The sequence below is a fragment of the Pseudomonas sp. RW3S2 genome, assembly GCF_014268955.1.
GTDB classification, from domain to species: domain Bacteria; phylum Pseudomonadota; class Gammaproteobacteria; order Pseudomonadales; family Pseudomonadaceae; genus Aquipseudomonas; species Aquipseudomonas wayambapalatensis.
Map to the genome: position 1 here is coordinate 342,356 of NZ_JABWRM010000002.1, position 56,057 is coordinate 398,412.

The 56,057-nt window shown below is 62.9% G+C and carries 53 protein-coding genes and 1 pseudogene (2 of these 54 running past the window's edge); 29 read left to right on the forward strand and 25 right to left on the reverse strand.

Translation table 11 applies throughout. The annotated features are described in order from the left end of the window. Positions 1-1,077, forward strand: the end of a protein-coding gene (locus HU748_RS04315) for a transporter substrate-binding domain-containing protein (protein WP_202885223.1). The gene continues 2,181 nt to the left of window position 1, outside the view; only the last 1,077 of its 3,258 coding nucleotides appear in the window; its start codon lies beyond the left edge, outside the window; the stop codon is at positions 1,075-1,077. A 138-nt stretch (positions 1,078-1,215) separates the two neighbouring features. Continuing rightward, positions 1,216-2,064, forward strand: a complete 849-nt coding sequence (locus HU748_RS04320; protein ID WP_186719358.1) for an EAL domain-containing protein — start codon at positions 1,216-1,218, stop codon at positions 2,062-2,064. Positions 2,065-2,301: 237 nt separating this feature from the next. On the opposite strand, the gene HU748_RS04325 is transcribed toward HU748_RS04320, so the two are convergent. From HU748_RS04325 to HU748_RS04345, 5 genes are all read right to left on the reverse strand, one after another. Next, positions 2,302-4,743: a fimbria/pilus outer membrane usher protein gene (locus HU748_RS04325; protein ID WP_186719359.1), complete on the reverse strand. Its 2,442-nt coding sequence runs from the start codon at positions 4,741-4,743 to the stop codon at positions 2,302-2,304. A 199-nt stretch (positions 4,744-4,942) separates the two neighbouring features. Further along, positions 4,943-5,662, reverse strand: coding sequence for a molecular chaperone (locus HU748_RS04330; RefSeq protein WP_186664683.1), 720 nt, complete (start codon positions 5,660-5,662; stop codon positions 4,943-4,945). Between the two features lie 52 nt (positions 5,663-5,714). After that, positions 5,715-6,305 carry a fimbrial protein gene (locus HU748_RS04335; protein WP_186664681.1) on the reverse strand — a complete coding sequence of 197 codons (591 nt, stop codon included), beginning with the start codon at positions 6,303-6,305 and terminating at the stop codon, positions 5,715-5,717. A 357-nt stretch (positions 6,306-6,662) separates the two neighbouring features. Further along, on the reverse strand, positions 6,663-7,157 hold the full coding sequence (locus HU748_RS04340; RefSeq protein ID WP_186664679.1) for a hypothetical protein: 495 nt from the start codon (positions 7,155-7,157) through the stop codon (positions 6,663-6,665). 127 nt (positions 7,158-7,284) lie between these two features. Next, the gene (locus HU748_RS04345; protein WP_186719360.1) at positions 7,285-7,797 is read right to left on the reverse strand and encodes a peroxiredoxin; all 513 of its coding nucleotides are present in this window, start codon (positions 7,795-7,797) and stop codon (positions 7,285-7,287) included. A gap of 206 nt (positions 7,798-8,003) precedes the next feature. Between HU748_RS04345 and HU748_RS04350 the strand changes: the two genes are divergently transcribed. Continuing rightward, on the forward strand, positions 8,004-9,374 hold the full coding sequence (locus tag HU748_RS04350; protein ID WP_186719361.1) for a gluconate:H+ symporter: 1,371 nt from the start codon (positions 8,004-8,006) through the stop codon (positions 9,372-9,374). Positions 9,375-9,490: 116 nt separating this feature from the next. Here HU748_RS04350 and HU748_RS04355 read toward each other — a convergent pair. Continuing rightward, a pseudogene (locus HU748_RS04355) lies at positions 9,491-9,622 on the reverse strand (HD domain-containing protein); the annotation flags it as partial. Between the two features lie 244 nt (positions 9,623-9,866). Between HU748_RS04355 and efeU the strand changes: the two are divergent. From efeU to cprA, 5 genes are all read left to right on the forward strand, one after another. Continuing rightward, on the forward strand, positions 9,867-10,706 hold the full coding sequence (efeU, locus tag HU748_RS04360; protein WP_186719362.1) for an iron uptake transporter permease EfeU: 840 nt from the start codon (positions 9,867-9,869) through the stop codon (positions 10,704-10,706). Between the two features lie 2 nt (positions 10,707-10,708). Next, positions 10,709-11,917: an iron uptake system protein EfeO gene (gene efeO / locus HU748_RS04365; protein ID WP_186719364.1), complete on the forward strand. Its 1,209-nt coding sequence runs from the start codon at positions 10,709-10,711 to the stop codon at positions 11,915-11,917. A 17-nt stretch (positions 11,918-11,934) separates the two neighbouring features. Next, a complete protein-coding gene (efeB, locus tag HU748_RS04370) occupies positions 11,935-13,233 on the forward strand; it encodes an iron uptake transporter deferrochelatase/peroxidase subunit (protein ID WP_186719366.1) in 1,299 nt (432 codons plus the stop codon). Positions 13,234-13,263: 30 nt separating this feature from the next. Then, complete coding sequence (gene efeO / locus HU748_RS04375; protein WP_186719368.1) at positions 13,264-14,076, forward strand: iron uptake system protein EfeO; 813 nt, start codon at positions 13,264-13,266, stop codon at positions 14,074-14,076. Positions 14,077-14,536: 460 nt separating this feature from the next. Continuing rightward, complete coding sequence (gene cprA, locus HU748_RS04380) at positions 14,537-15,685, forward strand: cationic peptide resistance protein CprA (RefSeq protein ID WP_186719370.1); 1,149 nt, start codon at positions 14,537-14,539, stop codon at positions 15,683-15,685. A gap of 183 nt (positions 15,686-15,868) precedes the next feature. Here cprA and HU748_RS04385 read toward each other — a convergent pair whose 3' ends face one another. From HU748_RS04385 to HU748_RS04400, 4 genes are all read right to left on the reverse strand, one after another. Continuing rightward, complete coding sequence (locus HU748_RS04385) at positions 15,869-16,501, reverse strand: response regulator transcription factor (protein ID WP_063544901.1); 633 nt, start codon at positions 16,499-16,501, stop codon at positions 15,869-15,871. Then, positions 16,498-17,853, reverse strand: a complete 1,356-nt coding sequence (locus HU748_RS04390) for a cache domain-containing protein (RefSeq protein ID WP_186719372.1) — start codon at positions 17,851-17,853, stop codon at positions 16,498-16,500. Before HU748_RS04390 ends, HU748_RS04385 begins: the two co-directional genes overlap by 4 nt. 106 nt (positions 17,854-17,959) lie before the next feature. After that, positions 17,960-18,163, reverse strand: a complete 204-nt coding sequence (locus HU748_RS04395; protein WP_186709207.1) for a YbdD/YjiX family protein — start codon at positions 18,161-18,163, stop codon at positions 17,960-17,962. An 11-nt stretch (positions 18,164-18,174) separates the two neighbouring features. Continuing rightward, positions 18,175-20,232 (reverse strand): carbon starvation CstA family protein, encoded by a 2,058-nt coding sequence (locus HU748_RS04400; protein WP_186719374.1) that lies wholly within the window; start codon positions 20,230-20,232, stop codon positions 18,175-18,177. Positions 20,233-20,630: 398 nt separating this feature from the next. Here HU748_RS04400 and HU748_RS04405 point away from each other — a divergent pair, with 398 nt between their 5' ends. The 4 genes from HU748_RS04405 to HU748_RS04420 are packed head-to-tail and all read left to right on the forward strand — an operon-like array spanning position 20,631 to position 24,521. Then, positions 20,631-21,461 (forward strand): transporter substrate-binding domain-containing protein, encoded by an 831-nt coding sequence (locus tag HU748_RS04405; protein ID WP_186719376.1) that lies wholly within the window; start codon positions 20,631-20,633, stop codon positions 21,459-21,461. A gap of 15 nt (positions 21,462-21,476) precedes the next feature. Further along, a complete protein-coding gene (locus HU748_RS26575) occupies positions 21,477-22,982 on the forward strand; it encodes an amino acid ABC transporter permease/ATP-binding protein (RefSeq protein WP_186719378.1) in 1,506 nt (501 codons plus the stop codon). Further along, on the forward strand, positions 22,979-23,656 hold the full coding sequence (locus HU748_RS04415; protein ID WP_186709200.1) for a GntR family transcriptional regulator: 678 nt from the start codon (positions 22,979-22,981) through the stop codon (positions 23,654-23,656). The genes HU748_RS26575 and HU748_RS04415 overlap by 4 nt, the downstream gene beginning before the upstream one ends. Before the next feature lie 16 nt (positions 23,657-23,672). Then, the gene (locus HU748_RS04420; RefSeq protein WP_186709193.1) at positions 23,673-24,521 is read left to right on the forward strand and encodes a DUF1989 domain-containing protein; all 849 of its coding nucleotides are present in this window, start codon (positions 23,673-23,675) and stop codon (positions 24,519-24,521) included. A 270-nt stretch (positions 24,522-24,791) separates the two neighbouring features. Here the strand turns inward: HU748_RS04420 and HU748_RS04425 are convergent, their stop codons facing one another. From HU748_RS04425 to HU748_RS04445, 5 genes are all read right to left on the reverse strand, one after another. Further along, a complete protein-coding gene (locus HU748_RS04425) occupies positions 24,792-25,109 on the reverse strand; it encodes a putative quinol monooxygenase (RefSeq protein WP_054891418.1) in 318 nt (105 codons plus the stop codon). A 105-nt stretch (positions 25,110-25,214) separates the two neighbouring features. Continuing rightward, positions 25,215-25,985 carry a helix-turn-helix domain-containing protein gene (locus HU748_RS04430; RefSeq protein WP_186709191.1) on the reverse strand — a complete coding sequence of 257 codons (771 nt, stop codon included), beginning with the start codon at positions 25,983-25,985 and terminating at the stop codon, positions 25,215-25,217. A gap of 64 nt (positions 25,986-26,049) precedes the next feature. Further along, positions 26,050-27,507 carry an amidase gene (locus tag HU748_RS04435; RefSeq protein ID WP_186719380.1) on the reverse strand — a complete coding sequence of 486 codons (1,458 nt, stop codon included), beginning with the start codon at positions 27,505-27,507 and terminating at the stop codon, positions 26,050-26,052. Next, entirely contained in the window at positions 27,504-28,814 is a 1,311-nt protein-coding gene (locus HU748_RS04440) for a citrate-proton symporter (protein ID WP_186719382.1), read from the reverse strand. Before HU748_RS04440 ends, HU748_RS04435 begins: the two co-directional genes overlap by 4 nt. A gap of 76 nt (positions 28,815-28,890) precedes the next feature. Then, entirely contained in the window at positions 28,891-30,072 is a 1,182-nt protein-coding gene (locus HU748_RS04445) for a M20 aminoacylase family protein (RefSeq protein WP_238343277.1), read from the reverse strand. A 167-nt stretch (positions 30,073-30,239) separates the two neighbouring features. Here HU748_RS04445 and HU748_RS26705 point away from each other — a divergent pair, with 167 nt between their 5' ends. Continuing rightward, positions 30,240-30,521: a TetR family transcriptional regulator C-terminal domain-containing protein gene (locus tag HU748_RS26705; RefSeq protein WP_238343278.1), complete on the forward strand. Its 282-nt coding sequence runs from the start codon at positions 30,240-30,242 to the stop codon at positions 30,519-30,521. 34 nt (positions 30,522-30,555) lie between these two features. On the opposite strand, the gene HU748_RS04455 is transcribed toward HU748_RS26705, so the two are convergent. After that, positions 30,556-30,780 carry a hypothetical protein gene (locus tag HU748_RS04455; protein WP_186719388.1) on the reverse strand — a complete coding sequence of 75 codons (225 nt, stop codon included), beginning with the start codon at positions 30,778-30,780 and terminating at the stop codon, positions 30,556-30,558. A gap of 97 nt (positions 30,781-30,877) precedes the next feature. Between HU748_RS04455 and HU748_RS04460 the strand changes: the two genes are divergently transcribed. The 9 genes from HU748_RS04460 (at position 30,878) to HU748_RS04500 (ending at position 39,856) form a co-directional block, all read left to right on the forward strand. Next, a complete protein-coding gene (locus tag HU748_RS04460; RefSeq protein WP_186709186.1) occupies positions 30,878-31,909 on the forward strand; it encodes an NAD(P)-dependent alcohol dehydrogenase in 1,032 nt (343 codons plus the stop codon). A 97-nt stretch (positions 31,910-32,006) separates the two neighbouring features. Further along, entirely contained in the window at positions 32,007-32,789 is a 783-nt protein-coding gene (locus HU748_RS04465) for a hypothetical protein (RefSeq protein ID WP_186719390.1), read from the forward strand. A gap of 12 nt (positions 32,790-32,801) precedes the next feature. Then, on the forward strand, positions 32,802-33,719 hold the full coding sequence (locus HU748_RS04470; protein ID WP_186719392.1) for a LysR family transcriptional regulator: 918 nt from the start codon (positions 32,802-32,804) through the stop codon (positions 33,717-33,719). Between the two features lie 117 nt (positions 33,720-33,836). Continuing rightward, the gene (locus tag HU748_RS04475; protein WP_186664630.1) at positions 33,837-35,030 is read left to right on the forward strand and encodes a CaiB/BaiF CoA-transferase family protein; all 1,194 of its coding nucleotides are present in this window, start codon (positions 33,837-33,839) and stop codon (positions 35,028-35,030) included. Continuing rightward, complete coding sequence (locus HU748_RS04480) at positions 35,027-35,965, forward strand: hydroxymethylglutaryl-CoA lyase (protein ID WP_186719397.1); 939 nt, start codon at positions 35,027-35,029, stop codon at positions 35,963-35,965. Before HU748_RS04475 ends, HU748_RS04480 begins: the two co-directional genes overlap by 4 nt. An 87-nt stretch (positions 35,966-36,052) precedes the next feature. Next, on the forward strand, positions 36,053-37,384 hold the full coding sequence (locus tag HU748_RS04485; protein WP_186719398.1) for an MFS transporter: 1,332 nt from the start codon (positions 36,053-36,055) through the stop codon (positions 37,382-37,384). A gap of 187 nt (positions 37,385-37,571) precedes the next feature. Further along, positions 37,572-37,799 carry a hypothetical protein gene (locus HU748_RS04490; RefSeq protein ID WP_186664627.1) on the forward strand — a complete coding sequence of 76 codons (228 nt, stop codon included), beginning with the start codon at positions 37,572-37,574 and terminating at the stop codon, positions 37,797-37,799. 322 nt (positions 37,800-38,121) lie between these two features. After that, the gene (locus tag HU748_RS04495) at positions 38,122-39,426 is read left to right on the forward strand and encodes an MFS transporter (protein WP_186719399.1); all 1,305 of its coding nucleotides are present in this window, start codon (positions 38,122-38,124) and stop codon (positions 39,424-39,426) included. A gap of 130 nt (positions 39,427-39,556) precedes the next feature. Further along, on the forward strand, positions 39,557-39,856 hold the full coding sequence (locus HU748_RS04500) for a hypothetical protein (protein ID WP_186709176.1): 300 nt from the start codon (positions 39,557-39,559) through the stop codon (positions 39,854-39,856). A 3-nt stretch (positions 39,857-39,859) separates the two neighbouring features. Here HU748_RS04500 and HU748_RS04505 read toward each other — a convergent pair whose 3' ends face one another. Then, positions 39,860-40,792, reverse strand: a complete 933-nt coding sequence (locus tag HU748_RS04505; RefSeq protein ID WP_186709175.1) for a LysR family transcriptional regulator — start codon at positions 40,790-40,792, stop codon at positions 39,860-39,862. A 116-nt stretch (positions 40,793-40,908) separates the two neighbouring features. Between HU748_RS04505 and HU748_RS04510 the strand changes: the two genes are divergently transcribed. Then, positions 40,909-41,172 (forward strand): DUF2790 domain-containing protein, encoded by a 264-nt coding sequence (locus HU748_RS04510; protein ID WP_186719400.1) that lies wholly within the window; start codon positions 40,909-40,911, stop codon positions 41,170-41,172. A 3-nt stretch (positions 41,173-41,175) separates the two neighbouring features. Here HU748_RS04510 and HU748_RS04515 read toward each other — a convergent pair whose 3' ends face one another. Then, positions 41,176-41,868: a class I SAM-dependent methyltransferase gene (locus tag HU748_RS04515; RefSeq protein ID WP_186719401.1), complete on the reverse strand. Its 693-nt coding sequence runs from the start codon at positions 41,866-41,868 to the stop codon at positions 41,176-41,178. Between the two features lie 128 nt (positions 41,869-41,996). Between HU748_RS04515 and HU748_RS04520 the strand changes: the two genes are divergently transcribed. Then, positions 41,997-42,377: a RidA family protein gene (locus HU748_RS04520; protein ID WP_186719403.1), complete on the forward strand. Its 381-nt coding sequence runs from the start codon at positions 41,997-41,999 to the stop codon at positions 42,375-42,377. A gap of 104 nt (positions 42,378-42,481) precedes the next feature. Here the strand turns inward: HU748_RS04520 and HU748_RS04525 are convergent, their stop codons facing one another. From HU748_RS04525 to HU748_RS04535, 3 genes are read right to left on the reverse strand one after another with little or no spacing between them, the layout of a single operon-like run. Continuing rightward, a complete protein-coding gene (locus HU748_RS04525) occupies positions 42,482-42,796 on the reverse strand; it encodes a hypothetical protein (protein WP_186664616.1) in 315 nt (104 codons plus the stop codon). Then, on the reverse strand, positions 42,793-44,139 hold the full coding sequence (locus tag HU748_RS04530) for an acyclic terpene utilization AtuA family protein (protein WP_186719405.1): 1,347 nt from the start codon (positions 44,137-44,139) through the stop codon (positions 42,793-42,795). Before HU748_RS04530 ends, HU748_RS04525 begins: the two co-directional genes overlap by 4 nt. 2 nt (positions 44,140-44,141) lie before the next feature. Further along, the gene (locus HU748_RS04535) at positions 44,142-45,434 is read right to left on the reverse strand and encodes a citrate:proton symporter (RefSeq protein WP_186664614.1); all 1,293 of its coding nucleotides are present in this window, start codon (positions 45,432-45,434) and stop codon (positions 44,142-44,144) included. 100 nt (positions 45,435-45,534) lie between these two features. Here HU748_RS04535 and HU748_RS04540 point away from each other — a divergent pair, with 100 nt between their 5' ends. From HU748_RS04540 to HU748_RS04555, 4 genes are all read left to right on the forward strand, one after another. Beyond that, entirely contained in the window at positions 45,535-46,422 is an 888-nt protein-coding gene (locus HU748_RS04540) for a LysR family transcriptional regulator (protein ID WP_186719407.1), read from the forward strand. Between the two features lie 126 nt (positions 46,423-46,548). After that, on the forward strand, positions 46,549-48,447 hold the full coding sequence (locus HU748_RS04545) for a Hint domain-containing protein (protein WP_186719408.1): 1,899 nt from the start codon (positions 46,549-46,551) through the stop codon (positions 48,445-48,447). Next, on the forward strand, positions 48,434-49,864 hold the full coding sequence (locus tag HU748_RS04550) for a hypothetical protein (RefSeq protein WP_186719409.1): 1,431 nt from the start codon (positions 48,434-48,436) through the stop codon (positions 49,862-49,864). The genes HU748_RS04545 and HU748_RS04550 overlap by 14 nt, the downstream gene beginning before the upstream one ends. A gap of 143 nt (positions 49,865-50,007) precedes the next feature. Beyond that, on the forward strand, positions 50,008-52,008 hold the full coding sequence (locus HU748_RS04555) for a U32 family peptidase (RefSeq protein ID WP_186719410.1): 2,001 nt from the start codon (positions 50,008-50,010) through the stop codon (positions 52,006-52,008). A 176-nt stretch (positions 52,009-52,184) separates the two neighbouring features. On the opposite strand, the gene HU748_RS04560 is transcribed toward HU748_RS04555, so the two are convergent. From HU748_RS04560 to HU748_RS04575, 4 genes are all read right to left on the reverse strand, one after another. Continuing rightward, positions 52,185-52,349 carry a KGG domain-containing protein gene (locus HU748_RS04560; RefSeq protein WP_186664609.1) on the reverse strand — a complete coding sequence of 55 codons (165 nt, stop codon included), beginning with the start codon at positions 52,347-52,349 and terminating at the stop codon, positions 52,185-52,187. Positions 52,350-52,505: 156 nt separating this feature from the next. Beyond that, positions 52,506-53,783 carry an MFS transporter gene (locus tag HU748_RS04565; protein WP_186719411.1) on the reverse strand — a complete coding sequence of 426 codons (1,278 nt, stop codon included), beginning with the start codon at positions 53,781-53,783 and terminating at the stop codon, positions 52,506-52,508. A 4-nt stretch (positions 53,784-53,787) separates the two neighbouring features. Then, positions 53,788-54,696: an aldo/keto reductase gene (locus HU748_RS04570; RefSeq protein WP_186719412.1), complete on the reverse strand. Its 909-nt coding sequence runs from the start codon at positions 54,694-54,696 to the stop codon at positions 53,788-53,790. Between the two features lie 83 nt (positions 54,697-54,779). Then, a complete protein-coding gene (locus tag HU748_RS04575; protein WP_186664605.1) occupies positions 54,780-55,658 on the reverse strand; it encodes a Dyp-type peroxidase in 879 nt (292 codons plus the stop codon). A 185-nt stretch (positions 55,659-55,843) separates the two neighbouring features. On the opposite strand from HU748_RS04575, the gene HU748_RS04580 reads away from it, so the two are divergent. Next, a protein-coding gene (locus HU748_RS04580) for a bile acid:sodium symporter family protein (protein WP_186664604.1) crosses the window boundary here: on the forward strand, positions 55,844-56,057 show its start. It continues 680 nt past the right edge of the window; the window shows 214 of its 894 coding nt (coding positions 1-214); it begins with the start codon at positions 55,844-55,846; its stop codon lies off the right edge, out of view.

A 56,057-nucleotide genomic window follows, 5' to 3' on the forward strand; every position in this document is an offset into this window, starting at 1 on the left:
ATCGTGTCCAACCTGTTAAGCAATGCCATCAAGTTTACCGATCACGGCAGTGTCGAACTTACCTGTTCGGTACAAGCCGTCGATCATTTCAAATTGCGCTTCGAGGTCAGTGTTACCGACAGCGGAGTGGGTATTCCTGCCGCGCAGCTGGACTTGGTGTTCAAGCCGTTCTACCTGGTAGAGGGTGTGATCGGTGATGCCAACTCCGGTGCTGGCCTGGGTTTGGCGATCAGCCATTCACTGTGCGAGCTCATGCAAGGCAAGCTGCAAGCGCGAAGCGAAATGGGCAAAGGTACCACGATGCGGTTTTCCCTCGAGCTCGACCGGGTGATCGTCGATACAGCGACGTTGCCGGGTACGAGCGAGATTTCCGTTCGCCAGGCAGATGAGCTGTTCACCGTACTGATTGTCGAGGATCACCTGCCTAGCCAGTACCTGCTGGTTCAGCAGATCAGCTACCTGGGCCATCGCCCGCTCACCGCGAGTAACGGCCTCGAAGGGCTGGCAGTGTGGAGCGAACAGGATATCGACATCGTCATCACCGACTGCAACATGCCGGAAATGGACGGTATCGAATTGACCCGCGCGATTCGTCGGCTGGAGCAAGGTCGGGGGCTGAAGCCCTGCCGCATCATAGGGCTCACCGCGGATGCACAACCGGCTGTGCAGCAGGCCTGTGGCGATGCGGGCATGGATCGGGTACTGGCCAAACCCACCAACCTGGCTGCGCTCAACCAGTTGATTCCCATGTTTGGTGATAGTCAATCACAGGCGAGCGAGCGCCCCTCGTGGAAGAGCGACATCCGCGCCCGGTTGGCCGAACAGGTCACCTTGAGTAACCAGCATGAGGCCGATGCGTTGCGCCAGGCACTGGCAGCGCAAGACTTGCCAGCCACACGGCGCATCGCCCACAAGCTCAAGGGTACTGCCTATCTACTTAATCATCAGGCGCTGCTGGAACATTGCGTAGAGCTGGAGGAACAGGCTGCGCAGGGGCTGGCCGACAATGTTGCGCAAACCGGGCTAGCCTTGCTCGCATGCCTGGATGGCATCAATAGCACCCTCGCGCAACCATGACTGTGAACGCCCCCATGCGCTGATGGCATCGTGAGCGCATTCAAGAACTTTCCCGCCCTCATTGCAGAGCCGTCTCGAAGGGTTGGTTCGCTCATTCGCATACCCTTTTTGCGGATGATATGAACCAGGTTCCAACCCATGTACACCCCACCCAACCTGACAAAACCTGCTCCCGACACGCAGCAGCATACCGCGTCGTCACAGGCAGATCTGTGCGATGCACTCGAGATCCGCAAAGCCCTGCTTCATGGCCAATTCCGCGCTTACGTCCAGCCCCAGTTCGACCTGAGCTGCGGTGCCGTCGGTGCTCTGGAGGTCCTCGCGCGTTGGCAGCACCCTGAGCTAGGGCTGTTGACGCCGGCCACATTCATCCCGGCGATGGCGCACAAGCATCTGCTCGATGACTTGCTGCATGCGTTGCTCGATCAAGGCTTGGCGTGTCAGATCGAACTGTATCGCGATGGCCGTAAATCCCCCGTCGCTTTCAACCTGAGCTTGCCTCAATTGGCCAACGCTTCGTCAGTCGAGCGCTTGATTGCCCGACTGCGCGAACACCCCCTGCCCTTGTCATGGATAACGCTGGAAATCACCGAGGATGGCCCAGCGGTCCTCAGCGACTTTTGCGTGCAGAACGCCATACGTCTTCGCCAACTCGGCGTACGCTTGTCACTCGATGACTACGGAACGGGTCAGTCTTCGTTGTTGCGCCTATGCCAACTGCCGTTCGATGAAATCAAGCTGGCTGGCGAACTCATTCGAGAGCTGCTCAAGTCGCCGCGGCAGCGCAGTATCGTGCGCACTACCGTGAGTCTGGCCAAGGAACTGGGCTTGCGTCTGGTAGTGGAAGGGATAGAAACCGAGGATCAGCGTCGCTGCCTTGCGCAGCTGGGGGTGGGGGTTGGTCAGGGCTATCTGCGTGCGCGGCCCATGTCGGTTGACGCCCTGCGGCGTTGGCTTGCGCTGCACGGCAACGACTTTGCAGCGTGAAGCGTGTTCCGAGCAGGGCGCCAGGCGCCCTGCCTGGCGTCAGTTATGGTTGAGTATGTCGTTCAGCACCGCGTCCGCTCTGCCGGACGTCATCTTTTCGTTGCCTTTGCGGGCATAGTTAGCGTTGAAACCGGCGGCTTGCTTAAATACACCAGTAGCACTTGGCGGAATTATCAGCAACCGCCGGACTGTTCGTTGTCATGGCAAGCATGGCCACGATTATCTGAAATGCATGTTTCAACTCTTTACTCCCTGATCAACCTGCACATTGCAATTGATACTTATCTGGTCGTAGGTCAGCGCTTTGTCCTGAGGGGGCAAGCGGTAAGGCGCCAGGCAAACACCGTCCGCCCACTTCACTTTCAAGTCGCCTTCATTCTTGATGCCAAAGACAAGTGCTCGGGACAGGTTGTCGACGACGGCCAGCAACTTCCCGCCCTCGTCCTCGACCCGGGCACCGAATGGTAGCTTCCTGCCGTTGCTCAGCTTCAGGTCAATCTGTACTCGTCGCCCCGATGAAGCCTCGAAGCGTGCCTTGACCACAGCCCCACGGCGCGGCACGACCCGGGTAGAGGTATCAAGCACATCCACGTCGGTGCCCAAGGTCTGGGTGTCGAGCCCGATGTCGTTGAAACGGTAGGGTTGCACGTAGCTTTCGATGGCGTAGCCGGCACTGTCCGTACGTGCGGAAGAATTGTTGACACTGGCGCCCTTGACTCCTGGCACCTCCACCAGGGCGAAGGTTTCCCCCACAGGCTGTCCGAAGGTCACGCCGCCACTATGGGCCACCACCGAGCCTGTCGCCGACACGTCCAGATGGCGAGTCGTACCCGACATGGCGTAGTTGCCCGAAACTTTGGCCTTCGGCCCATCCCAGCCCAGCCCGACACTGCCGGAATGCTCGCTGCCGGCGGTACCGGCCTGGGCGGCGTAAGAGAGCTTTCCGGCATCGTCGAGATATCCCGAAACCCCGGTTTGCAGGCTGTCGCCCTCATTGTTCGAACGGCTGAAGTTGCTGTACACGCGCTGCGACCGTGTACTTGAGCCAAACGGAATACTGATGGCGAATGCCAACTGATTGTCGGACTCGCGTGAACTGCCAGCCTCTTGAATATGTGACGCGGTAATGCTGTAGCTGACATCACCGACGTTGCCGCTGTACCCCAATTGCAGGCGCCGCGTGCTACCGGCGCGGTTCCAGTAATTAGTCTCGCCAGCACTGACGAATACCGAGCCACGGCCGATATTCTGGTTGATGTTCAGGTCCAGTCGACTTTTGGGGCGACTGCTGACAAAGCGCTCCTGGTTGACGTCGCTCGACTCCTGGATGTGCTCGCTCAGGGTGCGATAGCCCGAGGTCGAGTAGCGGTAGCCCACCATGGTGAACGTGGTATTGGTACTGCTGAGCGTCTTGGAATACAGAAAGCGTGCACTCTGACCGGTTTTCGCATCACCGTGATCGGGGTGCGATTGACTGTTGGTGATGTCCAGTGACATGCCACCGAGACCGGTATTGAGGCCCAGGCCAACGTTGAAGGCGTTGTAGCCATCAGAGTTGAGTATGCCCCCATAGGTGGTCAGGTTGTCGGTGGCGCCATAGACCGCCGTACCCTGCATCAGCTTGGGCGATTTCATGCCTTCACTGTCGTATTTGCCCAGCGACAAGCTGTACTGGAACGTCCCTTCGCGCACCATCACCGGCAGGTAGGAATACGCCTGGGTGTATTTGCGCTCACGGCCATCGGACTCGATGATGGTGACCTCCAGGTCGCCATTGGAGCCGCCGGGGTAGATATCGTGAATCTCGAAGGCGCCCGGCGAGACGGTCGTGGAGTAGATCACGTAACCGTTCTGGCGCACCTCGACGGTAGCATGGGTTTCGGCAATACCACGCACCACCGGCGCATAGCCTGTCTCGTTGTCGGGCAACATGCCAATGTCCGAGCCAAGCTGAAAACCGCGGAAGCGACTGCTGTCGAAGATATCGCCATTGCTGTAGAGCTGGCCGATGGCGAAACGCCCTTTGATCGAAGTGACGTCATGCTCCAGGTAAGTGCGGTTGCTGGAGAATTTGCGTGATGTGCCTGTACTCTGGCTGATCGACGATTGATTGCGCAGGCGCCATTGGCCCAGGTTGAAGCCGCTGCGCAAGCCGAGATAGCCGTAGTCGCTTTGGATACCGCCACCACTGTTGCGGTTGAGGTTCAATTGATAGTTGCTGAACGCAGCGGTGATACCGTCATCCCACAGCGAAGGATCGACGTACCCGCGCGAACGGCGCTTGATATACGCCTGCGGCACACTGATGGACAGCGACAAGTTGGCGACATCCATTTCTACCGCAGCATCTTCCAGGCGCAGCAGATTGACCGGATCGTCCTCGGTAGCCTCTTGCGAGACGATGCCTTCTCGTTGCAGGCGTTCGATATCAATGCCCATCTCACGCAGCAGGCCCACTTTCAGGATCGGGTGTGCATCGGCCTTGGGGGCGTCTTCGTCTGCGGCAAACGAAATATCCTCGCGTCGGTTAAGGCGTTGGTTCAGATAGATATCGACGCTGTAGTCGCCAGGCACCACGCCATTGGACTGCTCAAAGAAACGGAGGTCGACTTTGGCGCCTTTGTCTTTGAGAAACATGGGGTTGAATTGCGCAGCGCTGACGCTGGAAGCCCCCAGCATGCCCGCAGCCGCCAGGCACGAAAGGTAGTGGCCTGATATTTTTCTTGCGTGCGCCTTCCGAGACTTCCTGTTGTGTTTTTTGATATTCATGGAATGAGGTCGAATTCCGTCAAAACGCTACTTCCTGTGCACGAAGCGTCCCAGGGAAATCCCCATGTGAAGTACGCGATGAAATAAAGGCAGGTACGCAGCGGCAGCGTCAGAACTTGATGGAGGCTTTGTGCTCGATCAGTGCGCCGTAGTCATTGATGGACTCCCAGGCGATCGCCGCCTCACCACCGGCTGTTGCAGGCATGTCCTTGATGGCCATTCTCTGGGCATCGTGTGGGCCAACCATGGTTGGCTCGACGGCGTACTCCTTGTTGCCCGCAACAATCGCGATTTTGGCGAAGGACACGTGAAAGGCAGAATCGTTGGTTGCCAGCAAAATAGTTTTGCCGGCTGTCTTCAGAATGTTCCATTTCAGGGTGCTGGCCGCTTCGTCAGCGGTGCCTGGCAAGCCATTGGGGCGATAGAACAACTTCAAGCGCTGGCGAAAGGCAACTTGCAGCGTATTATCCAGTTCGCTGACTTGAGGAATTTCCTGCACGCACACCCAGAGCACCGACTCACGGTCTTCGGGCAACCCTTTGCCTTGATAGAAGATACGCAACATCTGTTGTTTGCGGTGACTCAGTCGGGCCAGGGAAGGTGTGATCGCAAACGGGATATCGCGATCGGCCTGTTCCGGGCCAGCTTCGATCCACGACTGGATCATGATGTCGTCGGTGCCCTCATTACGAACTTGAAGCGAGGCTTCATGATCCGACGCAGGGAAGATCACACGGGTACCACCGACCTGTATGCCGGCGAGAGAAACGCTAGAGGTCATCATCAGCATTAAAAAGAGATAGATTCGAACAAAGTGACCGGTATTCATCAGTGACTCGCAGAAAAGCGAGGGGGGATGCGTCCCCCTCTCTTGGGAACGATTACTCGTAGGTCAGCGTGAACGGCAGGGTGCCGTTCGCTGTGCCGGGCTTGAGCTTGGCGCCGTTACCCACGTACGAAGCACGCAGGCGCATGTTGGCGGAGTACTTGGCCTCTGAGCCTTCACCCTCTACGATCAACGGAGCGGAATACTGCTCGTTGCCGGACATGTTGAGCAGCTTGTTGCTGTCGTCGAACATGCCGATGCCCACACCTTCAGCGGTGCCGGTGATCTTCAGCAGGCTATTGTTGTTCGGATCTACGCCCGAGCCGGACATCGGATCGAAACCGAATTTGATGGTGGTCAGGCCTGCGGCGGTGTTGCCACAGTCCAGGTTGAGGTTGATGGCGGTGCCCGCAGCGATGTTGCCTTCGCCTGCCCCGTTGATGGCGTCCATGCTCACCTTGCCGAGGTTCACGTCGACGATCTGCTTGCCAGGACCGCCACCTACGGTGGAGCCCGCACCGGCCGAAGCGACGCAAGAAGCCGCGACGATTTCCCCGGTAAAGTTGATGGTGCCGTCCGCTGCCATGGCGGTGCTGGAGATAGCGCACGCGGCCGAAGCGAGCATCAGAAACTTAATTGCTTTCATTGGGATAAAACTTCCTTGCAGTGTTGGATCAGGCAGATAGCGCCTTGATTTAGCGCAAGGAAATTGTATGAATCGTGGGGGCGAGAGCTGAACAAGAGGCATCTTGGGCGGGCGGAAGAAGCATCTTGTTTTTGATTTTCGGTTCTCCAGGTGTTCGGCAAACGCTGAATTTGCCGATCGTCCTTCAATCAATCAGGCCCTGTGCAATGCGTCGCAAGTGCTGGACCACGTCCAAGTATCTCTCCGCGCAGGCCATTGGTGGTGGGCAGGGCCAGCGCTATCAGCGCCGCCCAGCCCAAGCCCTGAGCACCGTCATCCAATCCGCACAGGAACGACGCTGCACCGAGCTAAAGGTCCTTATTTGATCTGTACCAGTTGGGCTCGCTGCTCGGGGCTCAAATCATCGACTGTCGATATCTGCAGTGGGTTAGGGGCGGTGCTTACTTTTGCTCCCATGTCTGTAGAGACGCGATCTGGCAGCTTGTACATGGCTCCGGTAATAGGGTCGACAATCAGCATACCGACGACGCCCCCTAACAGAAGGTTCCCCCAGTACCATCCACTGACACTCGAGTCGAGCTCAACCTGCCTGTCAGGGTATCCCTCTTTCTTGAACCGCAGCGTGTAGGTTTCACCGCGGAAGTAGCGTTCACCCGACTGCAGGGTGACAACCGTAGGCGTAACGCCGTTGTAGATGACCTGCCCCGACCTGTTCACAATATCGAAAGATGCCTCCGGCGGAGTACTGGCAATAGTAACCGGATACTTTGAGTCACCAATGATAGAGGCGCAGCCGTTGAGCAAGGCGACAGCAAGCATCGCCGATGCAAATTGAATATTACGTGCCCACATAAAACACTCCCGATTAGGCCACTATGGCCGAGGGGAATCTTCTCTACGGCTGAGCGCTATTTATGTAGGAAATTTCCTACGGCAATTGGCGCAGGGCGCTCATCATGAACGTGTGGGCCGCAAACGGCTAAACGCTGAGCTGTTGAACCCACTTCAACATGCTCTGGGCATCGCTGACCTCGAACTTGCCGGGCGCTTCGACCGCGAGGTGCCTGACCACGCCATCTTCGACCAGCATCGCGTAACGCTGGGAACGATGGCCCATGCCGCGGGCTGTCAGGTCCTGGCTCAAGCCCAGGGCTTTGGCGAATTCGCCATTGCCATCGCCGATCATCTTCACCGCATCGCCCACCTGCAGGCTGTTTCCCCAGGCATTCATGACGAAGGCATCGTTGACGGAAACGCAGAGGATTTCGTCGATACCCGCTGCGAAAAACGCATCGGCCGCAGCGACATAGCCGGGGACGTGACGCTCGGAGCAAGTGGGTGTGAAGGCCCCGGGCAAGGCGAAAATCAACAGTTTGCGTTGCTTGCAGCGCTGGAGGATGGAAAAGGCATTCGGGCCGATCGCACAGGCGCCCTCCCCGTTGCTGTAGCCGTACAGCGTGATGTCAGGCAGTGAATCGCCGGTCTTGATCATGGGTCTCTCCTCGGTGGTGGGGCTGCTGCGCAGAGCGCGGCGGCCTGTTTTAGCAGGTTTGCGGCAAGGATGCAGAGTTACGCGGTTTCTGAAAAAACTTTCATGTGTTCCAGCCCTGAAAAACCGGATCAGCTAGTCGTCTATATGAATCCATCGGGTATATTCCTTCCAAACACGTAACAAGACATTACAAGAAGGGGTTTCCGTTGGATCTTTCTCATGCCACGTGGCTTGCCCACGACACCCGCCTGGTGCTCTGTTGCCTGGCGGCCATTGCCAGCATCATCGTGCTCATCAGCGTCACCAAGCTACCACCCTTCCTATCGATCCTGATCGGCACCTTCGTGGCGGGCCTGGGCGCGGCCCTGCCACCAGAAGAAGTGGCCAAGGCCTTCGGCAAGGGCGCCGGCAGCCTGCTGGGCGAGGCCGGGATCATCATTGCCCTGGGCGCGATGCTGGGCGCGCTGATGGCCGAGTCCGGAGCCGCCGACCGTATTGCCTCTACCCTGTTGCGCCATGCCCGCGGCAAGGCGCTGCCCTGGGTGATGGCGCTGGTGGCGATGGTCATCGGCTTGCCGCTGTTCTTCGAAGTTGGCCTGGTGCTGATGGTGCCGGTGATCTTCGTCATCGCCCGCCAGTCTGGACAGCCGCTGCTCAAGGTGGCGATCCCGGCGCTGGCCGGGATGACCACCCTGCACGCCTTGATGCCTCCCCACCCGGGGCCGCTGATCGCGGTCGGCGCCCTGCATGCAGACTTGGGGATGACCATGCTGCTGGGCCTGTGCATCGCTGTTCCGGCGGTGATCCTCGCCGGCCCGCTGTATGGTATCTGGCTGTCGAAACGCCTGGATGTACAGGAGCCCGCCGAACTGGGTGCGCTGTTCACTGCCAAGGTCGAGATCCGGCGCAAGCCGAGTTTTGCCGTATCGCTGCTGATTATCCTGCTGCCAGTGCTGCTGATGCTGGGCAGCACGCTGGCCAAGATCGCCCTGGCACCGCAAAGCACCCTGGCTCTGACCCTCAAGTTTCTTGGCGAGCCACTGATTGCCCTGGGCCTGGCGGTGATCGCTGCGGTGATCTGCCTGGGCTGGTCGATCGGTATGGCCCGTGACCAGGTCGGCAGCGTGCTGCGCAAGAGCCTGGCGCCGATCGCCGTGCTGTTGTTGACCATCGGCGCCGGTGGTGGGCTGAAACAGACCCTGCTCGAAGCCGGAATCAGCGACACCATCAGCAAGGTGGCCAGCGGCGCGCACCTATCGTACGTGCTGTTGGCCTGGCTGATCGCGGTGGCGCTGCGCCAGGCGACGGGCTCGGCCACCGTTGCGACCACCACCACTGCCGGTATTCTCGCGCCATTGATGGCGGGCCTGGCGACCACCCAGAGTTCGCTGGTGGCACTGGCCATCGGTGCCGGCTCGGTGTTCTTCTGCCATGTCAACGATGCCGGATTCTGGATGGTGCGCGAGTACTTCGGGCTGCAGCTCAAGCAGACGATCTGGGTGTGGTCGGTGCTGCAGACCATCGTCTCGGTGGTCGGGCTGGTCGGCACCCTGCTGCTGTGGCAATGGTTCCAGTAAGCGGCTACTGACAGCGCAGCCACAGTGGCTGCGCAGCCTCCGCTTCTGGACGAGCCTCCATGAATGGGGAAGTCGCCGACGTCGATCTCCACGATGTCGTGCAGGAGCAGCATGCGAATGACCCGGTTGCTGTCCACTGCCCCGCTGGCATGCTCGTTGAGGATCAACGCGTACATGCCCAGGTGCCAGGAGTGTTCGGCGGAATTTTCCTTGCGGCTCTGGTCAAGCAGCGGTGATTGGCGACGCACGCTTTTCAACTGGTCGATTCTGGTAGGGAAGTGGCCAATCGCCCCAGCATTCTTTCATTGAGCATGGCAATCGCGGTGGAGCACATTTGTACTCCAGTCTTGCAACCCCCATTTCCCCGAGCCTGGCCAGGGAGGACATGGCAAAAGTTAAAATATTATTCACATGCGCTAATGATTCTCATTGAAGTAGATTTCCCGGCGACCTCGCCATGAGGTCGACGCTTTCAGCCATCCCGGGAGAATCATGCTAGTCCCCTTCCTAATCATGCTCCGCGAAGGCATCGAAGCCGCGCTGATTGTCGGCATCATTGCCAGCTATCTGCGCCAGACTGGCCGTGGCCAGTGGATGCCGGCCGTGTGGATCGGCGTATTCCTCGCCGCAGCCCTCTCCCTTTTTGTCGGCGCTGGCCTTGAGCTGATGAGCAGCGAGTTCCCGCAGAAACAGCAGGAACTCTTCGAAGCGCTGGTCGGCTTGGTCGCGGTGGTGATCCTCAGCTCCATGGTGCTGTGGATGCGCAAAGTGGCGCGCTCGATCAAGCATGATTTGCATGTCTCGCTCGATGCCGCGCTCGGCGGTTCGAAGCACCAGGCCTGGGCGCTGATCGCCATGGTGTTCTTCGCCGTCGCCCGCGAGGGCCTGGAGACGGTGTTCTTCCTGTTGGCGGTGTTCCAGCAGAGCGAAGGGCCTGCGGCGCCCCTGGGCGCATTGCTTGGGCTGGTGGTGGCGATCCTGGTTGGTGTGGCGCTGTACTCCGGCAGCCTGCGCCTGAACCTGGCGCAGTTCTTCCGCTGGACAGGCCTGTTCATCCTCGTGGTGGCCGCGGGCATCCTCGCCAACTCGGTGCAGGCGCTGCACGAGGCCGGGGTCTGGAATGCGCTGCAGGGGGTTGTCTTCGATATCAGCCACAGCCTGCCGATGGATGGCCCGACCGGATCGGTGCTGGCGGGGATGTTCGGTTACCAGGACACCCCGACAGTGAGCACCCTGGGGGCCTACCTGCTCTATCTGGTCGGTGCGCTGGTGCTGTTCTTTTGGCCGGCGCCGGCCAAGCCTTCTTCCCACGCTGCACAGAAACAAGGGTAAGCATGACCAGTCACGAGACCGGCGCCGCCGGCAAGCCCCCCTCCCCCCGTGTACTGCGCCTGGCGGTTGCCGGCAGTGCCCTGCTGATGGTCGGTGCGGGCCTGGTGTTCTTCTATGCCTCGCACCAGGCCCAGGCCAGACGTGCGGCCAACGCCGGGCACGAAACGCTGATCACCATTCGCGATCACGCGTGCGAACCGAACGACCTGAGCGTCCCGGCCGGGCCCAACAGTTTCCGCATCGTCAACCAGTCCCAGCGCGCCGTGGAGTGGGAGATCCTCGATGGCGTGCTGGTGATCGAAGAACGCGAGAACATCGCGCCGGGCTTGTCACAGGTGATCAACGCCACGTTGCAGCCGGGTCGCTACGCGATCACCTGCGGCCTGCTCAGCAACCCGCGTGGCAGTTTGACCGTCACCCCGACCGCCGCCTCCGAAGCGGCCGCCAAGGCGCGCCCCGCACTGACCGCCTTTATCGGGCCGCTGTCCGAATACCGTGTCTACCTGGCCAGCCAGAGCAGCGCCCTGGTGCGGGCAGGCCAGGCGCTCAAGGACGCGATTCAGGCCGGCGACCTGCAGCAGGCGCAAGCCGCCTATGGCGCCGCGCGGGTGATCTACCAGCGCATCGCCCCCGCCAGCCAGCGGCTGGCTGAGCTGGACAACCGGATCAATGCCCGCGCCGATTACTTCGAGCAGCGTGAGCAGGATCCGGCGTTTGCGGGCCTGCATCGCATCGAGTACAGCCTGTTCCAACAGCGCACCACCGAAGGGCTGACACCGGTGGCCGACGCGCTGCTGGCCGACCTGGGCGAGTTCAAGACGCAACTGCTGGCCCAGTCCATTGCGCCGCAGCAATTCACCGAGGCGGTCGTGCGCAGCCTGCGCAACCTTGCACAGATCCGCAGCAGCGGCGAAGAGGAACGCTACAGCCACCTCGACCTGCAGGGCTTTGCCGCCAACCTTGAAGGTGTGCGCAAAGTGATCGATCTGCTGCGCCCCTTGTTGGCCAGGACCGGCTCCCAGCCGTTGGCGGCAGTCGATAGCGCCATGACTCAGTTCGAGCAGCACCTGCAGGCCCTGCGCGGCGCCGAAGGCTACATGCCCTACGACCAGGTGCCGCAGGCGCAGAAACAGCAGATCGCAGCCGATGCCGATGCACTGGCCAATGCGATTGCGGCCATCGATCAGGCCCTTGGCCTGGCCGACCAGTAAAGACAAGCGAGCCGCAGATGACAGACCGCGATACCCGTAACGCCCCGCAATCCCAAGAGCGCCGCCGCCTGCTGGCTGGCCTTGGTGTCGCGGGCGTCGCCATGGCCACCGGCAACGCGCTGGCCGCCCCCTCACCGGCCAAGGTCACCGAAGCCCCGCACAGCGACCGCACGCAAGAGCGCAACGCCTGGATCGGCGAACATCAACCGGGGGTGGTGACGCCGCGTCCTACCGCCGGGATGTTCGTCTCCTTCGATGTGCTGGCGCAGGACCAGCAGGATCTCGAGCGCCTGTTCCGCACGCTGGACCAGCGCATTCGCTTCCTGATGACCGGCGGCCCAGTCCCCCAGGTCGACCCGAAGCTGCCACCAATGGACTCGGGCATCCTCGGCCCGGTAGTCACGCCAGACAACCTGACCATCACGGTGTCGGTCGGCGAGTCACTGTTCGACGAGCGATTTGGCCTCAGCAGTGCCAAGCCCAAGCGCCTGAGCCGCATGCTCGGCTTCCCCAACGATGCGCTGGAAGCCGAGCGCTGCCATGGCGACCTGGGGTTGCAGTTCTGCTCCAACGCGCCGGACACCAACATCCACGCCCTGCGCGACATCATCAAGAACCTGCCTGACCTGCTCTACGTACGCTGGAAACAGGAAGGCTCGGTGCCGCCGCAGGCACCGCGCAAGGCTGCAGAGCCCGAGCAAAGTGCGCGTAACTTCCTGGGCTTTCGTGACGGCTCGGCCAACCCCGACTCCAGCGACGCGGCGCTGATGAACCAGCTGGTCTGGGTACAGCGTGGCGATGAGCCCGCCTGGGCGATCGATGGCACCTACCAGGTGGTGCGGATCATCCGCAATCTGGTCGAGCGCTGGGACCGCACGCCGTTGCAGGAGCAGGAGTCGATCTTCGGTCGCAAGAAGGCCAGCGGCGCGCCCATGGACGGCCAGCGCGAAACCGATGTACCCAACTACGCCAAGGACCCGGAAGGCAAGCTGACCCGCCTGGACGCCCATATCCGCCTGGCCAATCCGCGCACCGCGGCCAGCCAGCACAACCTGATCCTGCGCCGGCCCTTCAACTACTCCAGTGGTGTGAACAAGAACGGGCAACTGGATATGGGGCTGCTGTTCATCTGCTACCAGGCCGACCTGGAGAAGGGCTTCATCACCGTCCAGAACCGCCTCAACGGCGAGCCGCTGGAGGAATACATCAAGCCGGTTGGAGGGGGGTATTTCTTCGCCCTCCCCGGCGTGAAGAACGATCACGATTTCATCGGTCGTTCGCTGCTCGACGCTGCCAAACCCATAAAAACCGCATGACACGACACTGAAACGGATCAGGACACCTCCATGAACAAGACCCGCCTCGCCCTGTTGCTCACGCTTGCCCCGCTGTTGGCCAATGCTGCGGTTGACCCGCTGACCCTGGTGCAGCCGGTGTCGGACTACAAGATCTATGTCACCGAGAAGGTCGATCAGCTGGTGAGCGACACCGAGCAGTTCACCAATGCGGTGAAGAAGGGAGACCTGGCCAAGGCCAAGTCACTGTATGCCACGACCCGGGTCAACTATGAAGCCGTCGAGCCGATTGCCGAGCTGTTCAGCGACCTGGACGCGGCCATCGACTCGCGGGTGGACGATCACGAAAAAGGTGTCGAGGCCGATGACTTCACCGGCTTCCATCGCCTGGAGTACGCGCTGTTCGACAAGAACACCACCGACGGCCAAGGCCCGATTGCCGACAAGCTGATCGCCGACGTGAAAGACCTGCAGGGCCGTATTGCCACCCTGACCTTCCCGCCAGAAAAAGTCGTCGGCGGTGCGGCAGCATTGCTCGAAGAAGTGGCCGCGACCAAGGTTTCGGGTGAGGAGGATCGCTACAGCCACACCGACCTGTACGACTTCCAGGGCAACATCGACGGCGCACAGAAGATCTTCGAGCTGTTCCGCACCCACCTGGAGTCCCAGGACAAGGCGTTCGTCGCCAAGGTCGACAAGAACTTCGCCACCGTCAACACGCTGCTGGCCAAGTACAAGACCAAGGATGGCGGGTTCCAGTCCTACGACAAGGTGGCCGAGCGTGATCGCAAGGCCATGGTCGGGCCGGTCAATACCTTGGCCGAAGACTTGTCGACCTTGCGCGGGAAGTTGGGTTTGAACTGATCTTCAATAACGCTGTTGTTCTTTTCGCGGGCACGCCCGCGAACGGAACAACCCCTCGCGTCGACCATAACTACCGCGCGAATGAAATATATTTAAAACTCCCCACTGCCTGCCCCTTTTCTAAACTTTGTTTCATCGAAAACCCTGCCAATCTCCCCTTCTATTCATCGTCCCCCAGGCATAAAGCGTGGAGAATGGCGCGCCGCTCGCCATGCCCGCTACCGGACCTGCGCCGCAACGAGTGGCGGCCGGCCCTGCGTTGCATGGCTGCGCCACTTTCAGCTTTGAACGGATAGGCAGTGCGCTAAACAGAGATTGTCTATCTGGGCAAGTTCTCAAGGCGAATCAGTCAGTCCCAACGAATGCCTCGAACCTACTGATGACTTTAAGTTCATTTCAACGTTTCGATGTCGCCACTTAACATTGAACTGCGGATGACTTACCCGTCTTGAGGAAATGTATGAACACGCACGCACCGATCACCTTTACCGCTACCCCCGAACGCATCCTGATTACCGGCGCCACGGGTTTCCTCGGCGGGTCGGTCGTCGCCCAGCTGATTGCCAATGGCCAAGGCCCGCAACTGGTATTCCTGGTCCGCGCCGAAAACGCCGGGCAAGGGCTTGAGCGCCTGCGCGACAACCTGCAGCAGCATGGCGTCAGCCATGCCGAATGCCTGGAGCTGAACGCCGGGCAGATCATTTGCGGCGACTTCCTCGACACCTCCTGGCTGGAGCGCGAAACGCCGCGCCTGCTGGAGGTCGATCGGGTCATCAACTGTGCTGCCGTGGCGTCGTTCTCGAAGAACCCGGCCATCTGGCCGGTCAACGTCGAGGGCACCTTCGCCTTTGCCGAGGTGATGAGCCGCTCCAAGCGCCTCAAGCGCTTCCTCCACGTGGGCACCGCCATGTGCTGCGGCCCTGAGCGTGAATCGCCGATCAGTGAATCCTGGGAGTTTCCGGACGCTGAACAGCAACTGGTGGACTACACCGCCTCCAAGGCTGAAATCGAGCGACGCATGCGCGAGGAACTGCCGGCCCTGCCGCTGGTGGTGGCGCGCCCCTCGATCGTGGTCGGTCACCGCAGCCTGGGTTGCCAGGCCTCTGGCAGCATTTTCTGGGTGTTCCGCATGGGCTTCGCCCTGGAAAGCTTCACCTGTGGCCTCGACGAACAGATCGACGTGATTCCGGTGGACTACTGCGCCGAGGCGCTGATCGGCCTGACCCTCAAGCCGCGCCTGAGCCACGACCTCTACCACATCTCCGCCGGGCATGATTCGGCCTGTACTTTCGGCGAGATCGACCAGGCATTCGCCCTGGCCAACGGCGCCGCGCCGGTGGGCGAGCGCTACCGCAAGATCGATGTCGACAACCTCAAGGAACTGGCCGCCAGCTTCGAGTCGCGCATCGGCCCGGCCAACCCACGCCTGGTCCTGCGAGCCCTGCGCCTGTACAGCGGTTTTGCCGACCTGAACTACCTGTTCGACAACCGCCGCCTGCTCGATGAGGGCATTGCCGTGCCGCCGCGCTTCACCGACTACCTGGATGTGTGCGTGCGCTCCTCCAGCGGTGTGAGCATTGCCACCCAGATGCAGTGGGATTTCAAGTAAGCAGGCGCTTCGCGGGTGAGCCCTTCGCGGGCAAGCCCGCTCCCACGATTGAGCGGGAAAGCCAGTCGCTGCCCGCAAAACCTGAGCGGTGCAGTTCTGTAGGAGCGGGCTTGCCCGCGAAAAGCACACTGCGGCGGAGCATCGGCTTTGCCGCAGAGCCATAGTCCATGGCGCAGCGCTGCCTCAGAGCGTCACCAGCCCATGCTCCAGCGCGTACTTCACCAGTGCTGCTGGGGTATCGATATTCAGCTTGCGCCGGATGCTCAGCCTGAAAGTCTCCACCGTGCGCACGCTGATGCCCAGCTCCCGGGCCATCTCCTTGTTGTTGCTACCCCTGGCGATCATCGCCAGCACCTGCAGCTCGCGCGGGGTCAGGTCGTTCTCGTCGCGGCCGCTGCTGACCAGCTTGCGGGCAATTTCCGGGCTGTAGAAACTGCCACCGGCAGCAATCGCCTCGATCGCGGCTATCAGCTCGGTGGAGGGTGCGTTCTTCAGCACATAGCCCCTCGCCCCCGCTGTGATCGAGGTGCGCACGTACTCCTGGTTGTCGTACATGCTCAGCATCAGCACCCTGATGCCGGGGTACAAACCACACAGGCGGCGGGTCAGCTCCAGGCCGTTCATGTCCTGCAGGCCAACATCCACCAGCAGGATGTCCAGCTCCAGCGAGGCCACCAACTCAAGCGCCTGGGCGCCGGATTCAGCCTGGCCGACCACCTGGAAATGGGCAATTGCGCCCAGCAGTGCCTTGACGCCGTCGCGTACCAGAACATGGTCGTCGACCAGGGCAATGCGGATTGGTGTGGTCTCGCTCATGCAAGCCTCGGGTTGTTCATGGGTATCTGGACCTGCAGCTCGGTGCGTCCGGCAGACGACGCAATGCTGAAACTGCCCCGGTGATGCTCGACCCGCTCGCGCAGGTTGCGCAGGCCGATGCCGTGGCTTTCGTACGCGGCACTTGGGTCGAAGCCCATGCCGTTGTCCTCCACACGCAGTACCAGCAACCCGTCGTGGGCAGAGATGGAAATGATCGCGACACTGGCCTTGGCGTGGCGGTCAACATTGGCCAGCGCCTCCTGGATGATACGAAACAGCGTCAACGAAAGCTCGGCATCCACCTCGATGTCCGTCAGCCCGCACTCGTACTGGGTACGGATGCCGGTGCGCTGCTCGAAATCGCGCACATGCTGGTCGATGGCGGGCGAAAGACCCAGGGTGTCGAGCAGCGAGGGGCGCAGGTCGTGGGAAATCCGCCGCACCTCGCCGATCGCCGAAGCCAGGCGAGTGGTGCCGTTGCGCAGGTTGTCCAGCCCGCCGGCACGACCGTTGTCGAGCTCCATCGCCGCGAGCTCGAACTGGAACTTGATCGACACCAGTTCCTGGCTGATGCCGTCGTGCAGTTCGCGCGCTACCCGCGAGCGCTCCTCTTCCTGAAGGTTGACGATACGCTGGTTGAGCGCCGACAGCTTGCGGTCGGCCAGGCGGTGTTCGCTGACGTTGAGCATCAGCCCACCGGCAAAGATCACCAGCACCGCCAGCAGCGAGAACGAGGCGATGGCCAGCACCGTGGTCAGTACGCCGGAGGCCACCTCCTGGCGCGACTTGAGCGTGGCCACCTCGACGTCGTCGATGTAGATGCCGGTGCCGAGCATCCAGCCCCAGCGCTCGAGCATCACCACATAGGCCAGCTTGCCGGTGGACTGCCCGGTGGAGGGCTTCTGCCAGTCGTACAACTGGTAGCCGTCACCGCGTTCGGCGCTCTCGAGCAGTGCCTGGATGACCAGCAGGCCCTTATTGTCGGTCATGCCGATCAGGTCCTTGCCCACCAGTTCGGCCTGGCGTGGGTGCATCAGGCTCTTGCCGTGGCGGTCGTAGACGAAGAAGTAGCCGTCCAGGCCGAAGTTGGCCCGCGACAGGATCTGCAGGGCGCGCTGGCGAGTGTCGTCATCGTCGGCGCCGCTGTCGTACAACGGCGCGATCAGGCTCATGGCCAGGCCCAGGTAGTTCTTCAACTCGGCCTTCTTCGCCGCCATGATGCTGCTTTCCACCAGGCGCGCCTGGTCCTCCTCGAGCTTGCGGCTCTGGGCGAACACCAGGATGCAGATGAACAGCACCGAGACGATCAGCGGCAGGACACTGAGCGTGACGATCTTGTGCTTGAGTTGCATGGTCACTCCGGTTGCGGGGGCGGCGCGGCGCCAGCTTCGCCTGTGGCCCCGGCAAATGACAAGGGCGCCACGACAAGCGTGGCGCCCCTTTTACACGGCAAACACCTCAGCAGCAACGCGTCGGACGTCCGCTGGCACCGTTGTAGCGTGCATCCTGCCGCTCGCGGAAGAACGCCTTGCGGCTCATCACCGGCTCGCCCGGGTGCTGGGCCTGCATATGCGCGACGTAGGTGTCGTAGTCTGGCATGCCGACCAGCATGCGCGCGGCCTGCCCCATGCATTTGCCCATCTTGCTCAGTTTGCTCAACATCGCAGCGTTCCTCAGGCGTCGGGGATCGGCTGGAACGGCGACTCCTTGTCGCTGCGCTCAGGCTTGACCCAGGCGCGTCTGCCGACCTTCACGGCAAAGCACAGGATGCTCAGCACCACGAACAGGAACAACCCGGTCAGCACGGCGTTGGTGTAGGCGTTGAAGATCACGTGCTGCATCTGTGCCAGATCCTTGGCCGGTGCCAGCACCTGCCCGGCTGCTGCGGCATCGCTGTACTTGCGCGCCAGCGCCAGGAAGCCCATGCCCGGGTTGGGGTCGAACAGCTTGATCAGGCCCGCGGTGGTGGTGCAGATCAGCAGCCATACGGCAGGCAGCAAGGTGACCCAGACATACTGCTGGCGCTTCATGCGGATCAGCACCACCGACGCGAGCATCAGGGCGATGCCGGCCAGCATCTGGTTGGAGATGCCAAACAGCGGCCACAAGGTGTTGATGCCGCCCAGTGGATCGATCACCCCCTGGTACAGCAACCAGCCCCACATCGCCACGCAGCCAGCGGTGGCCACCACGTTGGCGGTCCAGGAGTCGGTCTTTTTCAGTGCCGGCACGAAGTTGCCCAGCAGGTCCTGGAGCATGAAACGCCCGGCTCGGGTGCCGGCATCCACGGCGGTCAGGATGAACAACGCCTCGAACAGGATCGCGAAGTGGTACCAGAAGGCCATGGTGTTCTCACCCGGCAGCGCCTGGTGCAGGATCTGCGCGATACCCACCGCCAGGGTCGGTGCACCACCGGCGCGGGCCAGGATCGAGTGCTCGCCGATGTCGGTGGCGGTCTGCTGGAGGATTTCCGGGGTGATGGTGAAGCCCCAGTTGCTGACGGTCTGCGCCACCGACACGACGTCGGCACCGACCACCGCGGCCGGGCTGTTCATGGCGAAGTACACGCCCGGCTCGATGACCGAAGCGGCAACCATGGCCATGATCGCCACGAACGACTCCATCAGCATGGCGCCGTAGCCGATGTAGCGGGCATGGCTTTCGTTGGCCAGCAGCTTGGGCGTGGTGCCGGAGCTGATCAGCGCATGGAAGCCGGACACTGCACCACAGGCGATGGTGATGAACAGGAACGGGAACAGCGCCCCCTTCCACACGGGGCCTGTGCCGTCGACGAATTGGGTGATGGCCGGCATCTTGAGCTCAGGCGCGATCACCAGGATACCGATGGCCAGCGCCACGATGGTGCCGATCTTGAGAAAGGTCGAGAGGTAGTCGCGTGGCGCCAGAATCAGCCAGATCGGCAGCACAGCGGCGACGAAACCATAGCCGATCAACATCCAGGTGATCTGCACGCCGGTGAAGGTGAACGCTGGGCCCCACACTGGATCCGCGGCAACCATGCCGCCGCCCCAGATAGAGGCAAGCATCAGTGCCACGCCGATCACCGAGATCTCGCCGATACGACCCGGGCGCAGGTAGCGCAGGTACACGCCCATGAACATGGCGATCGGGATGGTCGCCATCACCGTGAACATGCCCCACGGGCTCTCGGCCAGGGCCTTGACCACGATCAGAGACAGCACCGCAAGGATGATGATCATGATCAGGAAAGTGCCGAACAGCGCGATGGTTCCGGGGATCGGGCCCATTTCCTCGCGTACCAGGTCGCCCAGGGAGCGGCCATTGCGGCGGGTGGAAATGAACAAGACCATGAAGTCCTGCACGGCCCCTGCCAGCACTACCCCGGCAATCAGCCAGAGCGTACCGGGCAGGTAACCCATCTGCGCGGCGAGCACCGGGCCGACCAGTGGGCCGGCGCCAGCGATGGCTGCGAAGTGATGGCCGAAGAGGATGTGCTTGTTGGTCGGTACGTAGTCCAGCCCGTCGTTGTGCAGCACGGCCGGGGTGGCGCGGGTGGAGTCCAGTTGCATCACCTTGTTGGCGATGAACAGGCTGTAGTAGCGGTAGGCAACGAGGTAGATGGCGACGGCTGCGGTGACGATCCACAGGGCGCTGATGGCTTCGCCCCTGCGCAACGCCACGGTGCCTAGCGCGAATGCGCCCAGCAAGGCAATGGCGAACCAGGCAATTCGGGTAGCCAGTTTGGTCATCGGGATTTCTCCTGTCGCGACGGGTGTGCCGGCGACGGTTTTTGTTTTTGTGGGTGCCCGGGTAGGGACGACGACACTCTCGGCGTACTGGGTCCACAAGAACATTCGCAGTACTACGCGTAAGTACTACGTAGAACTACGTAGATGGGGTGTCAGTGAGGGGGCGGTGCTCTTTTCGCGGGCAAGCCCGCTCCTACAGGGGAACGCATTGCCTTGTGGATGATGCGGTACTTTTGTAGGAGCGGCGGTTCGCCGCTGCGACTTGCCCGCGAAGCAGGCGCTGCAGATATTCGCGGGCAGTGCCCCAATCCTTCGAGGCGGTTTCTGGCATTGTTGGCACGACTATTGATTAATGATTCCACAACGATTGTTGAACAATCATAAGTGGAGCGTACTTCATGTCCCGAGCAACAGCCCTCACCCTCGCCCTGACCCTCAGTGCCGCCGCACAGGCCGCCGACGGCACCTTGCAGTCCGATCGCCTGTCCATCGGCTCGGACCTCACCTACCCTCCCTACACGTACCTCGACCAGGGCAAGCCTGCCGGCTTCGATCCCGAGTTCATGACCCTGCTCGGCCAGCACCTCAAGCTCGCCCCCCAGTTCCAGGACACCCGCTTTGCCAACCTGGTGATGGGGGTCAACGCTCGACGCTTCGATGTGGTCGCCTCGGCCCTTTACGTCACCCCTGAGCGCGCGGCGCAGGTCGATTTCCTGCCCTACCTCAAGAGCGGTGCCTCGCTGATGGTGCGGGCCGATGACAGTTTCCGCCCGCAAGCGCCCCAGGACCTGTGCGGCAAGCGCATTGGCTCGATCAAGGGTGGGTCGTGGATTCCCAAGCTGATGGCGCTGTCCAAAAGCCACTGCGAGGCCAACGGCCAGGCGCCGATCGACTCGCGCGAATTCCCCACCTCACCGGAGGCGGCCCAGGCCCTGCTGGCCAAGGCGGTCGATGTGCAGTTCGAAGACGCCGCAGTGGCGGCCATCACCGCCGACAAGCTCAAGGGCCGAGTGGTGATCAGTTCCCACGAGCTGATCTACCCGGTGGTCATAGGCCTTGCCGTGCGCAAGGGCAACGATGCACTGCTCGGTGAACTGCGCCAGGGCTTCGAGGCCATGAAGCACAGTGGCGAGTACCAGACGCTGTTGACTCGCTACAACCTCGGCGAGCCCAGCCCTGCCGAAGTGGCCCAGGCCCTGGGCCAGAATCCTCAAGCGAAAGCGCAGTAAGCAGGAGCGTCGAGCATGCAATTCGATTGGGATTATGCCGCCGGCCTGCTGGTCAACGGCGACTTCTGGAAGGCGGTCGGCACCGTGGTGGAGTTGAGCGTCGAGACCTGGCTGCTGGGCATCGTCTTCGGCTTTGTCCTGGCGCTGGCGCGGCAGTCGAGCAACCGCGCCCTGAACCGTGGCGCGGCACTGTACATCTGGTTCTTCCGCAGCCTGCCGCTGCTGGTGCTGCTCATCTTCGTCTACAACCTGCCCCAGGTCTTCCCGAGTACCAGCGTGCTGCTGTCCAACCCCTACGCCGCCGGCCTGATCGCCTTGGTGCTGAGCGAATCGGCCTATATCGCCGAGATTCATCGCGGCGGCCTGCTGGCAGTGGCCAAGGGGCAACTCGAGGCCGGCAAGGCGCTGGGTATCCGCTACACCGGTGTGCAGCGCCTGATCGTGATTCCACAGGCGTTGCGGGTGGCATTGCCGACCCTGGCCAACGAGTACATCACCATCGTCAAGCTGACCTCGCTGGTGTCGGTGATTTCGCTGTCGGAGATCCTGCTGGTCGGCCAGCAGCTGTACACGCAGAACTTCCTGGTAATGGAGACCATGCTCGCGGTCGCCTTCTACTATGTGCTGATCGTCACGGTGTTCAGTTACCTGCTACGTCGCCTGGAGCAGCACCTTGACGTCACCCGGCGCCAGCCCAAGGCCATCGCCGATGGCCCGGCGCAACCGGCGCCTGCTCGCCGCGAGGCCGCACCCAGGCAAGGCGACTTCGCCCTGCGGGTGTTCGGCGCGCGCAAGCACTATGGTCAGCTGGAAGTGCTCAAGGGCATCGACCTGGACATCCGCTTCGGCGAAGTAGTGTCGATCATCGGGCCTTCGGGGTCGGGCAAGACTACGCTGATCCGTACCCTGAACGGCCTGGAGGGCCTGGATCGTGGCCAGGTCGAGCTGTGCGGCGCGCCGTTCCTGCGGGGGCGTGAAGAAGACGGCGGCAGCCTCGGCAATCGCTTGCACATGGAGGGCATCGTCCAGGTCGGCATGGTCTTCCAGGGTTTCAACCTGTTCCCGCACAAGACGGTGCTGGAGAACGTGATACTCGCCCCACGTCACCATGGCCATGCCAGCGACACCGACCTGCGCGCCTTGGGCTTGGCGCTGCTGAGCAAGGTGGGCCTGCGCGAGCATGCCGGCAAGTACCCGCACCAGCTCTCCGGCGGCCAGCAGCAAAGGGTGGCGATCGCCCGGGCACTGGCCATGCGCCCGCGGGTGATGCTGTTCGACGAGCCGACCTCGGCGCTCGATCCGGAGCTGGTCGGCGATGTGCTCAAGGTGATCGAGGACCTCGCCCGCGAGGGCATGACCATGGTCATCGTCACCCATGAAATGAAATTCGCTTTCCAGGTCTCCGACCGCGTGGTGTTCATGGAGCGCGGAGAGATCATCCAGGCCGGTGCGCCGCGCGAGTTGCTCGACAACCGCAGCGAGCGCATGGGCCGCTTCCTCAAGGACGTGCAACTGGCATGAGCAGCAAAGTCCCGGAAAAGACCGGCGAAAGCCTGCCCCTGGCCGACCAGGTGGCCCTCGAACTGCGCGAAGACATCATCGGCGGCCGCCTGGTATCAGGCATGCCGCTGGTCGAGGCAGAGCTCACCGGCCGCTATAACGCTTCGCGCAACACCGTACGCGAGGCCCTGCACCAGTTGGGTCACGAAGGCCTGACCACCTACGTGCGCAACAAGGGTGTGATGGTGCGCAGGCTGGGTGTCGCCGAGGTGCGCGATATCTTTCTGGTGCGCCGCACACTTGAGGTGCAGGCGATCCACGGCAGCAAGCCGCTGCGCGAATACCAGTCCGACCGCATGCTCGACGCCATCGAGGCGGCCGAACTTGCCCGTGATCGTGAAGACTGGCAGGCCTTCGGCACCCACAGCCTGCGCTTTCACCAGCACATCGTCGGCCTGCTGCGCAGCCCATTGCTGGATGCCTTCTTCACCAATATCGCTGCGCAGATGCGTCTGGTGTTCGCCGTTGCGCCCGATGAAAAGAACTTCCAGAGCCCGTGGCTGGAGCGCGACCGAGAGATCCACGACCTGCTCGCCGACGGCTTGCGTCACGATGCCGCCGAAGCCATGACCCGTTACCTGGACGACTCCGAGCACGCCCTGCTCGACCTGTTCAGCCATCCACCCCGTTCCTGAAACCGGAGACCTACCCATGTACAAGGATTATCCCGCCGCCTACCAGGTCAGCAAAGGCGCTGCCCTGCAGGTCGACAAGCCTTTCTATGACCGCGTGCGCGAGCGCCAGGATGCACGCACGCTGATCGAGCAGTTCGAGGTGCCGATCCGCACCGGCCGCGCCTGGAAGGTGCCGGCCGGCCATGTGTTCCGCGTCACCACCCCGGTCGGCCCGCAGGTCGGCGACTTCAACATCTGGAACGCCAACGACCCGCGTGAGCGCCTGTGGGCGGCCCGTACCCGCCAGTTGCAGGGTGCCCACGTCACCACCTACGACCGACTGTGGTCGAACCTGCCATTCCTGCGCCCGCTGGTAACCATCACCGACGACAGCCTGGCCGACTACGGCATCGACGAACACGGCGGACGCCTGCACGACCTGCTCGGCACCCGTTGCGACCCCTACGTGAACAAGATGCTCACCGGCGAGGACTTCCATCACCACTGCCACTCCAACCTCACCCGCGCCGTGTTGCCCCATGGGCTGACCGAGTTCGACGTGCACGATGTGCTGAACATCTTCCAGTGCACCGGCCTGAACCATGACGACATGTACTTCATGAAGGCCTGCCCGGCCAAGCAGGGTGATTACCTGGAGTTCTTCGCCGAAATCGATGTGCTGTGTGCGCTGTCGACCTGCCCGGGCGGCGACCTCTCACTGCCGATGTGGGGGCCTGAGGCACAGGACCCGCTGTCGGTCTGCCGACCGCTGGGGGTGGAAATCTACAAGCTCGACGACAGCCTGCTGGAGGGCTGGACGCAGCCCAAGCGCGCCAGCTACAACGGCATGCACGGGCTGGCGATCGGCAAGGCCGAGTGGGAATGATCGGCTGAGCTGGAGGGCGGCGGTTCGCCGCCCCGACGTGCCCGCGAAAAGAACACCGCGGTGGAAGGCACCGGCTTCGCCGGTGATCGCGGGACTAGCCCGCTCCCACAGGTAACACCGCAGTATTCAGAAGTTGCGGAGCTCTTGTAGGGGTAACTTTCTTGTTCAAAATCTAAAGGTCAGCCCAATCCCTGTGGGGGCGGCGGTTCGGCGCCCCGACTGGTCCCGCGAACACGGGCGTAGCCCGTGCCAGGCAGCGCGGTGTCTTTTTCAACGATCAGAGACCTGCTCCAGAAAGATCAAGCGCAGCGGCTCGCCCAACAGCATTTCGCTCTGCGCCGCAAACCGCTGGAAATACGGTGCGGCGAAATGCGCATCAAGCGCGGCCTGGTCGACGAACGCCTCGCGCATGTAGAACGTCCCCGGCTCATCCTTGCCCTCGAACAGCACATAGTCCAGATTGCCTGGCTCCGCGCGGGTCGGTTCAATCAGTTCCAACAACGCCTGCTTCAGTGCCAGCGCCCTGCCCTCGCGGGCCTTGAGTACTGCAATCGATACCAGCGGATTGTTCGTTACCTGCGCACCCATCGTCACATCTCCAACACGTTTGAGTTGCGCACAGTATTGCCGGGGCGATGGCCGGCAAACAGCCGCGCCGCCCGATAACACTTTCAACGCGATGCGGAAAATCGCTCAGGCCAGCGTTTGCTGCACCTGGTCAACGGTTCTCGCCAGGCTCTCCAGGTGCAGCCCCAGCACCCGCTCTACCGGTGCCTGGTCCAGTGGCCAGTGCAAGGCGATGCTCCCCGCCAGCCGTCCTTGCGTGTGGACCGGCAAGGCGATGGCGCGGATCAGGAACGGTAGCCGCACCGGATACTCCCAGTAACCTTCCGTGCGCCGGGCAAAACCTTGCTGTGTCTCGTCCTCGATGCCGCGCAGCAGTGTGTCGTCCCCCAGGTGCGCATGCTCGGCCAGGCGCTCGACCTCATGCTGCTCCAGCTCGCCCAGGCAGGCGCGCCCCATCGCCGAGTGGAACAGGCTGGCGTGGTGGCCGACGATCTGGCAGTTGTTCGGGTAGCGCTTGCGCAACACCTGGGGAATCGCGCTCTCCATCACTTCCAGGCGCTGGCCGTCGAAGCATGACAAGTCGGCCACCAACCCGGTGCGCTCGCTGAGCTCCAGCAACAGGGGCGCGGCGCTTTCGACCATCTGCCGCTTGAACCGCAACTGGCCGTCGCCGAACAGGCGCCGCGCGCGCAGACGGTAGCGGCGGTCGCTCAGGCCCCGGTAGGTCCAGCCCTGCTCCTGCAAGGTGGCGAGCATGCGCGATACTGTGGCCTTGGGTAACGCCGTCAGGTAGTGCAGCTCCTCCAGCCCAAGGGCCTGGTGCTCACCCAGCAATTCGATGATCGTCAACGCCCGCTCGACCGATCGCACGCCACCGCCGTCTCCATTGCCGCTCATGTTCGCCTCCGTGTCTGCACCAGGATCGTCAAATTGCCCAGCAAGATATGCGCCTGCAAGGGCTTCAGCGCGCCAGCAGGCTCGGCGGCGGGTAGCGCTCGACCCAGCGGGTCAGTTGCTCGTGGGCATAGGCCAGGCGCAGCACCGCCTGATCGGCCTGGGCCGGGCCGATGATCTGCATCCCCATCGGCAGGCCCTGTGCATTGAAACCGACCGGAACGCTGATGCTCGGCAACCCGGCCAGGGTCGGGCCGATCACCACCTCCATCCAGCGGTGATAGGTGTCCATCGCCCGCCCGCCAACGACCTGCGGCCAAGGTTGCTGTGCGTCGAAAGGAAACACCTGGGCCGAGGGCAGCAGCAGGAAGTCGTAACGCTCGAACAGCCCTGCCATCGCCCGGTACCAGTCGCTGCGCGCCAGCGACGCCTGGTAAAGTGCAGCGGCGCTCAGTTGCAGGCCGCCCTCGACCTCCCACTGCGCCTCCGGCTTGAGCAATGCGCGCCGACTCGGGTCGGCGTAGGCCGCTGCGAGGTTGCCGTGCACCAGAAAGTGGCGATGGGTCAGCCAGCATTGCCAGAGGCGCTCCAGCGGGTAGTCCGGCTGACAGGCCTCGACCTTGCACCCCAGGTTCTCGAAGTCGCTCAATGCGGTTTCGCACAGGCTCAGCACGCCATCGTCCATGGGCAGGTAACCGTTGTAGTCGCCCAACCAGCCGACCCGCACATCGGTGAAGTCCTGTCGCAGGTCCGCAGCGAAATCCTGCATGCTATCGTTGATGGACAGCGGCACCCGCGCATCGAAGCCCGCTTGTACCGACAGCAGCCGGGCCAGGTCGGTGACGCTGCGCCCCATCGGGCCCTCGGTGGCGAGTTGCTGGACGAACATCTCCGGCGCCGGACCGTGCGGCACGCGGCCCTGGGACGGGCGCAGGCCAAACACATTGTTGAACGCCGCCGGGTTGCGCAACGAGCCCATCATGTCGCTGCCATCGGCCACGGGCAGCAGGCGCATGGCCAGTGCCGCAGCGGCCCCGCCGCTGCTGCCGCCGGCTACCCGGCTGGGGTCGTAGGCGTTGGTGGTGGTGCCGAACAGCGTGTTGTAGGTCTGCGAGCCGAGGCCGAATTCCGGCACGTTGCTCTTGCCGAGGATGATCGCGCCGTTGTGCCGAACCCGCGCCACGCTGATGGCGTCCTGCTGCGGCACCTGCTCGGCGAACAGCGGCGAGCCCAAGGTGGTACGCAGGTCAGCCGTGGCGGCCAGGTCCTTGATGGCCTGGGGCATGCCGTGCATCCAGCCGCGAGACTGGCCGCGGTCGAGCTCGCGGTCGCGTGCGTCGGCCTCCCTGAGCAGTTGCTGTGCCGGACGCAGTGACACCAGGGCGTTGACCTGCGGATTGACCCGCTCGATGTGCGCAAGGTAGGCCTGCATCACCTCGCGGCAGGACACCTGGCGAGCATGGATCGCCCGGGACAGGTCGCTGGCATCCAGCGCGACGACAGGGTCGAGATCTAGCGGTTTCACGGTTTTACTCCAAGTTCGAGGACGGCAGGCGCGCGTGGCCGCACGGCTTCTTTCAGACAATAGGTGCCCAGCAGTGTCAGCACGCAGGCGAACAGCACGTAGAACGACGGCGCCACGGGCGTGTTCAAGACCTTGGTGAGCCAGGTGACGATCAGCGGCGCGAAGCCGCCGAACAGCATCACTGCCACGTTATACGCCACCGACACCCCCGTTGAGCGGACTGCGATGGGGAACTGCTCGGCCAGCGCCGTGGGTGCCGGCCCATAGAAACCACCGATCATGCTGCACAGCGCCAGTTGCATCACCAGCAGGCGCTCGACCGACGGTGCCGCGGCGACCCACAGGTGCAACGGGTAGACCATCAGGAAAAAGCCCAGGGTGAAGGCCATCAGCACCGGCCTGCGGCCGATACGGTCGGACAGCGCGCCGGAGAACGGAATCACCACCGTCATCAGGCCCACCGCGAGCATCTGCACCAGCAGCACCTGGTCCAGTGGCAGCCCCAGGCTCTTGTGGGCGAAGGTCGGCATGTTCACCAGCACCACATAGAAGGAAACGGTCGCGCCGCTGGCCAGGCCCATGGACACCAACAGCGCCCGGCGATGCGTACGCAGCACCTGCCACAGGCTTGGGGCCTGGTCCTTGGCTTGTTTGCGCGCCTCGAGAAACTCCTCGGGCTCCTGCATGTGCTTGCGAATCCACAGCCCCACCGGGCCGATCAGCAAGCCGAACACGAAAGGAATCCGCCAGCCCCAGGCGTCCAGCGCCTCGGCTGAACACAGGTGGGTGACCAGCGCAACCATCGACGCCCCGGTAAAAACCGCCAGGCATTGCCCGACCAGTTGCCAGGAGCCGTACAGCCCCTTGCGGTGCGCCGGCGCGCTCTCCACCAGAAATGCCGTGGCACTGGCATATTCACCGCCCGTGGCGAAGCCCTGCAGCATGCGCGCGACCACGATCAGCAAGGGCGCGCCCATGCCGATGGCCAGGTAGTTGGGGGCGAAGGCGATCATCGCGATGGACAGGGTCATCAGGCGAATGATCAGTTGCATGGCCGCCTTGCGCCCTTTGCGGTCGGCGTAGATACCCAGCAATACGCCGCCCACCGGGCGCATGAAGAATCCGACGCCGAAGGTCGCCAGGGCCATCAGCAGCGAGGCGTAGTCATCGTCGGAGGGAAAGAACTGACGAGCGACGATGCTGGCCAGAAAGCCGTACACGATGAAGTCATACCATTCCAGCGCATTGCCGATGACGGCGGCGACCACTTGCCGGGTGCGCGATGCGCCTGCATTCGTAGCGTGCATGGGAAATTCTCCAGAAACCAGATGTGAGGAACGCCCGCAGGAATGCGGGCTCCAGCGGCAGTCAATGAAGAAGCGCTCAGGCCGGGGCGAGCCAACGCTCGGTGAGCGCGCTCCAGTAGGCGGCCCCGGTCAGCAGGATGTCGTCGTTGAAGTCGTAGGCGGGGTTGTGCACCATCGGCCGATCCACGCCGTTGCCGATGAACAGGTAGGCGCCGGGGCAGCGTTGCAGCATCCAGGCGAAGTCCTCGCTGCCCATCAGCTTGCGGGTATTGCCATCGACGGCGGCCTCGCCGAGCAGCTCGATGCCGACCTGGCGAGCGAAGGCGTTTTCGGCGGCATGGTTGATCAGCACCGGATAAGCCGGGCGGTGTTCGATGCTCACGCTGCAGCCAAAGCTCTTGGCCTGGGCGCGGATGATCGCCTGTACGCGCTCCAGGGTCAGGCGCCTGACCTCGGCGTCGAGCGCACGCAGGCTCAAGCGCAACAGGGCCTGCTGTGGAATGACATTGGCCGCCTCGCCAGCCTGCAGCGCACCGACGGTAACCACTGCCGCCTCCTGGGCATCGATGTTGCGCGCCACCACGGTCTGCAGCGCCATCACCACACTGGCGGCAGCAACCAACGGGTCGACTGTCAGGTGCGGCATCGAACCATGACCACCGACGCCCTCCAGGATGACGGTCAGCAGGTCCTGGGAAGCCATCATCGGTCCTTCGCGAAAGCCCAGGTGCCCGGCGGCCAGCCCCGGCATATTGTGCATGCCGAACAGCGCATCACAGGGGAAACGCTCCAGCAGGCGATCGGCGAGCATCGCCTCGGCCCCGCCCTGCCCCTCCTCGGCCGGCTGAAAGATCAGTGTCAGGGTGCCGTCGAAGCGCCGGGTCGCCGCCAGGTAGCGAGCAGCGCCGAGCAGCATCACGGTATGTCCGTCGTGTCCGCAGGCATGCATGCAGCCTGGGTGTCGGCTGCTGTAGGCCGCGCCCGTGGCCTCGACGATCGGCAGCGCATCCATGTCGGCGCGCAGCCCCAGGCGGCGCGTGCTGCTGCCGTTGCGCAGCACAGCGACCACGCCGGTGCGGCCGATCCCGGTGTGGACCTCGTAACCCCACTCGCGCAGGGCCTGGGCGACCAGTGCCGAGGTGCGGTTTTCCTCGAAGCCCAGTTCCGGGTGGGCGTGGATATCCTGGCGCAGTGCATGAAGTTCGCCGGCAACGTCGGCGAGCCAGGCCAGGATGTGCGGGTGCTTGGATGGGTTCATCGGCATCTCCTCGCGCGGGTTGCAGTCCCGCTTTTGTTATTCGCTCGGGGATTGCGGCACGAGAGGCAGGCCGCACGTGCTGTCAGATAAACCCGACGGCGCGACGCCGACAATCGAATGTGGTTCCGCCCTGTGGAACCCAACCTGCAGCCTGGCGGAAAGCGGCCATGAGGTGCCTGCAGGGCTGGATGGATCAAGGGCTGATCGAACGCACCGCACCGGAGCACCTGCTGCTGTTCATCTGGTCGACGATCCTGGCCCACGTGCGCTTTGCCACCGTGCCGCAGCCTGGGCAAGTGAACTGGCCGGTGGAAGATGCCAAGGGGCAGGCACTGGTGCAGATGCTCACGCGCATGGTGCTCGGAAGCGTTTGCCAGCGTGCCGGAATAGAAGCGCCTTTGAACCCGAAGACGCCACTATTGCAACCCGCAGTCGGCGAATCGTTATAACCAATAATCTATAGCGAACCACCATGCAGTACGTTCATTTCACGCTGCCCGACCCAGTCGTAGTGACCGCCTCGCTCTCCCACAGGCTGAGCTGAAACGCAGGGTCGATGAACGCCTCGCGGCTCATGTTCGCGATGTCGTTCATCCCGCTTAGCACGTTGTCGATCCATTGCTGATTGCCTTGTGTCGAGGCGACGTTTGCCAGCAGATCCTCGCAGATCCGTTTCAGTTGCTCGTTGTCTGTCAGGTCCCGTGACATGGCTACTCTCCTGGGCGGGGCATGGGGCACGAAGGCGATGGGGGCGGTCTACACTTCCCAGGCTTCGTAACACTCGCCAAGTCTCTGGAGGTGTCCCATGAGCAATCCCACCCAAACCACGTCATTCAGCGGCTGGGCCGCCACCGCGCCGGGAGCGCCGCTGCAGCGGCACAGCTATGATCCCGGCCCGCTGGCCGCTGACGAGGTACAAGTCGCTGTCGAGTACTGCGGCGTCTGCCATTCCGACCAGTCGATGATCGACAACGAGTGGGGGCTGACCCAGTACCCGTTCATTCCTGGCCACGAGGTGGTCGGGCGCATCGAGCAGGTCGGCGATCGGGTGACCGGGCTGCAGGTTGGCCAGCGGGTCGGGATCGGTTGGTACAAAGGCAGTTGCATGCACTGCGCGCCGTGCATGGAGGGCTCGCACAACCTGTGTGGTTCGGCCCGACCGACGATCATCGGCAGCAACGGCGGTTTCGCCGACCGCCTGCGCGCGCACTGGGCGTGGGCCATCCCGCTGCCGGACGGCCTCGACCCTGCCCTTGTCGGCCCCCTGTTCTGTGCCGGTTCGACGGTGTTCAACCCACTGCTGTCATTCGGCGTCAAACCCACCGATCGCGTCGGGGTGGTCGGCATCGGCGGGCTGGGGCACCTGGCGCTGAAGTTTCTCAATGCCTGGGGCTGCGAGGTGACCGCGTTCACCTCATCCTTGAGCAAGCAGGATGAAGCCCGGCGCTTGGGTGCGCACAAGGTGGTGGCCTCCACCGACAGCCAGGCGCTCAAAGCCATTGCTGGCACCCTCGATTTCCTTCTGGTGACTGCCAATGCCGACCTGGACTGGACCGCCATGATCGGCACCCTCGGTACCCGAGGTCGGGTGAACTTCGTCGGTGTGGTACCCGGGGCTATCCCGGTGCACGTGTTCAACCTCATGCTCCAGCAGAAGAGCCTTTCTGCCTCGCCGGTCGGCTCCCCGGCGGCGATGGCGAAAATGCTCGAGTTCTGTGCACGCCACCAGATCGTGCCCCAGGTCGAACAGTTCGCGATGAGCCAGGTCAACGCGGCGATCGACCATCTGCGCAGCGGCAAGGCGCGCTACCGGGTAGTGCTCGACGCCAGTCGCTGAAACAAAGCGGTGTCATTGACGCAGAGGATGATCGACAATGTCGCGGCCGCAGGCTCAGCCCTGCGGCCAGACAAGAACAAACGGACCGCCTGCCGTCATGACGCTCTTCTACCTCAAGCTCGTTGTCACTCCCCTTCTGATGTGGGCTGTCTCCCTGGCCTCGCGGCGCTGGGGAGGGCTGCTCGGCGGCTTGCTCTCCGGCATGCCGATCACCTCGGCGCTGGTCATGATCTTCCTGTGCCTGGAACAAGGCACCGCCTTCTCCCTGAACGCCATACCGGGCGCACTCGGCGGGCTGGCAGCGGTCCAGGCCAGCTATGCCTGCTACCTGTTCGCCAGCCGCAGGCTTGGCGTGGCGCTCACGGCATTGGTGTCGCTCGCGCTGTACGGCGTGGCAGCCTATGTACTGACCCATTGGGGCAATCTGCCGGTTTCGATCGTTGTCGCCCTGTGCCTGGTAGTGCTGCTGGTCTGGGCCACGGCCCGCGAGCCACGCCCGGCGCAGCTTGCGCAGATCAGGCCGCGCTGGTGGGAAATCCCCATGCGCATGGTCGCTGCAACTAGTCTGCTGATGCTCACCACAGGCGCGGCGAGCTGGCTGGGGCCTGCCGTCAGCGGCATGCTCGCGCCGATTCCGGTGATCGCCTGGCCACTGGTGGTGTTCTCCCATGTCCAGGGTGGGCGTTTCTCCATGGCCGGGATGATCCGCGGCAACGCCATCGGTGCCGTCGGGGTGATTGCCTTCTACCTGAGCCTCGGCGCGCTGCTGCCGCACCTGGGTATCGCTCTGACCTTCCTGCTCGCCATGGGGCTGGCGGTGGTGCTGACCGTGGGGTTGGCGACTGCGCTGCGCTCGCGCACGGCATCAACGGGCAAGTAAGGGCGTCTGGCCATGCAATTGAACAACCTCATCCGTCGTCTTGACCTGGTGACCTTGCAGTTGTTCGTCGCCATCCACGAGGAAGGTAGCCTGACCCGAGCCGCCGCGCGCGAAGCGATCGCATTGTCGGCGGCAAGCAAGCGCCTCAACGAGCTGGAAGCAGCGCTCGGCTCGCCGCTGTTCGCCCGCCAGGCCCGAGGCATGAGCCTGACCCCGGCCGGGGAAACCCTGCTGCACCACGCCCGGCGCATGCTGTTCAACCTGGAGAAGATCGGCCTGGAACTGGGCGAGCACTTGCAGGGAGTGCGCGGCTACGTGCGCATGCTCGCCAACCTGTCGGCGATCATCCAGTTTCTGCCTGAAGACCTGGCGCTGTTCGCCGCGCAACACGAACGGATCAAGGTGGACCTGGAGGAGCGCCCCAGCAATGGCGTGATCCAGGGGTTGCTCGATGGCGTGGCGGACCTGGGTATCTGCTCCAGCGACAGCGACACCCGCGACCTGCTCAAGGTGCGCTACAGACGCGACCAGTTGGTGCTGGTGGTGCGTGAAGGGCATCCGTTGGCGCACCAGGCGCAGGTGGACTTCGCCGAAACCCTGGACAACGACTTTGTCGGCCTGCACTCGGCGAGCTCCATCAACATGCGTACCCACGAGGCCGCTCGCCGCGCCGGGCGGATTTTGCGCCTGCGTATTCATGTCCCCAGCTTCGATGCGGTGTGCCGCATGGTGCAGGCTGACATGGGTGTGGGGATCCTGCCGCGCAAGGCCTTCGAGTTGTTTGGCGGTGCGCTGGGGTTGCGTGCGGTGGCGCTGAGCGACGAGTGGGCCGAGCGTGAGTTGTTGCTGGTGGCGCGGGACCTTGAGTCGCTGTCGCCGGTGAGCCGCTTGCTGTTCGAGCATTTGCGCGCGGCTGAGCCTGGCGGCTAGGCGAAAGACCCCTACCCTTCGCATTTGGCGAACGGTTGTTGCCCACAGAGGATTGGTGCGTTCCCGGCCCCAGTCGTAGCCTCTGCCTCAAAGTCCAAGAACAAAGAGGTACGCACCATGCCTGCCCCGCTACAAGGCATCAGGGTCCTGGAAATAGGCACGCTGATCGCCGCCCCCTTCGCCGCTCGCCTGCTCGGTGAGTTCGGTGCCGAAGTCATCAAGATCGAAGCCCTGGGCCAGGGCGACCCGCTTCGCAAGTGGCGAAAGCTGCACGACGGCACCTCGCTATGGTGGTACCTGCAGTCACGCAACAAGAAGTCGCTGGCCCTCGACCTGAAGGCCGCTGAAGGCCTTTCCATCGTCAAGCGCCTGCTGGCCGACACCGACGTGCTGATCGAGAACCTGCGCCCCGGCGCGCTGGAAAAGCTCGGCCTGGGCTGGGACGTACTGCACGCGCTCAATCCACGCCTGACCCTGGTGCGTATCTCCGGCTATGGCCAGAGCGGCCCATATCGCGACCGGCCTGGCTTCGGTGCAATCGGCGAGGCCATGGGCGGTATTCGCTACACCACGGGTGAACAGGGCTCGGCACCGGCGCGGGCAGGCGTAAGCCTGGGCGACTCGCTGGCCTCGCTGCACGCGGTGATGGGCGCCTTGCTCTCGCTGTTCAATGTGCGTGCCAATGGCGGTGTCGGCCAGGTGGTCGATGTATCGCTGGTGGAAAGCGTGTTCAACCTGATGGAAAGCCTGGTGCCGGAGTACGACCTGCTGGGGCATGTGCGTGAACGCAGCGGTGGTGCCCTGCCCGGCATCGCGCCGTCGAACACCTACCGCACCGCCGACGGCGCGTTCGTGGTGATCGCCGGCAACAGCGACCCGATCTTCCGCCGCCTGATGCAGGCCATCGGCCGACCAGACCTGGGCGAGGCCGAGGCCTTTGCCCATAACGATGGTCGCGCCGCGCAATCGGCTCAGCTCGACGACGCCATCGAGGGCTGGACCCGCCGCCACCCGATCGACCAGGTACTGGCCACGCTGGAAGCCGCAGAGGTCCCGGCCGGGCGCATCTATTCGGTTGCCGACATCGTCAACGACCCGCACTACCAGGCCCGCGACATGCTGCTGGACAGCCAGTTGCCCGACGGCACCCCGGTGCGCATGCCGGGTATCGTGCCGAAGCTGTCGGCCACGCCTGGCCGTGTCGACTGGCAAGGCCCGGCGCTGGGCGAGCACACCGATGCACTGCTGGCCGGGCTGGGCTTGAGCCCCGATGAAGTCATCGGCCTGCGGGCCAAGGGGGTGGTGCAATGACCGATAACCACACAGACAGGCTGGTGGTGCAGGAAGTTGCCCCGCGTGACGGCCTTCAGATCGAACCGACCTGGGTGCCGACCGAAGACAAGATCCGCCTGATCGATGGCTTGTCCAAGCTCGGATTCAGCCGCATCGAAGCAGGCTCGTTCGTTTCGCCCAAGGCCATCCCAGCGTTGCGCGATGGTGACGAGGTGTTCCGTGGCATCCAGCGTCAGCCGGGTGTGGTCTATGTCGCCTTGATCCCCAATCTCAAAGGCGCAGAGCGGGCACTGGCTGCTGGGGCCGACGAGCTGAACCTGGTGCTGTCGGCCAGTCAGTCGCACAACCTGGCCAACATGCGCATGCGCCGCGAACAGTCGCTGGCGGGCTTTGGCGATATCGTCCAGGCCGTGCAAGGTCAGGCGGTCAGCCTCAACGCCAGTGTCGCCACCGCGTTTGGCTGCCCGTTCGAAGGTCGCGTCGAGGAAGACCTGGTGCTGCGCCTGCTCGACGCCTACCTGGAGCTGGGGGTACAAGGCGTGACCCTGGCCGATACCACCGGCATGGCCAATCCGCGTCAGGTCGCGCGTCTGGTGCGGCGCAGCCTTGAGCGCCTGCCGGCGTCGATGCTTACGTTGCACTTTCACAACACCCGTGGCTTGGGCCTGTGCAATGTGCTGGCGGGCTACGAGGCCGGTGCGCGGCGCTTCGATGCCGCGCTCGGCGGGCTGGGCGGCTGCCCGTTCGCGCCGGGGGCATCGGGCAACATCTGCAGCGAGGACCTGGTCAACCTGTGCATCGAGGTGGGCATCCCTACCAGCATCGACCTCGACGGCCTGCTGAAGATGTCGCGCACCCTGCCTGCGTTGCTCGGCCACGAGGTGCCGGGGCAACTGGTCAAGGCAGGACGCAATTGCGACCTGCACCCGCTGCCGGCCGGTCTGCCCGGCTGACTCTTCGTCACAACCAAGGGGCCGCGGCCCCGCCAGACAACAAGAACAACAAGGCCGCCCACAGGGCGGCCCGACTGGAGAACATCAATGAGTCTTTCCGCCCTGCCGCTGGGTGCCACCGATGGCGCCGACAGCGAAAAAGCCCTGGTCCGCAAGGTTGCCTGGCGCCTCATGCCGTTGATCATGGTGTGTTACCTGTTCGCCTTCTTCGACCGCATCAACATCAGTTTCGCCAAGTTCCAGCTGCAGACCGACCTTGGTTTCAGCGACACCGCCTACGGCCTGGGGGCGAGCCTGTTCGTGGTCGGCTACGTGCTGTTCGAGGTGCCGAGCAACCTGATGCTGTACAAGGTCGGCGCCCGTCGCTGGATCGCACGGATCATGATTTCGTGGGGCCTGGCCACCGCTGCCATGGTGTTCGTCACCAGCGAATGGCAGTTCTACGCCCTGCGCTTCATCATCGGCGCCATGGAAGCCGGTTTCGCCCCCGGCGTGCTGTACTACCTGACGCTGTGGTTCCCGCAGCATTTCCGTGGCCGCATCACTTCGCTGCTGTTCCTGGCATCGGCCTTCGCCGGGCTGTTCGGCGCGCCGTTCTCGGGCCTGGTGCTCGGTCATCTTGACGGCGTCATGCAGATGCGCGGCTGGCACTGGCTGTTCCTGCTTGGCGGCCTGCCCTGTGTGCTGCTTGGGTTGCTGGTGCTGACCCAGCTCAAGGACCGCATCGAAGACGCCGGCTGGCTCAGCGACGGGGAAAAACAGTTGCTGCGCTCACGCATCGAGCCGGCGCAGGCCGCCCATGGGCAGGGTTCGTTGCTGCAGGCGATCCGCATTCCTGGTTTCCTGATGCTCGGATTGATCTACTTCCTGATTCAGATCGCCTCCTACGGCCTGAATTTCTGGGCACCTCAGCTGATCCGCAGTGCAGGCACGGAAAACCCATCAATGATTGGCCTGCTGACGGCAGTGCCCTATATCTGCGGGGCAATCACCATGGTGGTGTGCGGCCGGTGGTCGGATGCGACCGGCGAGCGGCGTTGGTTTACCGCCGGGTTGATCAGTCTTGGCGCCGTAGGGTTCCTGTGCGCTGGGCTGTTCGATGACCACACGCCCTTGTTGATCGTCTCCCTTGGTCTGCTGGGCGCGGGTGTAGTGGCGGCCATCCCGAGCTTCTGGGCGCTGCCGCCGAAGTTGCTGGCCGGCGCAGGCGCCGGGGCTGCGGGTGGCATCGCGCTGATCAACACACTGGGGCAATTGGGTGGGATCGTCAGCCCGGTACTGGTCGGGCGTATCCGCGATCTGTCGGGCAGCACCACGCCAGCGCTTTACCTGATCGCAGCCACGAGCCTGGTGACTGCTGTGCTGTTGCTGTTTGCCCTGCCGGAAAAACTGCGTACACGGGACTTGCCGAAAAACTGAGGGCATTCGATTGCCAGGCCCGCGGCCATCGCGTGCCCGGCAACCGAAGAAGCAGCAAAAGCAAGGCGACCAACGGTCAAACATCTGATTGTTGTTAATCCTGAGAAAATCCTGGCCCTCCATCCTCTTTCCATCGGCCTCTCTTGCAAGGCCCGGAAAGAATCAAACTACGATGGAGAGTCAAACCATGAAATCCCTGCGCTATGCCCTGGCCCTGCTGGCCGCCACCGCCGTAACCTCCGCCTTCGCCGAAGGCGGCGCCGATCGCCTGCAGGAACACCATGCCCGCTGGGCCCTGCAACAGCAGCAGAGCAAAGCCATGGTGGCCAAGCGCGAAGCCGCCAAGGCCGCCCAGCAAGACGCCCAGGTCAACAGCAACAGCGGCCAGGACGCAGCAGCCAAACCTTCGTCCTGATCAGCAGAGGGTGCGGCCTCCTGTCGCACCACCAGGGCTTTGGCAAGTGATGGGGCGCGGGCGTAGAATGCCGCGCCCTTTTCGCCCAGTCGCCTCGTACGGTGGCTACCGGCAGCAATGACAACGTCCGTGCCTCAGCCACATCGCGCATGTGCAACAGGCTCAACCGACCCCGCCCGATCTCGCGCTCCGAGTCTGCGGTTGAGTCTTGCCCTGGTTGCATCCCCGCCCTGGCACTTACGTGCAGCCCCGGTCCTTCGAGGTCTGGTCAGACGCGCGTGGTCGAAGAGGCTCATTCGCTGATCGATCACTTGAGGTACGTATGTCTCCGCGTTTGCTGGCGATGGCGCTGGCACCCCTGCTCGGGCTTTTCATCATTGCCCTGGGCAATGGCCTGCTGTATTCCCTGACCACCCTGCGCCTTGGCGAAGCCGGCGAATCGGCAACCATGATCGGTATCGTCTCGTCAGGCTTCTTCATCGGCCTCACCCTCGGTGCCATCTTCAACGACCGGTTGATCCTGCGCATCGGCCACATCCGTGCCTACAGCAGTTTCGCCTCGCTGATTGCCGCGACCATTCTGTTGCAAGGCCTGTTCGTCGACACCTGGGGCTGGTTCGCCCTGCGCCTGCTCAACGGCTGGGCCACGGTCGGCGTATTCCTGGTGATCGAAAGCTGGCTGCTGCTGGCCGGCGACGCGAAGATTCGTGGGCGCCTGCTGGCCCTGTACATGATCGCGCTGTACGGCGCGGGCGTGCTGGGTCAGGCAATGCTCGGCGAGCTGGTGAGCCTGGGGGCCAGTGCACCGTTCACCGTTGCGGGCATGCTGGCGGCCCTGTCGGTACTGCCGATCGTGATCCTGCCGCGGGTGTCGCCGCTGCTGGAGCAGGTCGAGCCGCTCAAGCCACGGCAATTGCTGGGCGTGACGCCAAGCGGCCTGGTGGGCTGTTTCGGTTCGGGTGTGGCGATTGCTGCGGTGTATGCCCTGCTGCCGTTGTACCTGCAGCGTATTGGCCTGGATGTGGGTGAAGTCGGGCGCATGATGGCCTGGGTGATCCTGGGCGCGATGCTGCTGCAGTACCCGGTCGGGCGCTGGTCCGACCGCAAGGATCGCCAGGATGTGTTGATCGCCCTGGGCACGCTGTGCGTCGTGCTGTCGCTGGTCATCCTGCTGTTGCCCCCGACCGCGGCCTGGCTGCCAGCCGCATTGTTCCTGCTGGGTGGTGGTGTGTTCGCGGTGTATCCGGTGGCGGTCAGCCACGCCGCCGACCGCGCGCCGATGGATGCGCTGGTGCCGATGATCCAGGGCCTGCTGCTGATCAACTCGCTGGGCTCGGCGATGAGCCCGCTGGCGATCTCGCCGGTGATGACCTCCTATGGCGAGGCCGGACTGTTCTGGGCCTTCGCCGTGATCAACCTGGCCATGGTCAGCTTCTTCGTCTGGCGACGTGGCAAGCGCCCCGCCCCACAACATCCGGCCCCCTTCGCGCCCACCGCGACCTTCTCGCCGACCGGCGCCGAGCTGCGCATGACCGAAGAACTGATCCATGCCGCGCAGGATCATCCGCCGATCGTCGATGCCGTCACGGGTGAAAGCGCTCCGCTCACACGCTCCGAACCTGCCTGATCGGGCTTGCCTGATCGAAGTGCCCGCGTGAGGCTGCGCCGCATCCCCACGACCGCCCGTCGCACACCGGGCACTCAGCTTCCCTGCGCGCAGCCGAACGAAGGACGATCATCCTCGTAGGAGATTTACCATGGTTCCCATGCGCCCGCTGTTTTTCTTCCTCGCCCTGGGGCTGGCTTCCAGTGCCAGCTTCGCCGCGTCCGACACCAACCATACCGATCACAAGGCACCCGCCACGCAGGGCCAGACCGCCGGAGACGGCAGCAGCGTCAACAGCCCTGGCGGCAGCAAGGGTAACGACAGCAGTGACACCGGCAGCAACGCCGACGCAGCCGACGGCAGCACTGGTGGCTCGAGCAGCACTGGCGAAGCTACCGGCAGTGGCGCCGGGGCGTCCGGTGGCACTGCCGAGGATCAGGATAGCCAGTAAGGTCTAGCGCCAGTAGCGTGGGTCATCCACCAGCCGTTCGTGCGCCTGGAACAGCACCGGCAACTGCTCCTTGAGAAAGTCCAGCCAGGTACGCACCTTGGCATCGAGATAGTGCCGCGACGGGTAGATCGCGTAGATCTCCCGTTGCCGCAACCGATACGGGGCCAGCAGCCGGCAAAGGCGGCCGTCCTCCAAGGCCTGGCTGGCCGAGTAATACGGCAACAGGCCAATCCCCATGCCAAGCTCGGTCGCCTTGACCATCGCATCGGCCACATTGGTGAGAAAGGTGTCCTGGGGCGAGATCACGCAGCTGTCGGGCGCGTCACCGAAGGGCCAGTCCTCCTCGAACAGGGGATCGACCGTGCGCAGGCAGACATGCTCGTGCAGGTCTTCAGGGCGCTTGGGGACGCCGTGGCGGGCCAGGTAGTCGGGGGATGCACACAGCACGCTGTAGATGCTGCCCAGCGGGATGGCGATCAGTTGCGAGTCTGGCAGGCCCTGGCCGATGGCAATGACCACGTCATGCCCTTCGGCGAGCAGGTCGGGGTTGCGCTGGGACAGGGTAAGCTCCATCACCACTTCACGGCATGAGGCGTTGTAGCGTGCTACCAACGGCATCATCAGAAGGCCCAGGCCATGGCTGCAATGCACGCGCAGCCGTCCACGGGGTGTGAGGTGGGCGCCGCGTGCTTCGTCAAAAGCCTCTTCGGTCAGCAGCATGATCTGGCGTGAGCGCTCGAGAAACCGCTCCCCCGCCTCGCTCATGCGCAGCCGCCGGGTGGTGCGATGCAGCAGGCGAGTCTGCAACTGGTTTTCCAGTTCGGCGACGATCCGCGACACCTGCGCCGCCGAAATGTCCAGCGCATTGGCGGCTGCGGCGAAGCTGCCGCATTCCACTACCCGGGCGAAAGTGCGCATTGCGTGCAGCATGTCCATGACGTGACGCTCCAGCGTGATTCATACCTTGAAGGCATGAATCTATCACGGTCTAGCCCATTTATTGTGAAACACCAATGAATGGATCATGAGGGAAACCTCATCTGGAGTTCATCATGAAACGCTCGATCGCCGTACTTGCGCTGTGTAGCGCCCTGCTCCCCATGGCTGCCTTCGCCGAGCAGCCTCGCTCGCCGTCTGCCGAGGGCCAGGTTTACGAATACGGTATGCCGCTGGATATCGCCAAGGTGGTGTCGATCACCCCGGCCAGTAACGCTGCCGACTGCCAGGTCGGCACTGCGCACATGGTCTATGTCGACCACCAGGGCCAGACACACAAGGTCGCTTACCGTGAAATGGGCGACTGCTCGCAGCAATGAGCCTCAGGCCAGCAATTGGTCGATCCAGTCGATGTGCATCGCAAAGGCCCGGGCCTTGTCCTGGGGGACTTCCCTGGCCCGTTCGAAGTTGGCCAATGCCTGCTGGCGCTGGCGTCGCATGCGCTGCCACTTGTTGATGAACGCCGAGCTTTTCTCGCGCATCAGCAAGGGGCCGAACAACAGCTCCTGCGGGCTGTAGCGCACCGAGCCAGCCGGTTCGGCGACAATGATCTCGTAGTCGAAGCGGTTTTCCCGCAACACTTCTTCGCTGACAATCCGATAGCCGTTGTCCATCAACCACTGGCGCAGCGGTTGCTCGCCGCCGTTGGGTTGCAGCACCAGGCGTTGCCCATCCTGCAATCGCGCCTTGCCTGCCTCGAGGATCTCGACGATGGTTTCCCCGCCCATGCCCGAAAGGCTGATGGTGTCGATGCGATCGTCGCTTTCGATGGCAGCCAGACCGTTGGCCAGGCGCACGCTGATGCGCGCGTCCAGCCCATTGCGGTGTACGTTGCGCCGGGCTGACTCGCAAGGCCCTGCCGCTGCCTCGCCGGCCACTGCGGCCTCGATGGCGCCGCGCAATACCAGGACCACCGGCAGGAAGCCGTGGTCGGAACCGATATCGGCCAGGCGCGCCCCTGGCGGGATATGAGCCGCCACGCGTTCCAGCCGCTGCGACAATGTCTGTTCGTTCAACGCCAACCCCTTGCATGAGAATCGGCGCGATTCTGAAGGCCGGGGCGCGCCATTTCAATGCATTTGCGACGGGGGCCGCGGCTCGCGTAGGCTTGCGCTTTTCCTTCCGAAGCAAGGCAGAGTCGTTCATGGCCCAGACAGGTATCACTTTCACCCCCGATGCGGACACCGCGTCCATCTCCTCCGATGTCGCCGAGTACAACGGTATCCTGGTCACCACACAGGTCCCGATTCGCGCCGATGGCGAACTTGAGCTGGGCGATATCGTCACCCAGAGCGAGTGCACCCTGCAGGCGCTCAAGGATGCGCTGGAGCGTGCCGGCAGCTCGATGGACCGCGTGCTGCACCTGACCATCTACCTGACCGACATGGCTGATCGTGCGGCATTCAACGAGGTGTACCAACGCTTCTTCGCCAAGCCTTGGCCGGTGCGTGCGGCGGTGGGCGTGGCCTCGCTGGCGTTCGAAGGGATGAAAGTCGAAGTGACGGCGATGGCGGCCAAGGGCTGATATCAGCTACCGGCTTTTGGGCGGGTGTTGGCTTTTTTTGCGAACCACCCGCCCCCCATTGAGCACCGAGACCAGTCCATCTGTGACAGCGAATTCCGCAGCGCCTAGATGTCCATCGCCAACAACGCGGCCCCCAGGCACTTGCCATGGGCATCCAGCGCCAACGAGCGGGTCACGCCACCGCGCAACAACCCCGGCAGCACGAAGTTCAGCGCCTTGAGCTGCGGCAGGTCATAGCGACGGACAGGCCCTGCGCTTTCATCGCGAAGATGGGCAAACCACGCCGCTACTCGTTCCGCTGTCAGCTCGCGCTCAAGCAGCGGGTAGTCCTCCTCCCGATACGCGATCAGCGAGATGTTCGAGGTGTCGCCCTTGTCCCCCGTGCGGGTGTGGGCAAGTTCGTGCAGTTGGCGGGTCATGGGCATTGCTCCAGGTGGACTTGGGGTTGCGCGAGCTCACGCGGCAGGTAAAGGCTGGCGACGGCCAACACCTCGCGGACCAGGCGAGTGGCCCCGCCACCGCCAGCCGGGCCATTGGTGTAGAGCGTCTCGACCTCGTTGGCGACCGCTTGCGCCGCCTCGCGGTTCAGGCAACGTGCCGCAACCCGCAGGCGTACCTCCCAGGGTTCGCCGCCCATGCCGAAATGGCTGGCGTGCAGCGAATCGACCCCCATCAGCTCGCAGCGCAGCTCTTCGACGGCGACGCCGGTCAACGCCAGGCGCTCTTCGACGATCCGTCCGGCCAGACGTGCCCGCGCCACGGCATTCGGGCCGCCGTAGGAAATCTGTCCTTCGCCAATCCAGCCATCCCGATAGCCCACGGTAACCTTGAGTTGTTGCGGGCGGGCCATGCCTTCGCCACCACTGACGCGTACCTGATCCTTGCCGCAGGCTTGCAGATGCACGCCCGAGAAGTCGGCCGTGACATCCGGCGTCAGGTAGCGACGCGGATCGTGTACCTCGTAGAGCAGTTGTTCGGTGCAGGTCGCGACATCGATGCGCCCTCCACTGCCGTCGACCTTGCCGAGCGTGGCCAGGCCTTCGATGTCGATATCGGCGAAGGGGAAGCCAAGCCGCGCCAGGTCGGCAACATCCTTCAGGCCGGGATCGGCAAAGTAGCCACCACTGACCTGCCCCGCACATTCAAGCAGATGCCCGGTCAGTGTCCCTCGGCCACGGCGACTCCAATCGTCGTCAGGCCAGCCAAAGTGATGCACTTGCGGTGCAAGGAACAGCGACGGGTCGGCGACACGGCCGGTAATCACCACATCGGCGTCCAGGGCCAGTGCCTGGACGATCCCTTCGACCCCCAGATAGGCGTTGGCCGACACCAGTCGCCCACCCAGCCCGGCCACCGTCAGGCCGTTGTCCAGCGCCCAGTCCGGGTGCTGGCGCAGCACGTCGAGCACATCGTCACCGTCCACTGCCGCGACCTTCAGCCCCTGCAGCCCGAGTTCAGCCGCGATGGCCGACACTTGTCGCGCCGCGCCACGCGGGTTGGCTGCGCCCATGTTGGTGATGATACGCAGACGCCGCGCGCCGCCGCGTACATAGGGCAGCACCGCCCGCATGCGCTCGGTCAGCAACGGATCGAAGCCGGCCTGTGGGTCGGCCAGTCTGGCTTGCTGGGCCAGAGCGATGGTGCGTTCGGCCAGGCATTCGAACACCAGGTAATCCAGTTGCCCATCCCGGGCCAGTTCCACCGCAGGCTCCAGGCGATCGCCGGAATAGCCGGCGCCGGCGCCGATTCGCAAAGTGTTCATGTTCAGAAGACTCCAAGTGCCAGCGCGGTCAGGGTCATCAGCACCGACGCGGCGAACAGAAATGGCAGGGTGAAACGCTGGTGATCGGCAAGGTCGAGCTTGCACAGCCCCACCAGCAGGAAGGTCGCTGGGGTCAGCGGGCTGACCGGGAAGCCGGTGGTATGTACGCCAAGCAGCGACGCCTGGGCCACCTGCACCGGGTCCACGCCCAGCGAGCGGCCGACCTCGGCAATCACCGGCATGACCCCGAAGTAGAACGAGTCCGGGTCGAACAGCAAGCTGAGCGGCATCGACACGAAGCCCACCAGTGCGGGAATCAGTCGCCCGTGGCCCGGCGGAATCTGTTGCACCGCCACCTCGGCCATGGCCTTGAGCATGCCGGTGCCTTGCATGATGCCGGTGAACACACCGGCGGCAAGCAGGATGCTGGCCATGGTCAGGGCGGTCTTGGCGTGTGCATCGATGCGTTCGCGTTGCTGATCGACACGGGGATAATTCAGGCAAAGCGCGGCGACCGTGCCGAGCATGAACATCACTACCGGGTCGACCCAGCCTGCGATCATCACCGCCATCACCAGTACGGTGAGCAGCAGGTTCGGCCAGAACATGTGCGTACGGCGCAGGGCTTGTTCATCGGCGCTCAAGATACGCTGCGGTGCCGCGCCGGCATCGGCGCCGGCCATGAGCCCCAGGCGTTTCTCTTCGCGTCGGCCCAGCCAGTAGGCGCAGCCGAAGACGAACAACAGCCCCACCACCTGTACCGGAATCAGCGGTTGGAACAGGTCAGCCACCGGCACGTGCAGCGCCGCGGACGAGCGCAGCACAGGTCCCGTCCAGGGCAGGAAATTCACCCCCGCCGCCATCGCCGCAACGCAGGCCAGCACCCGTCGGTCGATGCCCAGGCGTGTATACAGCGGCAGCATCGCGGGCACCGTGACGAGGAATGTCACCGCACCCGACCCATCCAGGTGTACCAGCAACGCCAGCAACGCGGTGCCGCAGACGATACGGGTGGGGCGGGTGCCGACGGCGCGCAGGATGCGGTCGATGATCGGGTCGAGCATGCCGGCATCGGTCATCACGCCGAAGAACAGGATGGCGAAGATGAACATGCCGACCACCGGGGCGACATTCTTGATGCCAGTGAGAATGAAACCGCTGGTCTGCAGGCCGAAACCCGCGAGCAAGGCAGCCACGATGGGAAAGGCAATCAGCGCGACCAGGGGCGAGATGCGCTTGCTCATCACCGCGATCAGCAAGGACAGAATGGTAATGACGCCGTAGAGGGCGAGCATGGGGTTACTCCGGCTTGTTTTTGTTGTTGTCCCGAGTATCAGGAGAGGTTCGGTAGCGTGTAAATTGCAATTTAAAGCCACGCACATTCGAAAAAACAAAATGAAGAATGCCTTGCAGCATATTCGCGCCTTCATCACCGTTGCCCAGCGCGGCAACTTCGCCCGCGCCGCCAACGACCTGCACTTGTCGCCCTCGGCCCTGACCGTCCAGATCCGCCAACTCGAAAGCTGGCTGGGCGTTGCCCTGCTCGAACGCAGCCCTCGGCACGTCACCCTCACTGCTGCAGGGCGCGAGGCGTTGCCGGCGATGGAGAAGCTGCTGCTCGATCTGTCCAACATCGTCAGCGCCAGCCAAGGCTTGGCGGCGGTGCGCCGCGGGGTGGTCACAGTGGCTGCCCTGCCCTCGTTGTGTGCCGGGGCGCTGGCGCAGCGGCTGGCGGTGTTCCGGCAGTCGCATCCAGGTGTCGAAGTGCGCCTGCGCGATCTGGTTGCCGAGCGCATTGTCGAGCGCGTGCGCGAAGGCGATGTGGATTTCGGCGTGGGTGTGCGCAGCCAGTTCGGGCACGGGCTGGACTTCACACCGTTACTGAGTGATCGGCTATGCCTGTTTGTGCCTGTCGGACACCCGCTGGCCACGGGCCCCGTCGATCTGCAAGCCCTGGACGGCCTGTCGATGATCCTCACCGGGCGCGACAGCAGTGTGCGGGCGCAGATCGAGGAGGTGTTCCGCGCACACGGGCTGGTGTTGCAAGCCGCCATGGAAGCCAACTACATGTCGACGGTATTGGCGCTGGTGCGCAATGGGTTGGGGGTTACGCTGCTGCCGGAATCGGCGGACGACGGTACACACAGGTTGCTGCGCAGGCCCTTGGAAGCGCGAGGTCTGGAGCGTGAAATCGGCATCATCACCCGCACAGAATGCAGCCTGTCACCAGCCACTTCGGCCTTGATCGATTGCCTGGGTGATCTGTCAGGCACAGACAAATGACCTATCATTTTTGCCAGTTGTCGGCGAGCGCGTAATCCCAGTAGGTTGGATCTTAACAATGTTGTCCGAGAGGGCGATGTCGTGTGTTGCCGTTCAAGGGATCGAACCCACCAGGGAGCAAAGACGATGACAAGTCGAGAGTCGACCTCAATTAATCTATTGGCTGCATTGTTTTTATTCTTTTATGCGCTTCCTTCTGCCTGGGCCGCCGAGGCCACTGATGAAGTAAACGCAATAAACGCCCAGGAAAAAGTAGAAACATTGGGGCAGGAATTGACTAAAGATCTTACCCCTGGCGTCCTGTATCAGCTGGACTGGGGCAACCCCCAGCATTATCAACTTTATAAGGCACAACAACTCCTGACAGGGCATACAAAAGCACAGGCGCCCGAAATGTTCAGGCGCCTGGAAGCTGCGCACAAACAGCGGGTGAAAGCGCTCGCTGTTTCCGGCGCAAAGCCTGACGCAGTAAAACCAGTTGTCTTCCCTGAGACGTCCAGTGATGCCGACGCTCCTTTGCAAGACCTTCAATTCATCTCGGAGCTTTCGCGCTCCAATGCTACTGCAACTAGTTCAGCGGTCACGTACAGCTCTGAAGCCATTTCGACCGTTGCGAACGGCAGCGAGAGAAACTCTGTCACGCTCATTATGTATAACGACCTCACGGGTGATTTCATTGCCTCGAAAAACGCCACTGATCTGACGAACCTTCCTGAACTACGCGTTAACGTGAGTGCCTCGGTGGATCCAACGATTCCCGTTCGCGCTGTCGCTTTCTTCAACATGATCCCCAAGGACAGTGACGACGAGTTCCCGCCGACGCTCGTCATGAAGGCAGTCAGTTCAACGGGTATCGTTGACGCTTGTATGACAGAGCCCAGACCTTGTACAAGAGACGCCAATGGCAAATGCGTCATTTCTGCTCCTGCCGCTACGGAAGTCTGCAGCAATAAACTCCCTGACAACGATACACCCATCAAGATGTGCTGGAACCGCCACAGCCGTGAAGAGTGCGATTATTGGGCAAGCCAGAACAAGCCTGCTAACTATCTGATTCCCGTTTCTGGCTACGCTCTCGCCGAAGGAAAAACCGAATCTACGGTAACTGGCGAAACGGCGATCTATCTAGTAAACCCGAGCGGTGGGGGCTGTCGGGTACACTCCAGAGCTGAAAGTATTGCTGACGAATGGACATCTGACGGTAATGGAAAGCTGAGCTTCAATTACGAGGCCGAAAAGTTCAAGCGCAACCCGTCATGCCTGACCAACAATAAAGACTCGCTCGTCAACTTCTACATGACCAACATGCTCTACCTTCCAGGAACGCCAGAAGATCCCATGCCACGAAACGTAACGCTTGTATTTACCAGCGATAAGCGATCCGCAGGAAACCCCGGCAGGGAGATCATCCCTCAACTCCGCATCATGGAAGGTTGTGTAGCAGGGGGCACATTGATCACCCTGGCGTCAGGCGAGACAAAAAAAATCGAAGAGATCGTCTCGGGAGACAAGGTCAAGACACCGCATGGCGTGCGCACGGTCAGTGAAAGAACCACGGGTACAGAAAATGGCTCCATGCTTGAGATACGCACTACCGGCCAGACCCTGCATGTCACACCGACCCACCCCATCATGCGAGCGATTCAAATCGGGAGTGCCGTGAGAAACATGGAGGTGCAGGCACGGGAAATCCAGGTAGGCGACAAGTTGGCCGGTGACGGACCTCCGATCACGGTGACATTCGTCGGTTATGTCGAGGCTCAGGCCACCCCGGTATACAACTTGCAATTCAAAGGTGGCGTCGAAGGCAGTTATTACGCCAACGGCATTTTGTCGGGTAACCTCGCTACGCAAAATATGCTGGCAGATCTCAAAAGCAGAGCGCCACTTCGCAGCCCTGCGCAACTGCGAGCAACCGTCCATCCTGCGTTCTTGGCTGATTACGACAACCAGCAAAAACAAAAGGCGCAGCAGTCCTCTGACGTGAGCGGCACTTCACAGGAGGTCGGCAATGCAACGCGATAACGATGCACTCGGGCTCTCCATCGTTCAGGCCGTTTACGAGACAGACTGCCTGCGTGTGGCATGGAGCCCTCTCGAATTGGACACGCCTGCAGGTTGGGTGATCACATTGGGTCATCAGGACACAGGCGGCTGGACGCCGTTGAAACACCAATTCATTCCAGACGGTGCAGCTACCGTTGGCGTATTACCTCTGTCCGAACCCCTGAGCGCGATAGGTGAATATCGCGTCACCGTGATGGCCTTGCGGGAGAGTGGGGAAACAGAGAGCAGCGCTCCACTGCCCCTGCCAACCCTCCAGCCGATCCTGCACTCGGCGATATACGATGGCGAGACCCTGCGCGTTGGTTGGCAGCCTTCCAGCCAGGCTCTTCTGGGCTATGAGATCGTCGTGTCATCGACGATCAGCGGCACGACATTCGTCATTCCAATCAGTGGAGCGGGTAGCGCCAGTGCTGTCGTGGGCAATTCGCAACTGGGCGGGGGGCTGTGCAATGACCAAGGCTGGACAGTCGGCGTGGAGGCTGTGGTTCGCGAGAATACCCGCGCCCGATCTGAGCTGATTCATTTCCCGTCATGCATGACCCCGCCGAATCTAGAGCAGAGCCCGCTCTATCGTGGTGGAAACCGCATCGCAGTCGCATGGTTTTCCCTGGACCCCAGAGAGATCGTGCAATACCAGCTGAGCCTGCACAGTGCGCTTACCGGCACGCATTACGACATGGCCCTGCCCGCGGGATACGAGCTCGCCGACTTGCCACTGTCCTCGCCACTGCCGGAGTTTGATGCGTTCAGCTTTACCCTCACGGCCCTGACTGCAAAAGGCGCAGGCATCAGCACCAAGCCTTTGCGCGTCGTAGCAGACAGGCCCGACATCACCTCAGTGGTGTTGGACAACGAGGGCGTCGATGTGGCCTGGAACATGTCGAACAGTCTGGAGATCACTCACTACATCGTGCAGGTGTTTTCGCCAGAGACCGCCATGGTCGCCGCCTCTGTGCGCGTCGATGCCCCCCGGACCCACGAGCGCTTGTCGCTGAAAGCGCCGCTTAGGACCGACAAGAAGTGGGTGTGTCAGGTCATTGCCTATCCTGGGTCTGGGGTAGGAACGGAAGGCGATTGGGTGCCGATGGTTACTGGGACTCCATTGGTTACCTTGCTCCGACCGAGAGTAGGGGTCGTGGATGTCACCTGGTCGCCTCCGGAATCGGTAGTAGCGCCTGAAGGCACATGGGTGTCGATTACCCGCGCAGGTAATGTCATCAGTCAGGATCGGGTCGCTGGCTGCAGTGCCCAGATGATGATTCCAGTGTTTGATGCGAACCTGGATCAATCGCTGAGCGTACAGCTGACGCCTATCTGTGGCAAAGCGTCCAGCAGGACGCAATGGCAAGCGGAGCAAACTGCTCCGGCTCTCTGACACGTGGGCGGATGACGGGGCTGCGTCAAGGAGAGCAGGCCCGTCGCTGCCGAGTATGCCCGCCTGGAACGTCACGGGTGCCTGCGCGGCAATTCATCGCTACAATGCCGCCCTAAACCGTGACAGCACGAACCTATAACGACATGTCCCTTCCAAAGAATCACCTGGAACTGCTCAGCCCTGCCCGCGATGTGGCCATCGCCCGCGAGGCCATTCTGCATGGCGCCGACGCCATCTATATCGGCGGCCCGAGCTTCGGCGCGCGGCACAACGCGTGCAACGAGGTCAGCGATATCGCCGAGTTGGTGGAGTTCGCCCGGCGCTACCACGCGCGGGTCTTCACCACGATCAATACCATCCTCCACGACAACGAGCTGGAGCCTGCACGCAAGCTGATCCACCAGCTGTACGACGCCGGTGTCGATGCATTGATCGTCCAGGACCTGGGGGTGATGGAGCTGGACATCCCACCGATCGAGTTGCACGCCAGTACACAGACCGACATTCGCACCCTAGAGCGCGCCAGATTCCTCGACCAGGCCGGCTTCTCCCAGTTGGTGCTGGCCCGTGAACTGAACCTGCAGCAGATCCGCGCCATCGCCGCCGAGACCGATGCTGCCATCGAGTTCTTCATCCACGGCGCGTTGTGCGTGGCCTTCTCCGGCCAATGCAACATTTCCCACGCCCAGACCGGCCGCAGCGCCAACCGAGGTGATTGCTCCCAGGCCTGTCGCCTGCCCTACACCCTCAAGGACGATCAGGGCCGGGTGGTTGCCTTCGAGAAGCACCTGCTGTCGATGAAGGACAACAACCAGACCGCCAACCTGCGTGACCTGGTCGACGCCGGCGTGCGCTCATTCAAGATCGAAGGCCGCTACAAGGACATGGGCTATGTGAAGAACATCACCGCCCACTACCGCAAGGAGCTGGATGCGATTCTCGAAGATCGCCCGGACCTGGCCCGCGCATCGAGCGGTCGTACCCAGCACTTCTTCCTACCCGACCCGGACAAGACCTTCCACCGCGGCAGCACCGACTACTTCGTCAGCGACCGCAAGATCGACATCGGTGCCTTCGATTCGCCCACCTTCACCGGCTTGCCAGTGGGTGTGGTGGAAAAGGTCGGCAAGCGTGACCTGATGGTGGTCACCGAGGTCCCGCTGACCAACGGTGACGGCTTGAACGTGCTGGTCAAGCGTGAAGTGGTGGGCTTCCGGGCCAACATCGCCGAGCCACGTGGCGAGTTCGAGGACGATGGCCAGACACGCTACCGTTATCGCGTCGAGCCCAACGAGATGCCCGAAGGCTTGCACAAGCTGCGGCCGAATCACCCACTGTCGCGCAACCTTGACCATAACTGGCAGCAGGCGCTGCAACGCACCTCGTCCGAGCGCCGCGTCGCGGTTCAGTGGCATGTCGTGCTGACCGAGCAACGCCTGGCGCTGATTGTCACCAGCGAGGAAGGCGTCACCGTGCAGGTTGCCCTGGACGGCCCGTTCGGCGCGGCCAACAAACCGCAGCAGGCGCTGGATCAGTTGCACGACCTGCTGGGCCAACTGGGCACCACCCAGTACCACGCTGAGGCCATCGAGATCGATGCCCCGCAGGCGTACTTCATCCCCAACTCGCAACTCAAGGCCCTGCGTCGTGAGGCTATCGAAATGCTCACCGAGGCACGGGTCAAGGCGCACCCGCGCGGTAGCCGCAAGGCCGAGACCACGCCTCCCCCGGTCTACCCCGAAGCGCACCTGTCGTTCCTGGCCAACGTCTATAACCAGAAAGCCCGTGACTTCTATCATCGCCATGGGGTGAAGTTGATCGATGCAGCGTTCGAGGCCCACGAGGAGCACGGCGAGGTGCCGGTGATGATCACCAAGCACTGCCTGCGCTTCTCCTTCAACCTGTGTCCCAAGCAGGCCAAGGGCGTTACCGGTGTACGCACCAAGGTCGCGCCAATGCAGCTGATTCATGGCGACGAAGTGCTGACCCTGAAATTCGACTGCAAGCCGTGCGAAATGCACGTGGTCGGCCGGATGAAAGACCACATCATCGACCTGCCAACCCCAGGCAGCGCGGTGAGCCAGGTGGTTGGGCACATCAGCCCGGAAGACTTGCTCAAGACCATCGTGCGCGCGCCGCACTGAGGCCGAGCACGACTGCTGCTTCCGCCTCCCGGTGAAGTTTCGAGGCAGGCAAGGATTGCCAGCCTGCCGCGCACGAGCGCAAATTGATCCGGAAAATAACTACGGGTACAAACCCGAAATTCTTGCCTCAGCCTACTGTTGCGGTGCCGAGCTACCCCGGCACCGCGCAGCATCACTTACGAGCGGCCGCCCTTGCGGCCCATGTCGTCGTTCTGCTTGTTGCCACCGGACTGCTGGCCGCCTTTGCGACCGGCTTCGGACGCTTTTTCCCGGTCGTTGGCGAAGTTGCCAGGATTTTTGGTACCACCCTGACTGCCAGTCTTGTTCTGGTTATTGGCCATGGTCTTGCACCTCTTGTGGCTGTGGGATATGCACGGGCGTTTGCCGTACATAAGTTCGGAGCATCGCAGCAGCAGGGGATTCGGTTTATTACCGATCTGGCAGACCGGTGGCGCTAAAGGTGCAGCGACGCTGTATTTGGCGCGAGGTGCTTTGAGTTACGGGGCGTTTTCGAGGCTACGCTGGCGACGGCCCAGCCAGGCGCCAGTAACGCCCCAGCCAAGCGCGAGGATAGCGCCGATCGACATGGCCAACTGCGGATGCTCGCCCAGCAGGTCCAGGCCGCGCTTGACCCAACCGCTCAAGGCATCGCCGCCGCGGTAGACCACGGTGTCGATAAAGTTCTTGGCTTTGTATTTCTCATCAGCGGGCAAGACGGTGAAGAGCATCTCCCGTCCCGGGCGCACCAGGGCGTACTCGCCTGCACGACGCACGACCATCACGAAAACGAACACCGCAAAGACCGGCGCCAGCGCCAGCCAGATGAAGGCGACCGCCATCACCAGTGGTACGCCCACCAGTAACACACCGACACCCAGGCGCCGGGCCAGGCGTCCGGTGAGAAAGACCTGGGTGAGTATCGCCAGCGTTTGCACGACTGTGTCGATCAGGCCAAAGACTTGTGTCTGCCGTGTACGGTCGCTGAACGTCTCGCTGACGATACGGGCCTGCTCGAAATACAGGAAGGTGCTGACGCTGGCCAGCAGTATGACGAACAACGCGATACTCAGCAGGTAGGGCGACTGCAGCACGGCGGTGGCGCCGGAAAACGGATTCCCGCCCAGCGGCCGAGAGCTCGGATGCTCGGTGCTGGTCGGCAGCGGATTCAGCTCACGCCAGTGTTGCAGGTACAGAGCAGCGCCTATGCTGCCAAGCAGGCAGACGCCCGCCAGCACCAACAAACCCGCGTGCCCGAGGGGAGAAACCAGCAGAGTGCCAAGAATCGGCCCGCTCAGGCCGCCAAGGCTTGCACCCGCCGCCAGCAGGCCGAACAGGCGCTTGCCCTGCTCGCTGGAAAACAGGTCTGCCAGTACGCTCCAGGCCAGGGAGATGGCCAGCAGGTTGAACACCGACAGCCAGATATAAAAAGCCCGTGCATTCCAGAGGTCATCTGGATCACGGGCAAAGAGCACAGCAAACAACAGCAGGTTGCTGGTAAAGAAGGCGTAGGTCCACGGCAGGATGCGCCGCCGCTTCACCCGTGAAGCGAGCCAGCCGAATAGCGGCAGGCAGGCCAGGGTCGCAATGAAGGTGCCGGTGAACAGCCATTGCAGATTGTCCACACCTCCTGCCACGCCCATGGTTTCGCGGACGGGGCGCAGCATGAAATACCCCGTGAACAGCAGGTAGAACAGCGCAAGGCCTGCGACCACTGCCGGGCCTTCGCCGGGCTGGATGTTGAGGCTCTGGTCCAGGCGCCGCCGCCAGCCGTTCATGGCGTCAGGCAAATTGCCTGATGAGCGCCTGGCGCTGGGCTTCGCTCAGCAGCGGCTCGCTGCCAGCCTTGAGCTGGTCAAGCTGACGGTCCGGGCGGCCGGTCGCAGGAATTACCGTGGTCACCGCCGGGTGACTGATGGCGAACTTCAGGAACAGCTGCGCCCAACTGCCGATACCCGCCTCGCCCGCCCAAGATGGCAATGCCTGATCCTTGACCCGGGCGAACAGCCGGCCATCGTCGAAAGCACGGTTGACCAGCACCGCGACGCCTTTGTCCTGGCACAGCGGCAGCAGCTCGTGCGCGGCATCCGGAGCGTTCACCGAGTAGTTGATCTGGATGAAGTCCAGCGGCTCGCTGCGCACGATGCGCGCCACCTCATCCTGCCCACTGTTGAGATAGTGAGTGATGCCCACATAGCGCGTCTTGCCTTGCTGCTTCAACTCCCGGGCATAGGGTAGCTGGGTCTGCCAGTCGCGCAGGTTGTGGATCTGCAGCAAGTCGACCTTGTCGGTGCGCAGGCTGGAAAGGCTTTGCACCCATTGCCGTTCGGCCCCTTCCCGGCTGTCGGCAGCGATCTTGGTGGCGATGAAACACTGACGGTGCCAGCCGCCCTCCTCCAGCAACTGGCCGAGAATGGCGTCGGCACCGCCGTAGTTGGGCGAGGTGTCGATGACCTTGCCGCCGCCTTTGAAGAACGCCTCGAGCACAAGCTTGAGCTGTTGGTACTGGGCAGAGCCGGCCTGGACCTCGAAACTACCGGAAGTGCCGGCACCGATGACCGGCAAGGCCTCACCGGTGGCGGGGATCTTGCGGGTCAGCAGGCCGCTGCCGGACTCGGCGCGCAGCCAAGGGCTCAGGGCCAGTGCGCCAAGCGCGGCGCTGGCACGCAGGACATCGCGACGTGCGTACATGAAGGAGGCTCCCGTTTATAGGGGGAAACCTTCAAGGCTAGTCGCTCTACCCTGCGATGCGCAGCGATTCTGTATCGGGATATTTAACCGAGCAACAGGCGCAGGTCCAGGCCTTCAGCCCCCATTGGCGGGCACCAGTAGTAGCCGCCGGTCAGTGGTCGGCTGAAGCGGTACAAGGCATCGACCACGCCATCTTCCAGGCCACTCATGCGCCGCAGCTGGACTTCGAAGGCATCGAACGAGCGGCCCAGGGCAACGAAGGCCAGCCCTGCGCCACGGTTGTCGGCCCAGGCCACCGAACGGCGCACCATGAAGGCCCCGGGGTCATAGCTTTCCTGCGCGGTACGCTTGACGTGGGCCGACTCCGGCGCGTCTTCCAGCTCCTCGTTGTCGCTCAGGCGACGGCCAATGATGTCATCCTGCTCTGGCTGAGGCAGCGACTTGAAGTAGTTGAGATCGTGTTTCCACAGCTGGAACGCAGCGAAACTGGAACCTGCCAGGCCCGCTTGCTCGCCCGCCACGATGGCTGCGTCGACAGCATCGTTGTCTCGCGGGTTTTCGGTGCCGTCTTCATAGCCGGTCAGATCGTGTCCGCCGTGGTGCAGAAAACCATCGACACTGTCGACCAGTGTGAAAGCCGGCGCCAGGGCCTGCTCCAGGGCTTGGGCACGCAGGAACAGATCACCACGCGCGTCATCACGCAGCCAGAGCCACAGGGCATGCTGGGTGGCGGGATTTTCGACCGCTGCGTCCAGCTGCGGGAAACTGCGCAAGCCCGGGACATCGCGCCCCAGTGCCTTGGCCAGCGGCGCGCCGACGGCCAGGATCAGGCTGTGGCCGTCGACTTGCTGCAACAAGGCATCCAGAACGGCAGGCAACGCCTCCCCCGTATGCAGGGCAAAGAACAGGTGACGGGCGTGGGCCGGCACCGGAGTGGCGAGCAGACCTTGCTGGAACGACATGACGAGCTAATCCTTCGGCAAAAGCGCGAATCCTACTGTGCTCGGCAGCCCATCGCAACGCGTCAGGTCGCGGCGAGGTGTGGCTCATCCAGAAATAATCAGTTACCAAAGGCCGGCACTTTGCGATTAGCTGATCGATGGAGCCTGCCTACACTGTCCGGAATCCTTCGACCACGAGCATGCCGATGACCGCCTCCCCCTTGCTGACAGCCTTCCTGCCCATCGCCCTGGGCATCATCATGCTAGGCCTGGGGTTGTCGCTGACCCTCGCCGACTTCGCCCGAGTGGTGAAATATCCCAAGCCCGTGCTGGTCGGCCTGGCCTGTCAGATTCTGTTGCTGCCGTTCATCTGCTTCCTGATCGCCAACGGGTTTGGCCTGGAGGCCGCGCTGGCAGTGG

Excerpts from the sequence above, each read along its gene's own strand:
- HU748_RS26705 (WP_238343278.1), top strand. The coding sequence starts at position 30,240 with ATGAGGTGCCTGCAGGGCTGGATGGATCAAGGGCTGATCGAACGCACC.
- HU748_RS04440 (WP_186719382.1), bottom strand. The coding sequence starts at position 28,814 with ATGCACGCTACGAATGCAGGCGCATCGCGCACCCGGCAAGTGGTCGCC.
- HU748_RS04390 (WP_186719372.1), bottom strand. The coding sequence starts at position 17,853 with ATGCAACTCAAGCACAAGATCGTCACGCTCAGTGTCCTGCCGCTGATC.
- HU748_RS04545 (WP_186719408.1), top strand. The coding sequence starts at position 46,549 with ATGACAAGTCGAGAGTCGACCTCAATTAATCTATTGGCTGCATTGTTT.
- efeO (WP_186719368.1), top strand. The coding sequence starts at position 13,264 with ATGAACAAGACCCGCCTCGCCCTGTTGCTCACGCTTGCCCCGCTGTTG.
- efeB (WP_186719366.1), top strand. The coding sequence starts at position 11,935 with ATGACAGACCGCGATACCCGTAACGCCCCGCAATCCCAAGAGCGCCGC.
- HU748_RS04460 (WP_186709186.1), top strand. The coding sequence starts at position 30,878 with ATGAGCAATCCCACCCAAACCACGTCATTCAGCGGCTGGGCCGCCACC.
- HU748_RS04495 (WP_186719399.1), top strand. The coding sequence starts at position 38,122 with ATGTCTCCGCGTTTGCTGGCGATGGCGCTGGCACCCCTGCTCGGGCTT.
- HU748_RS04405 (WP_186719376.1), top strand. The coding sequence starts at position 20,631 with ATGTCCCGAGCAACAGCCCTCACCCTCGCCCTGACCCTCAGTGCCGCC.
- HU748_RS04480 (WP_186719397.1), top strand. The coding sequence starts at position 35,027 with ATGACCGATAACCACACAGACAGGCTGGTGGTGCAGGAAGTTGCCCCG.
- efeO (WP_186719364.1), top strand. The coding sequence starts at position 10,709 with ATGACCAGTCACGAGACCGGCGCCGCCGGCAAGCCCCCCTCCCCCCGT.
- HU748_RS04560 (WP_186664609.1), bottom strand. The coding sequence starts at position 52,349 with ATGGCCAATAACCAGAACAAGACTGGCAGTCAGGGTGGTACCAAAAAT.
- HU748_RS04420 (WP_186709193.1), top strand. The coding sequence starts at position 23,673 with ATGTACAAGGATTATCCCGCCGCCTACCAGGTCAGCAAAGGCGCTGCC.
- HU748_RS04535 (WP_186664614.1), bottom strand. The coding sequence starts at position 45,434 with ATGCTCGCCCTCTACGGCGTCATTACCATTCTGTCCTTGCTGATCGCG.
- HU748_RS04455 (WP_186719388.1), bottom strand. The coding sequence starts at position 30,780 with ATGTCACGGGACCTGACAGACAACGAGCAACTGAAACGGATCTGCGAG.
- HU748_RS04510 (WP_186719400.1), top strand. The coding sequence starts at position 40,909 with ATGAAACGCTCGATCGCCGTACTTGCGCTGTGTAGCGCCCTGCTCCCC.
- HU748_RS04470 (WP_186719392.1), top strand. The coding sequence starts at position 32,802 with ATGCAATTGAACAACCTCATCCGTCGTCTTGACCTGGTGACCTTGCAG.
- HU748_RS04485 (WP_186719398.1), top strand. The coding sequence starts at position 36,053 with ATGAGTCTTTCCGCCCTGCCGCTGGGTGCCACCGATGGCGCCGACAGC.
- HU748_RS04475 (WP_186664630.1), top strand. The coding sequence starts at position 33,837 with ATGCCTGCCCCGCTACAAGGCATCAGGGTCCTGGAAATAGGCACGCTG.
- HU748_RS04565 (WP_186719411.1), bottom strand. The coding sequence starts at position 53,783 with ATGAACGGCTGGCGGCGGCGCCTGGACCAGAGCCTCAACATCCAGCCC.
- efeU (WP_186719362.1), top strand. The coding sequence starts at position 9,867 with ATGCTAGTCCCCTTCCTAATCATGCTCCGCGAAGGCATCGAAGCCGCG.
- HU748_RS04445 (WP_238343277.1), bottom strand. The coding sequence starts at position 30,072 with ATGAACCCATCCAAGCACCCGCACATCCTGGCCTGGCTCGCCGACGTT.
- HU748_RS04335 (WP_186664681.1), bottom strand. The coding sequence starts at position 6,305 with ATGAAAGCAATTAAGTTTCTGATGCTCGCTTCGGCCGCGTGCGCTATC.
- HU748_RS04340 (WP_186664679.1), bottom strand. The coding sequence starts at position 7,157 with ATGTGGGCACGTAATATTCAATTTGCATCGGCGATGCTTGCTGTCGCC.
- HU748_RS04345 (WP_186719360.1), bottom strand. The coding sequence starts at position 7,797 with ATGATCAAGACCGGCGATTCACTGCCTGACATCACGCTGTACGGCTAC.
- HU748_RS04575 (WP_186664605.1), bottom strand. The coding sequence starts at position 55,658 with ATGTCGTTCCAGCAAGGTCTGCTCGCCACTCCGGTGCCGGCCCACGCC.
- HU748_RS04325 (WP_186719359.1), bottom strand. The coding sequence starts at position 4,743 with ATGCTGGGGGCTTCCAGCGTCAGCGCTGCGCAATTCAACCCCATGTTT.
- HU748_RS04490 (WP_186664627.1), top strand. The coding sequence starts at position 37,572 with ATGAAATCCCTGCGCTATGCCCTGGCCCTGCTGGCCGCCACCGCCGTA.
- HU748_RS04330 (WP_186664683.1), bottom strand. The coding sequence starts at position 5,662 with ATGAATACCGGTCACTTTGTTCGAATCTATCTCTTTTTAATGCTGATG.
- HU748_RS04500 (WP_186709176.1), top strand. The coding sequence starts at position 39,557 with ATGGTTCCCATGCGCCCGCTGTTTTTCTTCCTCGCCCTGGGGCTGGCT.
- HU748_RS04540 (WP_186719407.1), top strand. The coding sequence starts at position 45,535 with ATGAAGAATGCCTTGCAGCATATTCGCGCCTTCATCACCGTTGCCCAG.
- HU748_RS04425 (WP_054891418.1), bottom strand. The coding sequence starts at position 25,109 with ATGGGTGCGCAGGTAACGAACAATCCGCTGGTATCGATTGCAGTACTC.
- HU748_RS04400 (WP_186719374.1), bottom strand. The coding sequence starts at position 20,232 with ATGACCAAACTGGCTACCCGAATTGCCTGGTTCGCCATTGCCTTGCTG.
- HU748_RS26575 (WP_186719378.1), top strand. The coding sequence starts at position 21,477 with ATGCAATTCGATTGGGATTATGCCGCCGGCCTGCTGGTCAACGGCGAC.
- HU748_RS04550 (WP_186719409.1), top strand. The coding sequence starts at position 48,434 with ATGCAACGCGATAACGATGCACTCGGGCTCTCCATCGTTCAGGCCGTT.
- HU748_RS04570 (WP_186719412.1), bottom strand. The coding sequence starts at position 54,696 with ATGTACGCACGTCGCGATGTCCTGCGTGCCAGCGCCGCGCTTGGCGCA.
- HU748_RS04415 (WP_186709200.1), top strand. The coding sequence starts at position 22,979 with ATGAGCAGCAAAGTCCCGGAAAAGACCGGCGAAAGCCTGCCCCTGGCC.
- HU748_RS04520 (WP_186719403.1), top strand. The coding sequence starts at position 41,997 with ATGGCCCAGACAGGTATCACTTTCACCCCCGATGCGGACACCGCGTCC.
- HU748_RS04555 (WP_186719410.1), top strand. The coding sequence starts at position 50,008 with ATGTCCCTTCCAAAGAATCACCTGGAACTGCTCAGCCCTGCCCGCGAT.
- HU748_RS04395 (WP_186709207.1), bottom strand. The coding sequence starts at position 18,163 with ATGTTGAGCAAACTGAGCAAGATGGGCAAATGCATGGGGCAGGCCGCG.
- HU748_RS04385 (WP_063544901.1), bottom strand. The coding sequence starts at position 16,501 with ATGAGCGAGACCACACCAATCCGCATTGCCCTGGTCGACGACCATGTT.
- HU748_RS04530 (WP_186719405.1), bottom strand. The coding sequence starts at position 44,139 with ATGAACACTTTGCGAATCGGCGCCGGCGCCGGCTATTCCGGCGATCGC.
- HU748_RS04465 (WP_186719390.1), top strand. The coding sequence starts at position 32,007 with ATGACGCTCTTCTACCTCAAGCTCGTTGTCACTCCCCTTCTGATGTGG.
- HU748_RS04525 (WP_186664616.1), bottom strand. The coding sequence starts at position 42,796 with ATGACCCGCCAACTGCACGAACTTGCCCACACCCGCACGGGGGACAAG.
- HU748_RS04505 (WP_186709175.1), bottom strand. The coding sequence starts at position 40,792 with ATGGACATGCTGCACGCAATGCGCACTTTCGCCCGGGTAGTGGAATGC.
- HU748_RS04320 (WP_186719358.1), top strand. The coding sequence starts at position 1,216 with ATGTACACCCCACCCAACCTGACAAAACCTGCTCCCGACACGCAGCAG.
- cprA (WP_186719370.1), top strand. The coding sequence starts at position 14,537 with ATGAACACGCACGCACCGATCACCTTTACCGCTACCCCCGAACGCATC.
- HU748_RS04430 (WP_186709191.1), bottom strand. The coding sequence starts at position 25,985 with ATGAGCGGCAATGGAGACGGCGGTGGCGTGCGATCGGTCGAGCGGGCG.